The sequence below is a fragment of the Clostridium sp. UBA7503 genome, from assembly GCF_002477055.1.
Classification (GTDB): Bacteria; Bacillota; Clostridia; order Clostridiales; family Clostridiaceae; genus Clostridium_J; species Clostridium_J sulfidigenes.
On record NZ_DLNT01000023.1, the window covers coordinates 1 to 42394 of the forward strand.

At 32.3% G+C, this 42394-nt stretch carries 57 protein-coding genes; 56 read left to right on the forward strand and 1 reads right to left on the reverse strand.

All coding sequences use genetic code 11. From position 1 onward, the window contains the following. The first annotated feature begins 668 nt into the window (after positions 1-668). From rpsJ to B3630_RS07270, 53 genes are all read left to right on the forward strand, one after another. Positions 669-977, forward strand: coding sequence for a 30S ribosomal protein S10 (gene rpsJ / locus B3630_RS07010; RefSeq protein WP_035133283.1), 309 nt, complete (start codon positions 669-671; stop codon positions 975-977). A gap of 107 nt (positions 978-1084) precedes the next feature. Then, on the forward strand, positions 1085-1714 hold the full coding sequence (gene rplC, locus B3630_RS07015; protein ID WP_346896758.1) for a 50S ribosomal protein L3: 630 nt from the start codon (positions 1085-1087) through the stop codon (positions 1712-1714). A gap of 17 nt (positions 1715-1731) precedes the next feature. Beyond that, the gene (gene rplD / locus B3630_RS07020) at positions 1732-2352 is read left to right on the forward strand and encodes a 50S ribosomal protein L4 (protein WP_035133287.1); all 621 of its coding nucleotides are present in this window, start codon (positions 1732-1734) and stop codon (positions 2350-2352) included. Next, the gene (rplW, locus tag B3630_RS07025) at positions 2352-2648 is read left to right on the forward strand and encodes a 50S ribosomal protein L23 (RefSeq protein ID WP_150845873.1); all 297 of its coding nucleotides are present in this window, start codon (positions 2352-2354) and stop codon (positions 2646-2648) included. The genes rplD and rplW overlap by 1 nt, the downstream gene beginning before the upstream one ends. A 52-nt stretch (positions 2649-2700) precedes the next feature. Next, positions 2701-3534, forward strand: a complete 834-nt coding sequence (gene rplB, locus B3630_RS07030; protein WP_035133291.1) for a 50S ribosomal protein L2 — start codon at positions 2701-2703, stop codon at positions 3532-3534. 62 nt (positions 3535-3596) lie between these two features. Beyond that, the gene (gene rpsS, locus B3630_RS07035) at positions 3597-3878 is read left to right on the forward strand and encodes a 30S ribosomal protein S19 (protein ID WP_035133294.1); all 282 of its coding nucleotides are present in this window, start codon (positions 3597-3599) and stop codon (positions 3876-3878) included. Positions 3879-3900: 22 nt separating this feature from the next. After that, positions 3901-4236: a 50S ribosomal protein L22 gene (gene rplV, locus B3630_RS07040; protein WP_150845875.1), complete on the forward strand. Its 336-nt coding sequence runs from the start codon at positions 3901-3903 to the stop codon at positions 4234-4236. Positions 4237-4252: 16 nt separating this feature from the next. After that, entirely contained in the window at positions 4253-4918 is a 666-nt protein-coding gene (gene rpsC, locus B3630_RS07045; protein WP_150845876.1) for a 30S ribosomal protein S3, read from the forward strand. Positions 4919-4945: 27 nt separating this feature from the next. Continuing rightward, positions 4946-5389: a 50S ribosomal protein L16 gene (gene rplP / locus B3630_RS07050; RefSeq protein ID WP_035133300.1), complete on the forward strand. Its 444-nt coding sequence runs from the start codon at positions 4946-4948 to the stop codon at positions 5387-5389. Continuing rightward, positions 5379-5591 carry a 50S ribosomal protein L29 gene (gene rpmC, locus B3630_RS07055; RefSeq protein WP_035133305.1) on the forward strand — a complete coding sequence of 71 codons (213 nt, stop codon included), beginning with the start codon at positions 5379-5381 and terminating at the stop codon, positions 5589-5591. Before rplP ends, rpmC begins: the two co-directional genes overlap by 11 nt. 21 nt (positions 5592-5612) lie before the next feature. Then, entirely contained in the window at positions 5613-5867 is a 255-nt protein-coding gene (gene rpsQ, locus B3630_RS07060) for a 30S ribosomal protein S17 (protein ID WP_035133308.1), read from the forward strand. 23 nt (positions 5868-5890) lie between these two features. Then, positions 5891-6259, forward strand: a complete 369-nt coding sequence (gene rplN, locus B3630_RS07065; RefSeq protein WP_035133311.1) for a 50S ribosomal protein L14 — start codon at positions 5891-5893, stop codon at positions 6257-6259. 17 nt (positions 6260-6276) lie between these two features. Then, positions 6277-6591 carry a 50S ribosomal protein L24 gene (gene rplX / locus B3630_RS07070; protein ID WP_035133314.1) on the forward strand — a complete coding sequence of 105 codons (315 nt, stop codon included), beginning with the start codon at positions 6277-6279 and terminating at the stop codon, positions 6589-6591. A gap of 22 nt (positions 6592-6613) precedes the next feature. Continuing rightward, positions 6614-7156 carry a 50S ribosomal protein L5 gene (gene rplE / locus B3630_RS07075; RefSeq protein ID WP_035133316.1) on the forward strand — a complete coding sequence of 181 codons (543 nt, stop codon included), beginning with the start codon at positions 6614-6616 and terminating at the stop codon, positions 7154-7156. A 14-nt stretch (positions 7157-7170) separates the two neighbouring features. Next, positions 7171-7356, forward strand: a complete 186-nt coding sequence (locus tag B3630_RS07080; RefSeq protein WP_035133318.1) for a type Z 30S ribosomal protein S14 — start codon at positions 7171-7173, stop codon at positions 7354-7356. A gap of 32 nt (positions 7357-7388) precedes the next feature. Beyond that, a complete protein-coding gene (rpsH, locus tag B3630_RS07085; RefSeq protein ID WP_035133320.1) occupies positions 7389-7787 on the forward strand; it encodes a 30S ribosomal protein S8 in 399 nt (132 codons plus the stop codon). A 23-nt stretch (positions 7788-7810) separates the two neighbouring features. Further along, entirely contained in the window at positions 7811-8350 is a 540-nt protein-coding gene (rplF, locus tag B3630_RS07090; protein WP_035133322.1) for a 50S ribosomal protein L6, read from the forward strand. Positions 8351-8375: 25 nt separating this feature from the next. Then, the gene (gene rplR / locus B3630_RS07095; RefSeq protein WP_150845878.1) at positions 8376-8738 is read left to right on the forward strand and encodes a 50S ribosomal protein L18; all 363 of its coding nucleotides are present in this window, start codon (positions 8376-8378) and stop codon (positions 8736-8738) included. Positions 8739-8755: 17 nt separating this feature from the next. Continuing rightward, complete coding sequence (gene rpsE / locus B3630_RS07100) at positions 8756-9253, forward strand: 30S ribosomal protein S5 (protein WP_035133326.1); 498 nt, start codon at positions 8756-8758, stop codon at positions 9251-9253. Between the two features lie 12 nt (positions 9254-9265). Then, complete coding sequence (rpmD, locus tag B3630_RS07105; protein ID WP_035133328.1) at positions 9266-9445, forward strand: 50S ribosomal protein L30; 180 nt, start codon at positions 9266-9268, stop codon at positions 9443-9445. Between the two features lie 17 nt (positions 9446-9462). Then, on the forward strand, positions 9463-9903 hold the full coding sequence (rplO, locus tag B3630_RS07110; protein ID WP_035133331.1) for a 50S ribosomal protein L15: 441 nt from the start codon (positions 9463-9465) through the stop codon (positions 9901-9903). Beyond that, the gene (gene secY, locus B3630_RS07115; protein ID WP_346870693.1) at positions 9904-11187 is read left to right on the forward strand and encodes a preprotein translocase subunit SecY; all 1284 of its coding nucleotides are present in this window, start codon (positions 9904-9906) and stop codon (positions 11185-11187) included. Positions 11188-11212: 25 nt separating this feature from the next. Further along, entirely contained in the window at positions 11213-11875 is a 663-nt protein-coding gene (locus tag B3630_RS07120) for an adenylate kinase (protein ID WP_035133451.1), read from the forward strand. Next, positions 11862-12608, forward strand: coding sequence for a type I methionyl aminopeptidase (map, locus tag B3630_RS07125; RefSeq protein WP_346896760.1), 747 nt, complete (start codon positions 11862-11864; stop codon positions 12606-12608). Before B3630_RS07120 ends, map begins: the two co-directional genes overlap by 14 nt. A gap of 13 nt (positions 12609-12621) precedes the next feature. Next, positions 12622-12903: a KOW domain-containing RNA-binding protein gene (locus tag B3630_RS07130; protein ID WP_346847798.1), complete on the forward strand. Its 282-nt coding sequence runs from the start codon at positions 12622-12624 to the stop codon at positions 12901-12903. Positions 12904-12911: 8 nt separating this feature from the next. After that, complete coding sequence (infA, locus tag B3630_RS07135) at positions 12912-13130, forward strand: translation initiation factor IF-1 (RefSeq protein WP_035133338.1); 219 nt, start codon at positions 12912-12914, stop codon at positions 13128-13130. A 15-nt stretch (positions 13131-13145) separates the two neighbouring features. Further along, on the forward strand, positions 13146-13259 hold the full coding sequence (gene rpmJ, locus B3630_RS07140; RefSeq protein ID WP_003373491.1) for a 50S ribosomal protein L36: 114 nt from the start codon (positions 13146-13148) through the stop codon (positions 13257-13259). A 43-nt stretch (positions 13260-13302) separates the two neighbouring features. Next, on the forward strand, positions 13303-13671 hold the full coding sequence (gene rpsM, locus B3630_RS07145; RefSeq protein WP_150845881.1) for a 30S ribosomal protein S13: 369 nt from the start codon (positions 13303-13305) through the stop codon (positions 13669-13671). 15 nt (positions 13672-13686) lie between these two features. Next, entirely contained in the window at positions 13687-14079 is a 393-nt protein-coding gene (gene rpsK / locus B3630_RS07150; RefSeq protein ID WP_035133342.1) for a 30S ribosomal protein S11, read from the forward strand. 19 nt (positions 14080-14098) lie between these two features. Continuing rightward, complete coding sequence (gene rpsD, locus B3630_RS07155; protein WP_150845882.1) at positions 14099-14719, forward strand: 30S ribosomal protein S4; 621 nt, start codon at positions 14099-14101, stop codon at positions 14717-14719. 63 nt (positions 14720-14782) lie between these two features. After that, entirely contained in the window at positions 14783-15730 is a 948-nt protein-coding gene (locus B3630_RS07160; protein ID WP_346896762.1) for a DNA-directed RNA polymerase subunit alpha, read from the forward strand. 12 nt (positions 15731-15742) lie between these two features. After that, positions 15743-16084, forward strand: coding sequence for a 50S ribosomal protein L17 (rplQ, locus tag B3630_RS07165; RefSeq protein WP_035133348.1), 342 nt, complete (start codon positions 15743-15745; stop codon positions 16082-16084). Positions 16085-16175: 91 nt separating this feature from the next. Then, entirely contained in the window at positions 16176-17105 is a 930-nt protein-coding gene (locus B3630_RS07170; RefSeq protein WP_346896764.1) for an energy-coupling factor transporter ATPase, read from the forward strand. Continuing rightward, positions 17090-17944 carry an energy-coupling factor transporter ATPase gene (locus tag B3630_RS07175; RefSeq protein ID WP_346847797.1) on the forward strand — a complete coding sequence of 285 codons (855 nt, stop codon included), beginning with the start codon at positions 17090-17092 and terminating at the stop codon, positions 17942-17944. The genes B3630_RS07170 and B3630_RS07175 overlap by 16 nt, the downstream gene beginning before the upstream one ends. Positions 17945-17974: 30 nt before the next feature. After that, positions 17975-18772 (forward strand): energy-coupling factor transporter transmembrane component T, encoded by a 798-nt coding sequence (locus B3630_RS07180; RefSeq protein WP_346896766.1) that lies wholly within the window; start codon positions 17975-17977, stop codon positions 18770-18772. Between the two features lie 26 nt (positions 18773-18798). Further along, positions 18799-19533 (forward strand): tRNA pseudouridine(38-40) synthase TruA, encoded by a 735-nt coding sequence (truA, locus tag B3630_RS07185; protein WP_346896768.1) that lies wholly within the window; start codon positions 18799-18801, stop codon positions 19531-19533. 142 nt (positions 19534-19675) lie between these two features. Next, complete coding sequence (rplM, locus tag B3630_RS07190) at positions 19676-20110, forward strand: 50S ribosomal protein L13 (protein ID WP_035133357.1); 435 nt, start codon at positions 19676-19678, stop codon at positions 20108-20110. 26 nt (positions 20111-20136) lie between these two features. Further along, on the forward strand, positions 20137-20529 hold the full coding sequence (gene rpsI / locus B3630_RS07195; RefSeq protein ID WP_035133359.1) for a 30S ribosomal protein S9: 393 nt from the start codon (positions 20137-20139) through the stop codon (positions 20527-20529). A 289-nt stretch (positions 20530-20818) separates the two neighbouring features. Then, on the forward strand, positions 20819-22444 hold the full coding sequence (locus B3630_RS07200; RefSeq protein WP_346896770.1) for a Na/Pi cotransporter family protein: 1626 nt from the start codon (positions 20819-20821) through the stop codon (positions 22442-22444). A 199-nt stretch (positions 22445-22643) separates the two neighbouring features. After that, entirely contained in the window at positions 22644-23303 is a 660-nt protein-coding gene (gene cwlD / locus B3630_RS07205; protein ID WP_346896772.1) for an N-acetylmuramoyl-L-alanine amidase CwlD, read from the forward strand. A gap of 141 nt (positions 23304-23444) precedes the next feature. Next, positions 23445-24416 carry a winged helix-turn-helix domain-containing protein gene (locus tag B3630_RS07210; protein WP_346896774.1) on the forward strand — a complete coding sequence of 324 codons (972 nt, stop codon included), beginning with the start codon at positions 23445-23447 and terminating at the stop codon, positions 24414-24416. 17 nt (positions 24417-24433) lie between these two features. Further along, positions 24434-24847 (forward strand): methylaspartate mutase subunit S, encoded by a 414-nt coding sequence (glmS, locus tag B3630_RS07215; protein WP_346896776.1) that lies wholly within the window; start codon positions 24434-24436, stop codon positions 24845-24847. Between the two features lie 80 nt (positions 24848-24927). Then, entirely contained in the window at positions 24928-26322 is a 1395-nt protein-coding gene (glmL, locus tag B3630_RS07220; RefSeq protein ID WP_346896778.1) for a methylaspartate mutase accessory protein GlmL, read from the forward strand. 21 nt (positions 26323-26343) lie between these two features. Then, positions 26344-27798 carry a methylaspartate mutase subunit E gene (locus B3630_RS07225; protein ID WP_346870682.1) on the forward strand — a complete coding sequence of 485 codons (1455 nt, stop codon included), beginning with the start codon at positions 26344-26346 and terminating at the stop codon, positions 27796-27798. 71 nt (positions 27799-27869) lie between these two features. After that, entirely contained in the window at positions 27870-29114 is a 1245-nt protein-coding gene (locus tag B3630_RS07230; protein WP_346896780.1) for a methylaspartate ammonia-lyase, read from the forward strand. 162 nt (positions 29115-29276) lie between these two features. Beyond that, complete coding sequence (locus B3630_RS07235; RefSeq protein WP_346896782.1) at positions 29277-30119, forward strand: fumarate hydratase; 843 nt, start codon at positions 29277-29279, stop codon at positions 30117-30119. A gap of 16 nt (positions 30120-30135) precedes the next feature. Beyond that, positions 30136-30693 carry a Fe-S-containing hydro-lyase gene (locus tag B3630_RS07240; RefSeq protein ID WP_346896784.1) on the forward strand — a complete coding sequence of 186 codons (558 nt, stop codon included), beginning with the start codon at positions 30136-30138 and terminating at the stop codon, positions 30691-30693. 24 nt (positions 30694-30717) lie between these two features. Further along, complete coding sequence (gene citD, locus B3630_RS07245; RefSeq protein ID WP_150845895.1) at positions 30718-30981, forward strand: citrate lyase acyl carrier protein; 264 nt, start codon at positions 30718-30720, stop codon at positions 30979-30981. Positions 30982-30992: 11 nt separating this feature from the next. Further along, positions 30993-31862 carry an HpcH/HpaI aldolase/citrate lyase family protein gene (locus B3630_RS07250; protein WP_346896786.1) on the forward strand — a complete coding sequence of 290 codons (870 nt, stop codon included), beginning with the start codon at positions 30993-30995 and terminating at the stop codon, positions 31860-31862. A gap of 24 nt (positions 31863-31886) precedes the next feature. Beyond that, the gene (gene citF, locus B3630_RS07255) at positions 31887-33425 is read left to right on the forward strand and encodes a citrate lyase subunit alpha (RefSeq protein WP_346896788.1); all 1539 of its coding nucleotides are present in this window, start codon (positions 31887-31889) and stop codon (positions 33423-33425) included. 369 nt (positions 33426-33794) lie between these two features. Continuing rightward, positions 33795-34349 carry a sigma-70 family RNA polymerase sigma factor gene (locus tag B3630_RS07260; RefSeq protein WP_346896790.1) on the forward strand — a complete coding sequence of 185 codons (555 nt, stop codon included), beginning with the start codon at positions 33795-33797 and terminating at the stop codon, positions 34347-34349. Between the two features lie 17 nt (positions 34350-34366). Further along, positions 34367-35392 carry a DUF4652 domain-containing protein gene (locus B3630_RS07265; protein ID WP_346896792.1) on the forward strand — a complete coding sequence of 342 codons (1026 nt, stop codon included), beginning with the start codon at positions 34367-34369 and terminating at the stop codon, positions 35390-35392. A 161-nt stretch (positions 35393-35553) separates the two neighbouring features. After that, positions 35554-36870 carry a tetratricopeptide repeat protein gene (locus tag B3630_RS07270; protein WP_346896794.1) on the forward strand — a complete coding sequence of 439 codons (1317 nt, stop codon included), beginning with the start codon at positions 35554-35556 and terminating at the stop codon, positions 36868-36870. 201 nt (positions 36871-37071) lie between these two features. On the opposite strand, the gene B3630_RS07275 is transcribed toward B3630_RS07270, so the two are convergent. Then, positions 37072-38082 carry a hypothetical protein gene (locus B3630_RS07275; protein ID WP_346896796.1) on the reverse strand — a complete coding sequence of 337 codons (1011 nt, stop codon included), beginning with the start codon at positions 38080-38082 and terminating at the stop codon, positions 37072-37074. Positions 38083-38270: 188 nt separating this feature from the next. Between B3630_RS07275 and cdaA the strand changes: the two genes are divergently transcribed. Genes cdaA through B3630_RS07290 form a run of 3 tightly spaced genes read left to right on the forward strand, consistent with a single transcriptional unit; the run spans position 38271 to position 41918 of the window. Continuing rightward, positions 38271-39119 carry a diadenylate cyclase CdaA gene (gene cdaA / locus B3630_RS07280; RefSeq protein ID WP_035133386.1) on the forward strand — a complete coding sequence of 283 codons (849 nt, stop codon included), beginning with the start codon at positions 38271-38273 and terminating at the stop codon, positions 39117-39119. Then, positions 39089-40327 carry a CdaR family protein gene (locus B3630_RS07285; protein ID WP_346896798.1) on the forward strand — a complete coding sequence of 413 codons (1239 nt, stop codon included), beginning with the start codon at positions 39089-39091 and terminating at the stop codon, positions 40325-40327. Before cdaA ends, B3630_RS07285 begins: the two co-directional genes overlap by 31 nt. Beyond that, positions 40317-41918, forward strand: a complete 1602-nt coding sequence (locus B3630_RS07290) for an NAD(P)/FAD-dependent oxidoreductase (protein ID WP_346896800.1) — start codon at positions 40317-40319, stop codon at positions 41916-41918. The genes B3630_RS07285 and B3630_RS07290 overlap by 11 nt, the downstream gene beginning before the upstream one ends. Positions 41919-42394: the final 476 nt, after the last annotated feature.

Genomic DNA, 42394 nt, shown 5'->3' on the forward strand with positions numbered 1-42394 from the left:
GAATAATTAAGATTTAAAATAATAAATTATTTATTATCCTGAAAAGGAAATGTGCACAATAAAACCTAGGTAAAAAGAGAGATGGGGACGCCTATCTCTCTTTTTTTATATCTAAATAACTTTTCCTACAATATATACAATAATGAAATATAAATTATATATATTGTAGGAGAAAAATCTATAATAATAGATTTTTCATTATTTTACTTATTGAATTTAAATGTTATATGATGTACTATACATAAACATAACTTCTATAGTATATTTAATCAAAAATAAAAAAACTTTACTAATAGTTTTATATATTCTGAATTTTAGGCAATTATATAAACAAATAGTTAGTAAGGCTACATATTAAATGTATAATATTTTTATTAAAGAAAATTAAAGATATTAAAAATTTACAAGAGTAAAAAATGAATAAAAACTCTTGTCAAAGCTAACAAAATAATGTATACTATAGAAGTTGCAATATGGTAACAGCGATGAGGTAAGAGGTTGCCGGGCTTCCGGGGGAATTCTTAACCGAGCATGCTCAATCATGAATTGGGCGACGGGGTCTGTGGTGTTGCTGTGTTTCTTAAAACAAGAAACGCCAGGAGCAGTTTACAGAACTTCCGCTGTTGCGCGTAAGAAGTAATAGCGTGCGATGAAAAGGAGGGAATGAAATGTCAAAACAAAAAATCAGAATCAGATTAAAAGCGTTTGATCACACAATACTAGATCAATCAGCAGAAAAGATTGTTGAGACTGCTAAAAACACAGGGGCTAAAGTAGCTGGTCCAGTACCACTACCAACTGAGAAAGATGTAATAACTGTTCTAAGAGCTCCACACAAATACAAAGATTCAAGAGAGCAGTTCGAAATCAGAACTCATAAAAGACTAATCGATATATTAAGTCCATCACCAAAAACTGTTGATGCATTAATGAGATTAGACTTACCAGCAGGTGTAGATATCGAAATAAAATTATAATCGTACATAGTACATGAAATTGAACTATGATGTACGGGTAATAGAAAAACTATTACTAACTATTATGATCACTATGTGGTCCGCTAATAAGTAGGAGGTGTATTTAAATGAAAAAAGCTATAATGGGTAAAAAATTAGGAATGACTCAAATATTTGATGAAAATAGAAGAGTAGTACCTGTAACAGTTGTAGAAGCTGGTCCATGTGTAGTAATCCAAAAGAAAACAGTAGAAAATGATGGATATGAAGCCATAAAAGTTGGATTTGGAGATATAAGAGAAAAGTTAGTGAATAAACCTAAGAAAGGTGAATTCTCAAAAGCAGGTGTTGTTGTAAGAAGACACATAAAAGAATTTAGATTAGAGGATACAAGTGTTTACGAAGTAGGTTCTGAAATAAAAGCAGAAATCTTCGCAGCAGGAGATAAAATTGACGTATCTGGAATATCTAAAGGAAAAGGTTTCGCTGGCGTAATCAAAAGATGGAACTTCCACAGAGGACCAATGAGCCACGGTTCTAAATTCCATAGAGCGGTAGGTTCAATGGGAGCATCATCAGATCCATCAAGAACATTTAAAAATAAAAAAATGCCTGGTCATATGGGAAATGTTAATACTACAGTATTAAATCTAGAAGTAGTAAGAGTAATACCTGAAAAGAATATTATTCTTATAAAAGGCGGAATACCAGGACCAAACAAAGGTTTAGTAGTAATAAGAAACGCTGTTAAAGCATAAGGAAAGGAGGATGCAGAATGCCTACAGTAAAAGTGTATAACACTGAGAAAAAAGAAGTTGGAGAAATTCAATTAAATGATAGCATTTTCGGAGTAGAAGTTAGTGTTGAAGCAATGCACCAAGTTGTGTTAGCTCAATTAGCTAATAAAAGACAAGGAACTCAAAGTGCTAAGACAAGAGCTGAAGTAAGAGGCGGAGGAATTAAGCCTTGGAGACAAAAAGGAACAGGAAGAGCAAGACAAGGTTCTATAAGAGCTCCACAATGGATTCACGGGGGTATCGTATTTGCACCAAAACCACGTGATTACAGAGTTTCAGTTCCAAAGAGTATGAGAAGAGTAGCTATGAAATCAGCTTTAACTTCAAAAGTACAAGATAATGAAATGATAGTATTGGAAAGCTTAGCTTTCGATGCACCAAAAACTAAAGATATGGTAAAAGTTCTTAATGCTTTTGAAACTAAAAAAACATTAATAGTTGTAGCTGAGTCTAATGAGAATGTTTATAAATCAGCAAGAAACATTCCAGGAGTAGCTGTAGTGCCTGTAAACAACATAAATGTTTACGACATATTAAAGTATGAAAACTTAATGATTACTAGAGATGCTGTATCAAAAATTGAGGAGGTGTATGCATAATGAAAATGACTAGTTATGATATAATAAGAAAACCTGTTATAACTGAAAAAAGTATGGCTGCTATGGCAGAAAGAAAATACACTTTCATCGTTGACATACACGCAAACAAAGTTCAAATAAAAAAAGCTGTTGAAGAAGTTTTCGGAGTAAAAGTTGAAGATGTTAAAACTCTAAGAAATTTAGGTAAAACTAAAAGAGTTGGAGTTCACATTGGAAAAAGAGCTGATTTCAAAAAAGCAGTTATTAAATTAGCAGCTGACAGCAAAACAATTGAATTCTTTGAAGGAATGCAATAATATAACGCATTTATTGGCTAGAGCCAGATAAGCGAAAAGGGAGGGAAACCTAATGGCAGTTAAAAAATTTAACCCTACCACACCTTCAAGAAGAAATATGACTATGGCTTCATTTGAGGAAATAACAACAGATGTACCTGAAAAGTCACTTCTTGTAAGTAAGAAAAAAACTGGTGGTAGAAATGCTCAAGGTAAAATTACTGTTCGTCACCACGGTGGTGGAGCGAAACAAAAATATAGATTAATAGATTTTAAAAGAACTAAAGATGGTATACCAGCTAAAGTTGCAACTATCGAGTACGATCCAAATAGATCAGCTTACATCGCATTAGTTGTATATGCAGATGGTGAAAAGAGATACATAATAGCTCCAGTTGGATTAAAAGTTGGAGATGTTGTAGTATCTGGATCAGATGCAGATATTAAAGTTGGAAATACACTTCCAATAACTAACATACCAGTAGGTACAATAATTCATAATATTGAATTACAAGTAGGAAAAGGTGCTCAACTTGTTAGATCAGCAGGTTCTTCAGCTCAATTAATGGCTAAAGAAGGAGCTTATGCTCAAGTAAGACTACCAAGCGGAGAAGTTAGATATGTAAGAGTAAACTGCAGAGCTACAATAGGAACAGTTTCAAACTTAACTCATGAAATTGTTAATATAGGTAAAGCAGGAAGAAAGAGACATATGGGTATCAGACCAACAGTAAGAGGATCTGTAATGAACCCTAATGACCATCCACACGGAGGTGGAGAGGGTAAATCTCCAGTAGGTCATGCTAGTCCACGTACTCCATGGGGTAAACCAGCTCTTGGATACAAAACTAGAAAAACTAAGAAATACTCTGACAAATTTATTGTTAAGAAAAGAAATAGTAAATAGTTAGAAGAGAAATAAATTCTCTTCTGATTATAACTACTTTACATGAAGGGAGGCCACTAATAGTGAGTAGATCAATTAAAAAAGGACCTTTTGTAAAAGAGTCTCTTCTAAATAAAATAGAAGAAATGAACAAAGCTGGCGAAAAGAAAGTTATAAAGACTTGGTCAAGAAGCTCTACAATTTTTCCTCAAATGATAGGACACACAATTGCTGTACATGATGGAAGAAAACACGTTCCAGTATATGTTCAAGAAGATATGGTAGGACATAAACTTGGAGAGTTCGCTTTGACTAGAACTTTTAAAGGTCATATCGCGAAGGAAAAATCAAGTAGAATGAGATAGTACGGGAAGGAGGAAATTACCAATGGAAGCTAAAGCTATAGCTAAATATGTAAGAATGTCTCCTATGAAAGTTGGGATTGTTCTTGACCTTATAAGAGATAAGAATGTAAATGAAGCTTTCGCTATATTACAATATACTCCAAAAGATGCAGCTGTTGTTATTAATAAATTATTGAAATCAGCTGTTGCGAATGCAGAAAACAATTTTAATTTAGACAGAAATAGATTATATGTTGCAGAGGCTCATACAGGTGCAGGTCCAACATTAAAGAGATTTAGACCACACGCTCAAGGTAGAGCATTCAGAATTTTAAAAAGAACTAGCCATATAACTATAGTAGTTAAAGAAAGAGCATAAGAAGGAGGGATATAGAGTGGGTCAAAAAGTACATCCACACGGCCTAAGAGTTGGTGTTATCAAGGATTGGGACGCTAAATGGTATGCAGACAAGAAAAATTTTGCAGATAACTTAGTTGAAGATAATGCTATCAGAGAATATATAAAGAAAAGATTATTCACTGCTGGAATATCTAAAATTGAGATAGAAAGAGCAGCTAAAAGAGTTAAAATAAATATACATACCGCAAAACCTGGAATGGTTATAGGAAAAGGCGGTCAAAGTATAGAAGAACTTAAAGTTGCATTAAAAGAAGTTGTTAAAGATAAATTTGTTTTAATTAACATAGTAGAAGTTAAAACACCAGAAAACAATGCACAATTAATGGCTGAAAACATAGCAGCTCAATTAGAAAAGAGAATATCTTTCAGAAGAGCTATGAAACAAACAATTCAAAGAGCTATGAGAACAGGTGTTAAAGGAGTTAAGACTGCATGTTCAGGAAGATTAGGCGGAGCTGAAATCGCAAGAACAGAGCAGTATCATGAGGGAACAATCCCACTACAAACTTTAAGAGCTGATATTGACTATGGATTTACAGAAGCTAATACAATCTATGGTAAAATTGGTGTAAAAGTTTGGGTGTATAAAGGTGAGGTTCTTCCAACTAAGAAAGTTCAGAAGGAAGAAAGTAACTCATAATAACGTGTAAGGAAGGAGGAATTTGACATGTTAATGCCTAAAAGAGTTAAACATCGTAAGGTACAACGTGGTAGAATGAGAGGTAAAGCTACAAGAGGTAACTTCATCGCTTATGGAGATTATGCTTTACAAGCAACAGAGTGCGGTTGGATTACAAGCAACCAAATCGAATCTGCCAGAATAGCTATAAATAGATACGTTAAAAGAGGAGGAAAGGTTTGGATAAAAATCTTCCCTGATAAGCCAGTAACTGAAAAACCAGCTGAAACACGTATGGGATCTGGTAAAGGTTCACCAGAGTACTGGGTAGCAGTAATTAAACCAGGTAGAGTATTATTTGAAATATCTGGAGTATCTGAAGAAGCTGCTAGGGAAGCTATGAGACTTGCGTCTCACAAATTACCAGTAACAACCAAATTTGTTACTAGAAGAGATTTTGAGGAAATGGGTGGTGAAATCAATGAAGGCTAATGAATTGAAAGAGTTGAGACAAAGTACTCCTCAAGATTTAAATGTAAAATTATCTGATCTTAAATCAGAATTATTTAACCTTAGATTTCAGTTAGCTACAGGACAGTTAGAAAACCCAATGAGAATTAAACAGGTTAAGAAGTCTATAGCCCAAATTAAAACCATCCTTAGAGAAGAAGAATTAAGGGCTTGTGAGCAGTAATACTGAAAGGAGGTTCATCTTGTGGAAAGAGGAAATAGAAAAAGTAGAATCGGAAGAGTAGTTTCTGACAAAATGGATAAGACAATTGTTGTTGCTGTTGAAACTAAAGTTAGACATCCATTATATGGAAAAACAGTTAATAGAACAACTAAATTTAAGGCTCATGATGAAAATAATGAAGCAAAAGTTAACGATAGAGTATTAATAATGGAAACAAGACCATTATCTAAGGATAAGAGATGGAGACTTGTTGAAATCATGGAAAGAGCTAAATAGTTAACTGAAGGGAGGGTATTTACATGATACAACAACAAACATTATTAAAAGTAGCGGATAACTCTGGTGCTAAAGAAATAATGTGTATTAGAGTACTCGGTGGTTCCAAAAGAAAATGGGGAAACATCGGAGACGTAATTGTTGCTAGCGTTAAAAGTGCAACACCAGGTGGAGTTGTTAAAAAAGGTGACGTAGTAAAAGCAGTTATTGTTAGATCAGTTAAAGGTTTGAGAAGAGCAGACGGGACTTATATCAGATTTGATGAGAACGCAGCTGTTATTATAAAAGACGATAAGAATCCAAAAGGAACTCGTATCTTCGGACCTGTTGCTAGGGAGCTAAGAGATAAAGAATATAATAAAATATTGTCACTAGCACCTGAAGTACTATAGGATAGGGGGTAGCAAAGATGAAAGTTCATGTTAGAAAGAAAGACACTGTTATGGTTATCTCTGGAAAAGATAAAGGTAAAACTGGAGAAGTTTTAGCTGTTTATCCTAAGACTGGAAAAGTTGTAGTTGCTGGCGTTAACGTAGTAACTAAACATCAAAAACCAAACAGACAAAATATGCAAGGTGGAATAGTTAACTTTGAAGCAGCTATTAACAGTTCAAAAGTTATGCTATATTGCGATAAATGTAAGAGCGTAACTAGAATAAGCAATAAAGTACTTGATGATGGTACAAAGGTTAGAGTTTGCAAAAAGTGCGGAGAAACATTTTAATTCGCGAAAGGAGGTTTAACAAATGGTTACAAGACTACAAGAGAAATACAATAGTGAAGTAATACCAGCTATGATGGATAAGTTCGGATACAAAAATATAATGCAAGTACCTAGACTTGAAAAAATAGTTATAAATATGGGAGTTGGCGAAGCTAAAGATAACTCTAAAGTTTTAGATGCTGCTGTAAGTGATATGCAATTAATCACTGGACAAAAAGCTGTATTAACTAGAGCAAAGAAATCAGTTGCCAACTTTAAAATAAGAGATAACATGGCAATTGGATGTAAAGTTACATTAAGAAAAGATAAGATGTTCCAATTTGCGGACAAATTAATGAATATAGCATTACCAAGAGTTAGAGACTTCAGAGGCGTTCCTACTAAGTCTTTTGATGGAAGAGGAAATTATGCTTTAGGAATAAAAGAACAATTAATATTCCCTGAAATAGAATATGATAAAATTGATAAAGTAAGAGGAATGGATATAATATTTGTAACTACTGCAAAGACAGACGAGGAAGCAAGAGAATTATTAAGATTCCTTGGAATGCCATTTGCTCAATAAAAGGAGGGAATGACTTGGCACGTAAAGCTTTAATAGAAAAGTGGAAAAAAGAACCGAAATATTCAACTAGAGAATACTCTAGATGCAGATTATGTGGAAGACCACATTCTGTCTTAAAGAAATTTGGTATTTGCCGTATATGTTTCAGAGAACTTGCTTATAAAGGACAAATTCCTGGATGCAAAAAGGCAAGCTGGTAATATACAGATCATAGCGAAAGGAGGCACAATTAATGAATATGACTGATCCGATAGCAGATTTGCTAACACGTGTAAGAAATGCAAATATTGTTAGACATGAAATAGTAGAAGTTCCTTCTTCAACAATAAAGAAAGGCATAGCAAATATTATGCTTCAAGAAGGATATATTAAAAATATAGAAGAATATCAAGATGGAACTGTTTCAATGTTAAGACTTAGCATGAAATATGGCCAAAATAAAGAGAGAGTTATAACAGGACTTAAGAGAATATCTAAACCAGGACTAAGAGTTTATAGTGGTAAGGATGATATCCCTAAAGTTTTAAATGGATTAGGAGTTGCAATAATATCAACTTCTAAAGGATTAGTTTCTGATAGAGAAGCTAGAAAATTAGGATTAGGTGGAGAAGTTATCTGCTACATCTGGTAGTTTATGAACAAGGAGGTGCGATTATGTCAAGAGTAGGAAGACTTCCAATAGCTATACCAGCTGGTGTATCTGTTACAGTAACGCCAGACAACGTTGTTACAGTTAAAGGACCTAAAGGAGAATTAACTAGAACAATGGTGAAGAATATAAACATAGCTATAGAGGATAATCAAGTGGTCGTTACAAGACCAAGCGATATAAAAGAACATAGAGCTCTACACGGATTAACTAGAGCATTATTAAATAATATGGTAATTGGAGTAACTAATGGTTTCGCTAAGACATTACAATTAGTTGGTGTTGGATATAGAGCAACAGCAAAAGGTAAGGGATTAACTTTAAACCTAGGATTCTCACACCCAGTTGAAATAGCTGCTGTAGATGGAATTACATTTGAATTAACAGATGCTAATACTATAGTAGTAAAAGGAATCGACAAGGAATTAGTTGGTAAAGTTGCAGCTGATATAAGAACTTGGAGAAAACCTGAGCCTTACAAAGGAAAGGGTATTAAGTACTCTGATGAAGTTATCAGACGTAAGGAAGGTAAGACTGGTAAATAATAGCTATTAGAAAGGAGAGAATTTCATGTTCAATAAAGCTGATAGAAAGCTATCAAGAGAAAGACGTCATTTAAGAGTACGTAAGAAGATTCATGGAACAGCTGAAAGACCAAGACTTGCAGTGTTCAGAAGTGAAAAGAACATATACGCTCAAATTATAGATGATGTTGCTGGAAGAACATTAGTTGCTGCATCTAGTTTAGATAAAGACTTTTCTCTAAAAGTTGGTAGCAATAAGGAAGCTGCTAAACTAGTTGGTGAAGTAGTAGCTAAAAAAGCAATAGAAGCAGGAATTACTGAAGTTGTATTCGATAGAGGTGGATATGTATACCACGGAAGAGTACAAATGCTTGCAGAAGGTGCAAGAGAAGCAGGACTTAAATTCTAAAAAAAGGAGGTACACACATGAAAATAGATCCTAGCACACTTGATCTTAAAGAGAAAGTTGTACACATAAACAGAGTTGCTAAGGTTGTTAAAGGTGGTAGAAACTTCAGATTCAGCGCACTAGTAGTTGTTGGTGATGAGAACGGACACGTTGGTGTTGGAATGGGAAAATCTATCGAAATACCAGAAGCAATTAGAAAAGGTATCGAAGATGCTAAAAAGAACATCGTTAAAGTTGAATTAGATGGAACTACAGTTCCTCATACTATAGATGGTAAATTTGGAACTGGTACAGTTCACATAATGCCAGCTTCAGAAGGAACAGGTGTTATCGCTGGAGGTCCAGCAAGAGCAGTACTTGAGCTTGCAGGATTAAAAGACGTTAGAGCTAAATCATTAGGTTCAAATAACCCAAGAAATATGGTTAGCGCAACTATAGATGGATTATCAAAATTAAGAACAGCAGAGCAAGTTGCAAAACTTAGAGGCAAAACTGTTGAAGAAATTCTAGGATAGGAGGGGAAAACCTTGGCTAAAGTTAAATTAACATTAGTAAAGAGTTTAATTGGTAGAAAAAAAGATCATATTGCTACTGTAGAGGCTCTTGGATTAAGAAAAATAGGTAAAACTGTTGAGCACGAGGAGACTCCTCAGATCAGAGGTATGATTAATAAAGTAAGTTACCTACTAAAAGTAGAAGAAGCTTAAACTAAGGAGGTGTAAATATGAGACTTCATGAGTTAAGACCTGCAGAAGGTGCAAAAAAATCTCCTAAGAGAATCGGTAGAGGTACTGGTTCAGGTTGGGGTAAAACTGCTGGAAAAGGTCAAAAAGGACAAAACTCAAGATCTGGTGGCGGTGTAAGACCAGGGTTTGAGGGAGGTCAAATGCCTTTATATAGAAGACTACCTAAGAGAGGATTTACAAATATATTTGCTAAAGAATATACTTGTATAAACGTAGATAGACTAAACATATTTGAGGATGGAACTGTAGTTACTCCAGAGTTACTTCGTGAATCTGGAATGGCTAAGAGAGTAAACGATGGGATAAAGATTCTTGGAAATGGTAACATTGAAAAGAAATTAACTGTTAAAGCTAATAAGATTTCCAAAGCTGCAGCAGAGAAGATTGAAGCGGCAGGAGGAAAAGTTGAGGTGATATAGATGTTATCAACCCTACGAAACGCTTGGAGAGTTCCTGAGCTAAGAAAAAGAATACTATTTACATTAATGATAGTGGTAATTTTTAGAATGGGTGTGTTTATCCCAGTACCAGGAGTGGATGCTAGTAAGATTGCAACTTTAGTTAGTAGTAATTCTGGTTCCCTTCTAAGTTTCTATGACATGATTGCAGGAGGAGCTTTTAGTAAGTTTAGTATATTTGCTTTAGGTGTTACTCCGTACATCAATGCATCGATTATAATTCAATTACTTACAATTGCAATTCCTTATTTAGAACAACTTTCTAAAGAAGGTCAAGAAGGAAGAAAAAAAATACAGAACTATACTAAATATGCAGCTCTGGTATTTGCTGTTATTCAAGCATATGCAGCATATGCCTTAATTAAAAGCTCAGGAGCTATATTGATAGAAGGTTCAATGGGCCTTTTACTAATAATACTAACAATGACAACAGGTACAGCCTTGTTAGTATGGATAGGTGAACAAATTTCAGTACATGGAATTGGAAGTGGTGTTTCTGTTATTATATTTGTAAATATAATATCTTCACTACCACAAACAGCTTATCAAATAGCAGGGCTTCTTAAAACAGGAGAAGTTAGTCCGGTAGAGGTTGTAATATTCGTAGCAGTAGCTTTAGCTTTATTAATTACAGTAATTGTTATAAATTTAGCAGAACGAAGAATTCCAGTGCAATATGCCGGTAAAGCAATAGGAAGAAAAGTTATAAAAGGTCAATCATCACATATTCCAATAGGATTAAATTCTTCTGGAGTTATGGCAATAATCTTTGGTATGTCAGTAATGCAATTTCCAGCGGTTATAGCACAAATATGGCCTGAATCTTCCTTTGCGGTATTTGTTAATAAGAGTTCTTGGAGTATATTTCAGCAAGATACTATGAAATATGTAGTAGCATACTTTTTATTAGTACTATTCTTTGCTTGGTTCTATACTATAATTACTTTCAAACCAGATGAGATGGCAGAGAATATGAATAAATCATCAGGATTTATTCCAGGTATAAGACCAGGTGAAAAAACTGAAATTTACTTAGAGAAGATTTTGACAAGAATATCCCTTTTAGGTGGAACATTTGCTGGAATTATAGCTATAGTACCTATATTAGCAGCTATATTCAGTAATTTTAAGGGAGTTTCATTTGGTGGAACTAGTTTACTAATTTTAGTTGGTGTATCTTTAGATACTATGAAACAATTAGAATCTCAGCTAGTAATGAGACATTATGAAGGGTTCCTTAAATAAAAATTTTAATTTGGAGTTGATACTAGTGAGAGTTATTTTATTAGGTCCTCCTGGAGCCGGAAAAGGAACTCAGGCAAAGTCAATCTGTAATAAATACTCTATACCACACATATCTACTGGAGATATTTTTAGATATAATATCTCTCAAGCAACGCCTTTAGGGATTGAAGCTAAAAAATATATAGATAAAGGTCATCTAGTACCAGATGAATTAACTATCGATTTAATTAAAGATAGATTAAAGCAGGATGACTGCAAAAATGGATTTTTACTAGATGGTTATCCAAGGACTGTAAATCAAGCAGAGGCTTTAGAAGTTTTACTTAAAGAAATGAGTTTAAAACTAGACACTGCCTTATTGATTGAAGTTCCTAAGGGTTTTATTATAGATAGAATGACAGGAAGACGTGTATGTACTACTTGTGGAGCTAGTTATCACGTAAAATATAATCCTACTAAAAACGATGGAAAATGCGACGTTTGCGGTAGCGTTGTAATACAAAGAGCAGATGATAATGAAGCGACAGTAAGTGAAAGACTTGAAATATATGATGCACAAACACAACCGTTAATAGAATACTATAGAGAGAAAAATCTATTAGCAGAGGTTGATGGAACGCAAGCTATTAATGATGTTTTTAAGAATATCTGTGGTATCTTAGGAGCGATAAATAGTGATGAATATTAAGAGTGATACAGAACTAGAATATATGAGGAGTGCTGGTAAGGTTGTTGCCGATACCCTAGCAATGATTCAAAAGGTAATAAAACCAGGAATAACCACTGCAGAAATTGATAAACTTGCTGAAGAATTTATATTAGCACAAGGAGCTATACCTTCTTTTAAAGGATATGGAGGATTTCCAGGATCAATATGTGCATCAGTAAATGATGTAGTAATACATGGTATCCCGAATGACACCGTATTAGTTGAAGGAGATATAATCAGTGTTGATTGTGGAGCGATACTTAATGGCTATCATGGTGATGCTGCACGAACTTTTCCAGTAGGAAATATTTCTAAGGAAGCACAACATCTAATAGATGTCACTAAAGGATCTTTCTTTAAGGGCATTGAAAAAGCAGTAGTGGGGAACAGACTTACCGATATTTCAGCAGCAATTCAAAAGTATGCTGAGAGTTTTGGATATTCTGTGGTTAGGGATTTTGTTGGACACGGCATAGGAACTTCTATGCATGAAGACCCACAAGTTCCTAATTACGGCACTGCTGGTAAAGGTCCTAAGTTAGTACACGGTGTAGTACTTGCAATTGAACCTATGATAAACATGGGAAATTACAAAGTTAAAATTAAGCCAGATGGTTGGACTGTAGTGACTAGTGATGGAAAGTTATCTGCCCATTATGAAAATACTATAGCAATAACTAATGAAGGTGTAGAAATACTAACTTTGAGCTAATGAGGTGACTAATGTGGATGATGACAGCCTTTTAGGTAAGGTAGTACATTCAAAATCAGGAAGAGATAAAGGAAAATACTTTATCATTATTGGTATAATAGACGATGAGTATGTCTATATTTCAGATGGAGACCTTAGAAAAATTGATAGGCCAAAGAAAAAGAAAATTAAACATTTATCTTTTACAAATGTTTTGGCTGAAGATATTAGAAGTGCTATCTTATCTGATGGAAAGATCAGTAATTCTAAAATAAGAAAATTTTTGCAGGTTGAGGATATAATAGAGGAGGTTTGATTACCCTTATGTCAAAAGATGATATAATTGAAATGCAAGGTGTTGTTTTAGAAACTCTACCTAATGCAACTTTCCAAGTTGAATTAGAGAGTGGGCACAAGATACTTGCTCATATTTCTGGAAAGTTAAGAATGAACTTTATAAGAATTTTACCAGGAGATAAGGTTACAGTAGAACTTTCTCCATATGATTTGACTCGTGGGAGAATAACTTGGAGAGATAAGTAATAAGGAGGGTTAGCTATGAAGGTAAGACCATCAGTTAAACCTATATGTGAAAAATGTAAAGTCATAAAAAGAAAAGGAAGAGTAATGGTTATCTGTGAAAATCCTAAACATAAACAAAAACAAGGTTAATGAAAATAAATAAGTAGTGATACTTAGGAGGTGTAGATTGTAGATGGCAAGAATTGCAGGTATTGACCTACCAAAAGAAAAAAGAGTTGAGATAGGTCTAACTTATATATTTGGTATAGGACTACCAAAATCTCATGAAATACTTGAAGCTACAGGAGTGAATCCTGATACTAGAATCAAGGATTTAACTGAAGATGAAGTAAATACATTAAGAGATTATGTAAATAAGAGCTTAATGGTTGAAGGTGATCTTAGAAGAAAAGTTGCCTTAGATATAAAGAGACTTAAAGAAATAGGATGTTATAGAGGAATAAGACATAGAAAAGGTCTTACAGTTAGAGGTCAAAAGACTAAGACTAATGCAAGAACAAGAAAAGGTCCTAAGAAGACTATAGCAGGCAAGAAGAAATAGTAAGGAGGGAATATAATGGCTCAAAAGAAAGTTAGAAGTAGAAGAAAAAAAGAAAGAAAAAATGTTGAGCACGGCGCTGCACACATAAAATCTACTTTCAATAATTCCATCGTTACACTTACTGATGCAGCTGGAAACGCATTGTCATGGGCAAGTGCTGGTGGATTAGGATTTAGAGGTTCAAGAAAAAGTACTCCATTTGCAGCTCAAATGGCAGCTGAAACAGCAGCTAAAGCAGCGATGGAACATGGTTTAAAAAGCATAGAAGTTTATGTTAAAGGTCCAGGAGCAGGTAGAGAAGCGGCTATAAGATCACTTCAAGCTGCAGGATTAGAAGTTACTTTAATCAAAGATGTAACTCCAATTCCACACAATGGATGTAGACCACCAAAAAGAAGAAGAGTTTAATTAACAGGAGGTGTAATGAATGGCAAGATACACAGGCGCTACATGCAGACTTTGTAGAAGAGAGGGCCTTAAGCTTAACCTTAAAGGTGACAGATGCTTCACTGAGAAGTGCGCTTTTACTAGAAGAGGTTATGCACCAGGTCAACACGGTCAAAGCAGAAAGAAAATGTCAAACTATGGAACTCAATTAAGAGAAAAGCAAAAAGCTAAGAGAATATATGGAGTTCTAGAAGGACAATTTAGAAAGTACTATGAGAAAGCTGAAAAGCAAAGAGGAATTACAGGTGAAAACCTATTAAAATTCCTAGAATTAAGATTAGATAACGTTGTTTATAGATTAGGATACGGAAGCTCAAGAGTTGAAGCTAGACAATTAGTAAACCACGGACATTTCTTAGTAAATGGTAAAAAAGTAGATATCGCATCTTACTCTGTTAAAGCTGGAGATGTTATATCAGTTAGAGAAAAAAGCAGATCTTCTGAAAAATTCAAAGTTTTTGCTGAAAATCCAAAAACTCTACCAACTTGGTTAGAAGGAAATATTGAATCATTTGAAGGTAAGGTTGCTTCAATACCAGCAAGAGAAGACATAGACGTTCCTGTTAATGAAACATTAATCGTTGAGTTATACAGTAAATAGTCAATAATGTAATCAGTTGCCCTCGATATAAAAAAACCACTAAATTTAAAAGGAGGGTTATAAATGTTAGAAATTGAAAAGCCAAAAATAGAATGTATTGAAACCGCTGAAAATGGTACATATGGCAAATTTGTTGTTGAACCATTAGAAAGAGGTTATGGAATAACTTTAGGTAATGCATTAAGAAGAATTCTTCTTTCTTCACTACCTGGAGTTGCTGCTAATTCGATTAAAATTGATGGTGTTTTACACGAATTTTCAACTATACATGGAGTTAAAGAAGATGTTTCTGAGTTAATTCTAAATATAAAGGAATTAGCACTTAAGATGTCTGGTGAGGGCCCAAGAACAATATATATTGATGCTGAAGGTCCTGGTGAAGTTACAGGAGCAGATATTAAAGTGGACGGAGATGTTGAAGTAGTTAATAAGGATCTTCATATTGCTACCCTAGATGATGGTGGAAAGTTATTTATGGAGATAAATATTAATAGTGGTAGAGGTTATGTTTCTCAAAATAAGAACAAAACTGATGATAAGCCAATATCAACTATACCTGTTGATTCAATATATACTCCAGTTAAAAGAGTTAACTTTACAGTTGAGAATACAAGAGTAGGACAGATCACAGATTATGATAAATTAACTATAGAAATTTGGACAAATGGAACTATTAGACCTGATGAAGCTATTGGTTTATCAGCTAAAATTCTTATTGAACACTTTAAACTATTTATGACATTAACTGATCATGCAGATAATGTTGAAATAATGATAGAAAAAGAAGAAGATAAGAAAGAAAAAGTTCTAGAAATGACTATAGAAGAACTAGATTTATCTGTTAGAAGCTTTAACTGCTTAAAGAGAGCTGGTATTAATACTGTTCAAGAGTTAACAGAAAAATCAATGGATGATATGATGAAGGTAAGAAACCTAGGAAAGAAATCTCTTGAAGAGGTTGAGCAAAAACTTGAAGGCTTAGGATTGGGATTCAAACCTAGCGAGGAGTAAGGAGGTATAGAGATGGCACAGCAACGTAAGTTAGGACGTCCAACTGATCAAAGAATGGCAATGCTTAGAAATCTTACGACTAGTTTCTTAAAGCACGGTAGAATTGAAACAACTGAAGCTAGAGCAAAAGAAACTAAAAGATTAGCTGAGAAAATGATAACTTTAGCTAAAAGAGGAGATCTTCATGCTAGAAGACAAGTGCTTGCATTTGTTACAGAAGAGGATGTTGTTAAGAATTTATTTGATAACGTAGCTCCAAAGTACGCTGAGAGAAATGGTGGATACACTAGAATAATGAAAATGGGACCTAGAAGAGGCGACGGAGCAGAGGTTGTTGTATTAGAATTAGTATAATAATTCAAGGGGATTAAGTAAGGCTAACTTAGTCCCCGTTTTGTTATAAAATTGAGCATTAGATAGTAACTCTCTAATGGAGGGATAATTGATGGAAACTAATATAAATTTTAGAGATAATCAAATTGAAAAGCTTAATGAAATTGATAAAATAGATAATTTAAATTCATCCAGTGAAAAAGTATCAGAAGTTATTAGTGAAAACTTGAGATATACTTATCCTCCGGATAGTGAAGGTAATATAAAATTGGCTATAGATGGTGTTAATATTACCATTAATAAGGGTGAGTTTGTAGTTGTATTAGGTCATAATGGATCAGGAAAATCTACTTTTGCAAAACATATAAATGCACTCTTAATTCCAACAGAGGGCAAAATTAGTGTATCTGGATATGATACTAGCAAAGAAGAAAACATATGGAATGTAAGAAGCAAAGCGGGTATGGTTTTTCAAAACCCTGATAACCAAATTGTTGCAACCATAGTAGAAGAGGATGTAGCTTTTGGACCAGAAAATTTAGGCGTAGAACCTAAGGAGATAAGAAGAAGAGTAGATGAGTCACTTAAGAGAGTAAAAATGTATGATTATAAGAAACATGGACCACATCTTTTATCTGGGGGTCAAAAGCAACGTGTAGCTATTGCTGGTATATTAGCTATGATGCCTGAATGTATAGTATTAGATGAGCCAACAGCTATGCTTGATCCATCTGGAAGAAAAGAAGTTATAAATACAATAATGGATTTAAATAAAAACAATGGGATTACAATAGTATACATAACACACTTTATGGAAGAAGCTGTTGCAGCAGATAAGATATATGTTATGGATTCAGGAAAAGTTATAGTAGAAGGAAAGCCAAGAGAAGTATTTCAAAATGTAGAAATTATGAAAAACTTAGGTTTGGATGTACCACAAATGACAGAATTGGCTTATGAATTAAATAAATCAGGTGTTAATATAAAATCGGATATATTAACTATAGATGAGATGGTGAGAGAATTATGTCAATTAAAATAGAAAATTTAACTCATATATATATGGCTAAAACTCCCTTTGAAAAGGTTGCCCTTAGTAATGTTAATGTGAATATAAATGATGGCGAATTTGTAGCCCTCATTGGACATACAGGCTCAGGTAAATCTACTTTGATACAACACATGAACGGGTTATTAAAACCTAACCAAGGAAAAATATTTGTTGATGGTGTAGATATTACTGCTAGTGGAGTTAAGCTTACAGACATAAGAAAAAAAGTTGGATTAGTATTCCAATATGCAGAGTATCAACTTTTTGAGGAAACAATAGAAAAGGATATAATGTTTGGGCCTAAGAATTTAGGGCTTAATGATGAGGAAGCTTTAGCAAGAACTAAAAGAGCCATGGACATGGTAGGTTTAGACTATGAAACTTACAGAAATAAATCTCCATTTGACCTAAGTGGAGGACAAAAAAGAAGAGTAGCAATAGCTGGAGTTGTAGCTATGGAACCAAGGGTTTTAATATTAGATGAACCAACAGCTGGATTAGATCCTAAGGGGAGAGATGAAATTCTAGGAGAACTATATAAACTTCATAAATCCTATAACATGACTATAATTCTTGTATCTCATAGCATGGAGGATGTGGCAAAGGTTGCAGACCGTATATTAGTAATGGATGAAGGAAAATGTGTATTAGATGGTACACCACAAGAAATATTCAAAGAAGTGGATACATTAGAAAATGTAGGTCTTGCAGTTCCACAGGTAACATATCTTATGCGAGAATTAAGAAGGGTTGGATTTGAATTACCTGATGATATTTTCACATTAGAACAAGCTAAAAAAGAATTACTTAAGATACTAGCAAAAAACTAGGCTCTTTTATAAAGTTGTGGAGGAGTAAATATGATTAAAGATATTACCATAGGCCAATATATACCTGGAGAGTCATTTGTCCATAAATTAGATGCTAGGGTAAAAATACTATTTTCCTTACTCTTTATAATAGACTTATTTTTAATAAAAGAGTTCTCAGGATATATTGTTATTTTTGTATTTACAATGATGGCTATAATTGTGTCTAAGATTCAATTTAGATATATATATAAGGGATTAAAGCCTATATTTATATTAATGATAATAACAGCACTATTTAATGTGTTCTTAACTAGAGGTAACATACTATTATGGCAATGGGGATTTGTTAAAATATATAAAGAAGGTATAGTAACAGCTATATTCATGATATTAAGACTTACTTTTCTTATTATAGGAACATCTCTATTAACATTAACTACATCACCAATAGAACTTACTGATGGAATAGAAAAATTACTAGGACCATTTAAGAAAATTGGTGTACCAGCTCATGAACTTGCCATGATGATGACTATAGCACTACGATTTATACCTACTTTAATGGATGAGACTGATAAAATAATGAAGGCTCAAAAGGCAAGGGGTGCAGATTTTGAAAGTGGAAGTATAGTGAATAGAGCTAAAAGCCTTATACCACTACTTGTACCGCTATTTATTAGCTCATTTAGAAGGGCTGATGAATTAGCAATGGCAATGGAAGCTAGATGCTATAGAGGTGGAGAAGGACGAACTAGAATGAAGATACTAAAAGTAACTTCGAGAGATTATGTAGGAATGATTGTTATGTCTGCATTAACTATAATAGTTATATATATGAGATTTTAGATGTAGTAGAATAAAGGGATATATATATGAAAAACATTAAGTTAATACTAGAATATGATGGAACTAATTATATGGGGTGGCAAAAACAGCCTAAGGGAGAAACCGTTCAAGGAACAGTTGAAAATGCAATTTCTAAGATCACTGGGGACAAAGTTGAAGTCATTGGCTGTAGCAGAACTGATAGTAAAGTCCATGCTAAAGGATACGTGTGTAATTTTAAGACTAATAGTAATATTCCTGTAGAAAAGTTTAGAGAAGCATTAAATCATGTGTTACCTGAAGATATATCTGTAATTAAGTCCTCACAAGTTCATGATGATTTTCATGCTAGATATGATTCAAAAGGGAAGATGTATTGCTATACAATACTAAATACAGAAGTAAGAATGCCCATATGTAGAAATTTTTCATATCACTATAGAAAGAGTTTAGATATAGAGATAATGAAGGATGCTGCAAAATTTTTTATAGGAACTCATGATTTTGAGGCTTTTAGGAATATTGGAAGTTCGGTTAAAACGACTACAAGAACTATTAGTAAAGTTGATATAGTTAAGAACGAACACTATATCAAAGTATATATAGCTGCTGATGGATTTTTATATAATATGGCAAGAATTATGATAGGAACGCTTATAGATGCAGGAAATGGAAAAATAAAAGCAGAAGATATACCTAAAATAATATTAAGTAGAGATCGAAAAAAAGCAGGCAAAACATGTTCACCCCAAGGTTTGTGTTTAATTGAAGTTTATTATTAATAATAGTGAAAATCATTGACACACCCGGGAAATTGTATTATAATGAATTTTGTTCGTATAATAAATATTTGTGTGTAAGATCCATTAGCCCCGGATCTTTATCCATAGAATTATAATTGTTAAAAATCAGGGAGGTAGTAAGATGAAATCATACTTAGCTAAACCAAGTGAAATACAAAGAAAATGGTATGTAGTAGACGTTGAAGGAATGACTTTAGGTAGAGCTGCAAGTCAAATAGCTTCTATATTAAGAGGTAAAAATAAACCAGAATTTACTCCAAATGTAGATACTGGAGATCACGTAATAGTTGTAAATGCAGAGAAAATTGTTTTAACAGGAAAGAAATTAGATCAAAAAATGTTAAGACATCACTCATTATACCCAGGCGGATTAAAAGAGATCCCTTACAGAGAAGCATTAGCTAAGAAACCAGAATTCGTATTTGAAGAAGCTGTAAGAAGAATGCTTCCAAAAGGAGTTCTTGGAAGACAAATGGCTAAGAAGCTAACAGTTTACAGAGGACCAGAGCACAAAAATCATGCTCAAAAACCAGAAGTATTAGAATTAAAATACTAATATAGTATTGTAAGGAGGAATAAATAATGGCAAAAGTTCAACATTTTGGAACAGGTAGAAGAAAGAAATCAGTTGCTAGAGTAAGACTTGTACCTGGTGAAGGTAAAGTTGTAATAAATAAAAGAGATATGGATAACTACTTTGGATTAGATACATTAAAATTCATAGTTAACCAACCATTAGTATTAACAGGAACTAAAGACAAATTTGACGTTTTAGTTAATGTACACGGTGGTGGATACACAGGTCAAGCTGGAGCTATCAGACACGGAATATCAAGAGCTTTATTAAAAGCTGATGAGAGCTTAAGACCAGAACTTAAGAAAGCTGGATTCTTAACAAGAGACCCAAGAATGAAAGAAAGAAAGAAATACGGTCTTAAAAAAGCAAGAAGAGCTTCTCAATTCTCAAAAAGATAGTATTTGTACATACAACTGTATGTTATATAAAAATAAGGAGTATATNNATATACTCCTTATTTTTATATTGTGTAATTTTTTTAGGTAAATCCATTTTATATATAATCATTAGTGAAGTTTAAATTATAACATTACCTAATATACTTATAAAAAGCTATGTTAAATTCATGTTAAATATGTAAATAAGTATTAACATATTTTTAATTATAGTGTATTATTAGTATGGAATTTTAATGGACAAAGAAAAAGTACATATTGTTGAATGAGATTTATTGTAGGAGGTAAATTGATGTATAATATCATATTTTTGATTATTAACCTTTTAGGAGGATTAGGACTTTTTCTATATGGGATGAAGCTTATGGGGGATGGTCTTGAAAATGCAGCAGGAGATAAACTGAAGGGTATTTTTGACAGGATAACATCTAATCCAGTGAAAGGTGTGCTAACAGGTACCATTGTCACTGCTATTATTCAAAGTAGTAGTGCTACTACAGTAATGGTTGTTGGATTTGTTAATGCAGGACTTATGAATTTATATCAAGCAACATCTGTTATAATGGGAGCTAATATTGGTACTACAATAACAGCCCAATTAATAACATTTAAATTTGATGCTTTTGCACCTGTATTTTTAGCCATTGGTGCAGTTATGATACTTTTTTGCAACAAAAGAAAAGTAAAAGAAGTGGGTCAAATTATTCTTGGATTTGGTATATTATTTTTAGGATTAAAACTTATGTCAAGTGCAATGTCACCGCTTAAGGACTCAGTATTCTTTACAAATTTAATACTAAAATTAGAAGGACATACTATATTAGGGCTTTTAATAGGAATGATGATGACAGCTGTTCTTCAAAGTTCATCAGCTTCTACTGGTATACTGGTAGCATTAGCATCTACAGGAAGCTTACCATTAACAGTAGCAATACCAATATTATTAGGTAATAACATTGGTACATGTGTAACAGCATTAATATCTAGCATAGGAACTTCAATAACGGCAAAAAAAGCAGCGGTAATTCATTTGTTATTTAACCTTATAGGAGCTGTTATATTCTTAATTATACCAGTTTCATTCTTAGCAAATATAGTTTTAGCAATAAGTCCCAATTCAGGAGTAGAAGCTATACCAAGACAAATAGCAAATGCTCACACTATATTTAATGTGGTAAATACATTACTATTACTTCCTTTAATTAAATATCTTGTTTCATTTGTTAATAAGATAATTCCTGGTGAAGATGAAAAAGATGTACCAGGTGTAAAATATATAGACGAAAGATTGCTAGAGACTCCAGCAATAGCTTTTGGCCAAACAACTAATGAAATAGTGAGAATGGGTGAGAAGGCAAAGGAAAATTTAAAAGTAGCTATGAATTCTTTTTTACAAGGCGATGAAGAGCTAATAAAGGCAGCATATAATAATGAAAAGATAATTAATCTATTAGAACATGATATAACAAAATATTTAGTTAAGTTATCTAACTCAGATTTAGGTGATGAACAGAGAGCAGAACTAGCTGCATATTTCCATGTGGTAAATGATATTGAGCGTATAGGAGATCATGCAGAGAATATTGCAGATCTTGCTAGTGAGAGAATCACAAAAAGATTAAATTTTTCTCCAGATGCTATGAATGAAATAAAAGGTATGTTTGACTATACTATAAGTGCAGTAGAAATGAGTATAGAGTGTTTTAAAAGTTATAATAGAGAAAAAGCAGCAGGGATAAGGGGAATAGAAGAAAGAATAGACTCTCTAGAAAAAGAACTAAGAGCATCACACATAAAGAGATTAAACACTGGTGTATGTAATGCTGTAGTGGGAACAATTTTCTTGGATTTGATAAGTAATTTAGAAAGAATAGGTGATCACTCAATAAATATAGCTGAAATAATATATGAAAATTAGAATTAATAGTATTTTATAGCTTATGTAAAACCTTTTGGATAATATGTATCCAAAAGGTTTTTTATTATATAGGTAAAAGAATAATAGTATGAATTTATGAATAAGTATAATTACAGAGTAATAAAAAAAGGTGGGGGAAACCATTAAGAACACTAAATTAATATCAATACTTATAGTAATTATTTTAGGATTCATATGCATGTCTGTAATTAATGTAAACAAGGTGGTTACAACTTATAAAAATGCTGAATCAGAACAAGAAAAAAATAAAGTAATACTAATTGATCCAGGACACGGAGGAATAGATGGAGGTGCTTCATCTAAAGATGGAACTACAGAAAAGGATATAAACCTAAATATTGGACTGCTCTTAGGTTCAAATTTAAAAAGTCAAGGATATAAGGTTGAATTTACAAGAACAGAGGATGTAGGACTTTATACTGAAGGAAAATCAGTAAAGGAGAAAAAATATGAAGACTTAAATAAAAGAGTAAGTTTGAAGGAAGAAACAAAGTGTGACATATTTGTTAGTATACATCTAAATACATTTCCAGAATCATATTGTAAGGGTGCTCAAGTATGGTACTCAAATTATGAAGGAAGCGAAAGATTAGCAAATATCATGCAAGGTACATTAAAAGATAAATTGGACCAGTCCAATAAGAGGAAAGCAAAGGCTGCAGGCACTCAATATAAAGTACTGAGAGGAAATGATAATATGGCAGGAGTAATTGTAGAGTGCGGATTTCTAAGTAATCTTGAAGAATATCAAAAGTTAAAGGATGAAGAATATCAAAAGAAAATTGCAGATGCGTTAGCTGAATCTATAAGCATTTACTTGAAAGAAGGAGCAAATTAAAGATAAGAGCCTACTTTTTCTATAAAAGGTAGGCTCTTTATAGAATATACAAGAATGTAAAATTGCAAATGATTAGTCCATATGATATTATGGTTAAGGATTGGATTAAGCCATTGGTCCAAAGGGTCAGGAGATGAGATTTTGAACATTACAATTGATAAAAAAAATGGGATACCTCTCTATATCCAAGTAAAAAAACAAATAATGCATCTTATAAAAGATGGAACTTTGAGAGTTGGAAGTAAAATGCCGACAGAAAGAGAATTGTCTCAAGAGTTAGTAGTTAGTAGAAATACCATTAGCGCTGCCTATAATGAACTAGAAGCTAAGGGAGTATTAAAATCTATTCGAGGAAAAGGAACTTTCGTAGCAGAAGAAGTAGTATCCTGGCAAAGTTATGATAGCAGAAGGAAGATAAATAAGTTTGTGGATTTAGCTCTAGAAGAAGCTTTAGAATGTGGTATAGATCCAGATGATTTTTTAGATATAGTAACAAATAGGGTTAGTGAGAAGAAGGATGTTATGAATAAAGTTACTTCAGCATTTGTAGAATGTAATATTGAGCAAGCGAGAATGTTTAGTAAAGAAATAACATCAATAACAAGTATGAATACGATACCATTTACTTTAACGGACTTAGAAAAAATGAGTGACGACACAAAGGACAAGCTTTCGACTTGTGAAGTAATTATATCACCTTTCAATCATGTAAATGATGTAGATGGATTTTTAAAAGGCTTTAACAAGGAAATACTAGGAGTAGCAGTAAGCCCTAATCTAGAATCCATTGTAAGAATCGCTAGACATCCTTCAGGAACAAAATTTACTTTCATTTGTTTATCTGAAGAGTTTATATTTAAAATTAAGTCAGCACTTGATAATGCGGGTCTTTCAGATTTATCAGTTGAGTATTTTAGTATGGCTGAAGAAGCTAAATTAAAACACATAATTGATAAATCGGAGGTACTAATAGTAACTCCAGGTAGATATAAGGATGTTTGTAAGCTTAATCATGAAAATAAAGAGCTTATAGAATTTTCTTACAAATTAGACTCTACATCAGTGAAGGCACTTAAGTCAAAAATTGTAGAATTAAAGTATCAAAAAAATTAATTCAGGAGGAATTAAAAATGGAAAAGAAGACATTAGTTCTTGGTGTTATTGGAGCAGATTGTCATGCTGTAGGTAACAAAATCATGGATTATGCATTAACAGAAGCAGGGTTTGAGGTTATCAATATTGGTGTGCTATCACCACAAGAAGACTTTATAAATGCTGCAGTGGAAACAAATGCTGATGCAATAATTGTTTCTTCTCTTTATGGACATGGAGAGATTGACTGTAGAGGCTTAAGAGAAAAGTGTGATGAATCAGGATTAAAAGATATCCTTATCTATGTTGGTGGTAACATAGTTGTAGGTAAACAGGATTGGGATGAAGTTTATTCAAGATTTAAAGCAATGGGCTTTAATAGAGTTTACCCACCAGGAACAAGTATAGACACTACTATACATGACTTAAAAGATGATTTAGGAATAGAATAGACATAACCACATAAACTAACTAATTAACTAACTAAAGTAGATTTTACTTGGAGTTTTAATAGAGAGCTGGAGTGATTTAAATGAATGCATATTTACTTTTAGACTTTGGTAGTACTTATACCAAATTGACTGCAGTAGATATAGATAATGAAGAAATATTAGCTACAGCAAAGGACATAACAACTATCGAAGATGATATAATGATAGGATTTAATAAAGCTTATGATAAGCTTATGAATAAGCTAGAAGGTAAAGAAATAAATTTTGTTGAAAAACTTGCTTGTTCATCTGCAGCTGGAGGCTTAAAGATGGTTGCAATTGGGCTTGTGCCAGATCTTACAGCAGAGGCTGCTAAGAGAGCTGCTTTAGGAGCAGGAGCTCGAGTTATAAAAGTATATAGTTATGAATTAACTAAGGATGAAGTATTAGAGATAAAAAATTCTGATGTAGATATAATTCTTTTAGCCGGTGGTACTAATGGAGGAAATAAACAATGTATTCTACATAACGCAAATATGCTAGTAGATTTAGATGTTAATCTTCCTATAGTTGTTGCTGGAAATAAAAGTGCTAATGATGAAATAAAAGAAATATTTCAAAAAGCTGGATTCTATTTCAGTATAACAGAAAATGTTATGCCTCAATTAAATGCATTAAATGTGGAACCAGCAAGAGAAGAAATAAGAAAAGTATTTATGGATAGGATAACTGATGCAAAAGGACTATCCAATGCAGAAAATTATATAAATGGTATACTAATGCCTACGCCAGCAGCTGTACTTAAAGCAGCTAGAGTGTTGGGAGAAGGTACCGATGAAGAAGAAGGTATTGGAGACTTAATCATTGTTGATATAGGGGGAGCTACTACTGATGTACACTCTATAGGATATGGAGAGCCAACAAAGGGTGGAGTAAATATGAAGGGGTTAGAGGAGCCTTTTGCAAAAAGAACTGTAGAAGGTGACTTAGGTATGAGATATTCAGCTGTATCTCTTTGGGAAGCTGCAGGTAGTAGAAAGCTTAGATCATATTTAAATGATAAAGATAGAAAAATACAAATTGAAGAAAGATGTAAATATAGGAATAGCAATATTAAAATGGTACCTGAAACAGATGAAGATATAAAATTTGATGAAGCTATGGCAAAGGCAGCTACAGAACTTTCTATGGAAAGACACTGTGGCACTGTTGAATGCATATACACTCCAATGGGAGCTGTATATAATCAATTAGGAAAAGATCTTATGGATGTAAAGTATATGATTGGCACAGGTGGCGTTTTAGTTCATAGTAAACATCCAGGTGAAATATTGAAAGCGGGAACCTTTGACAAAGAAAATGCTATTTCTTTAAGACCTAGAAATCCAAAAACTTTAGTAGATAAAACTTATATATTATCATCAATGGGTCTGTTAGCTCAGGATTATCCTGACAAAGCAATAAGAATAATGAAAAAATATTTAGTGGAAGTGTAAATTACTAGGAGGTAAATTAAAGTGGAACTAAAAAACAAAAAGTGGACCGAGGAAGAGTTTTTTAAGACAAGAGAAGAGGTTTTAGCACAATGGCCAACAGGTAAAGAAGTAGATTTACAGGAGGCTATAGACTACAACAAAAAAATTCCAGCGCACAAGAACTTTGCTAAAAAATTAATGGAAGCAAAGGAAGCGGGCATAACATTAGCTCAACCTAGGGCCGGTGTAGCTTTATTAGATAGCCACATAGAATTACTAAACTACTTAGACAAAGAAGGTGGAGCGGATCTTTTACCATCAACAATAGATAGTTACACAAGACAAAATAGATATGAAGAATGTGAAGTTGGGATACAAGAAAGTATAAAAGCTAGAAGATCACTTTTAAATGGATTTCCAGGGGTTAACCACGGTGTTAAAGGATGTAGACAAGTATTTGAATCTGTTAACTTGCCATTAGAATCAAGACACGGTACTCCAGATGGTAGGTTACTTGCAGAAATTACTCATGCATCAGGTTGGACATCAAATGAAGGTGGCGGTATATCATATAATATACCATATGCTAAAAGTGTTACTCTAGAAAAAACTATTCTTGATTGGCAATATTGTGATAGATTAGTAGGTTTCTATGAAGAGCAAGGTATATCTATTAATAGAGAGCCATTTGGTCCATTAACAGGAACTTTAGTACCACCAAGTACATCTAATGCAGTTGCAATAGTAGAAGCACTACTTGCAGCAGAACAGGGTGTTAAGAATATTACAGTTGGATATGGTCAGTGTGGTAACTTAATACAAGACGTAGCAGCAATTAGAGCTCTTGAAGAGCAATGTAGCGATTACTTAAGAGCGTATGGTTATGGTGATGTTTACCTAACAACAGTATTCCATCAATGGATGGGAGGCTTCCCAGCTGATGAAGCTAAGGCTTTTGGTGTTATATCTACTGGAGCAGCAGCTGCAGCATTAGCAGGAGCTACAAAAGTTATAGTTAAAACTCCACATGAAGCTATAGGTATACCAACAAAAGAAGCAAATGCTCAAGGTATAAGAGCAACTAAAATGACTTTAAACTTATTAAAAGGTCAACAAATGCACTTATCTGATGAACTTAGAACTGAAATTGCTATAATTAAAGCTGAAACAAGATGCATGGTAGATAAGTTATATGAAGTAGGAAACGGTGACTTAGCGAAAGGTGCTGTTAAAGGCTTTGACATAGGAGTTATAGACATTCCATTTGCACCAAGTAAATATAACGCTGGTAAAATGATGCCTGCAAGAGATAATAATGGAGCAGTAAGATATCTTAAATTTGGAAATGTTCCATTTACAGCAGAGCTTAAAGCTTTCAATATGAAAAAGCTAGACGAAAGAGGAAAATACGAAAATCGTCCAGTTGGATTCCAAATGACAATAGATGATATATTTGCTGTAGGAAAAGGAAAGCTTGTTGGAAGACCAGAAAAATAACATTTATAATTTATAAGCTAACAATAAACTAATATAAAATTCTTAAATTATAGAAAGCAAGGTGTATTTAAATGAAAATTGTTGATGTAGTATGTTCTGCAGGAAGAACTGGATTTTATTTTGATGACCAAAGAGCAATAAAAGCTGGAGCTGGTCATGATGGATTTACTTATATTGGAGAGCCAGTAACTGAAGGATTTACATCTATAAGACAAGCAGGGGAATCTATATCTGTAATGTTAATACTTGAAGATGGTCAAGTAGCACACGGTGATTGTGCAGCTGTTCAATATTCAGGAGCAGGTGGACGTGATCCATTATTCTTAGCTAAAGATTTCATACCAGTTATAGAAAAGGAAATAGCACCAAAACTTATAGGTAGAGAATTAACTAACTTTAAATGTTTAGCTGAAGAATTTGATAAAATGTTGGTAAATGGAAAAAGACTTCATACAGCTATAAGATATGGAGTAACTCAAGCTATTCTTGATGGTGTAGCAAAAGCTAAAAAAGTTACTATGGCTGAAGTTGTAAGAGATGAATATAATACTGGAGTAGAAATTAATAGAATTCCTATATTTACTCAATCAGGAGATGACAGATACAACAACGCTGATAAGATGATTATCAAGGGAGCAGATGTTTTACCTCATGCTTTAATAAACAATGTAGAAGAGAAATTAGGCTTAAATGGCGAAAAACTTCTTGAATATGTTAAATGGTTAAGTGATAGAGTTTTAAAATTAAGAACTAGTAAAGACTATAACCCAATATTCCATATAGATGTTTATGGAACTATAGGAGTTGCATTTGATTGTGATACAAAAGCAATGGCAGACTACATAGCAACATTGGAAGAGGCTGCTAAACCATTTAAATTAAGAATAGAAGGACCAATGGATGTAGAGCATAGAGAAAGACAAATGGAAGCATTAAAAGAGCTAACAGATGAACTTGATAATAGAAATATCAATGTAGAATTAGTTGCAGATGAATGGTGTAATACTTATGAAGACGTAGCATTCTTTGCAGATAACAACTCAGGACATATGCTTCAAATAAAAACTCCAGATCTTGGAGGAGTAAATAATACAATAGAAGCTATATTGTATTGTAAGAAGAAAAAGGTTGGAGCTTACTGTGGAGGAACATGTAACGAAACAAATAGATCAGCAGAAGTTTGCACTAACATTGCTATGGCTTGTGGAGCGGATCAATGCTTAGCTAAACCAGGTATGGGCGTTGATGAAGGTTACATGATAGTGAACAATGAAATGAATAGGGTTGTTGCCTTAGTAAATAGAAGAAATAAATAATACATTAGGTATAAAGAAAAAAGGCGGTTTATTTAAAAACTGCCTTTTTACTTATAATAATTATAAAAATGAGAGATATTATTCATGGGATTTAAATTAAACTGTATTAGTGAATTAATATTGAAAAAATATATTTAATCAATGGGTTTAGGAGGATTATATATGAGAGAAATTAAAGTTTCACAGATAACTGAAGCTATAAGAAAATTATGTATAGATGCAAATTACTATCTAGGTAGTGATATTAAAAACAGACTTATAAAATCTCATGAGGAAGAAGATTGGGATATTGCAAAGGGAATATTAAACAAAATATTAGTTAATGCTGATATAGCAAAAAATGAAGATATGCCTATGTGCCAAGATACTGGTGTAGCATGTGTATTTATAGAAATAGGTCAAGAGGTTCAGGTAGTTGGAGGAGCCCTAGAAGATGCAATAAATGAAGGTGTTAGACAAGGATATAAGGATGGATACCTAAGAAAATCTGTAGTTAAGGATCCTTTAGATAGAGTAAATACAAAGGATAATACTCCAGCTATGATCTACTATAATATAGTTCCAGGAGATAAGCTAAAAATCACTGTAGCACCTAAAGGCTTTGGTTCTGAAAATATGAGTCAAATAAAAATGTTAAAACCTTCTGATGGACTTCAAGGTGTTAAAGATTTTATAATAAAAGTAGTTAAGGAAGCAGGTCCGAATCCATGTCCACCAATAATTGTTGGAGTAGGAATTGGAGGAACCTTTGATAAGGCTGCAACAATTGCTAAAAGAGCACTTATTAGATCCATAGATGTAAGAAATGAAAATCCATTCTACGCAGAGTTAGAAGAGGAACTAGTAACTATGATAAATGAACTAGGTATAGGGCCTCAAGGATTTGGTGGGAAAACAACAGCATTAGCTGTAAATATAGAAACATATCCAACTCATATTGCAGGCCTTCCAGTAGCTGTAAATATTAATTGCCATGCTACAAGACATGCAGAAATAGAGCTATAATTAGGGGGTAAGGTTTATGGAAAAGAGAATAACTACACCACTAACAGAAGAAAAGGTAAAAGATTTAAAAGCTGGAGATAGTGTTTTATTAAGTGGAGTTATATACACAGGTAGGGATGCTGCTCATAAGAGGCTTGCAGAACTTTTAGAAAAAGGAGAAGAACTTCCTATAGATGTAAAGGATGCTGTTATATATTATGTAGGGCCAACTCCAGCAAAGGAAGGAATGGCAATAGGTTCAGCAGGACCAACTACTAGTTATAGAATGGATGCATATACACCAGCACTTTTAGACCATGGTTTAAGAGGAATGATTGGTAAAGGATTAAGAAATGCTGAAGTAATAGAATCTATGAAAAAAAATAAGGCTGTATACTTTGGAGCTATAGGTGGAGCAGCAGCCCTTATTGGTAAATGCGTAAAGAAAACAGAAATAGTAACTTATGAAGATTTAGGAGCTGAAGCTATAAGAAGACTTGAGGTAGAGGATTTACCTATAGTTGTAGTAATAGATTCAGAAGGAAATAATTTATATAAAGTAGGTAGAGAAGCTTACTTAAGTAGTAAAAAATAAGTTTTATAGGTAGAGGTGATTTAGATGGAAATTAATAAAATTTCAAAGGCTGGAACCCTAGAGTCAAATGATATATACGTTATAATCATGCCTAACGAAGAGGGCGGAATAGCTATAGAACTTGAGAGTATGGTTATGAAACAATTTGGAGCAGAAATAGAAAGAGCTATTAGAGAGACTTTAGATACTTTGCAGGTAAAAAATGCCATTGTTAAAGCTCAAGATAAAGGGGCTCTTGATTATACAATAAGAGCTAGAATTGAAACTGCAGTAAAAAGAGCGCAGTAGGGGGTATAAATATGAAATTAAGAAGAACTATGCTTTTTATGCCTGGAAATAATCCAGGAATGTTACAAGATGCTGCAATCTTAGGTTCGGATTCTATAATTCTTGATTTAGAGGATGCAGTGAGTCTTACAGAAAAAGATAGTGCTAGAATTCTTGTTAGAGAAGCAATTAAAAATGTTGATTATAGTGGAGTAGAGGTGGTAGTTAGAATAAATCCACTTACTACAGAATTTTCAAGTGAAGATATAGAAGTTATTGGAAGAGTTAAGCCAGATGCACTAATGGTTCCAAAGGCAACGGAAGATGAACTTATAGAGATTAGTAGTAGACTTGAAAAAATAGAAAAAGAAGAAGGTTTTGAAGACAAATCGATAAAGTTAATACCAATAGTGGAAAGTGCTTATGGTGTTGAAAATGTATATAGCATTATAAAATCATCAGACAGAATAGTAGCGGTTCTTTTAGGTGGAGAAGATTTAACTTCTGATATGGGAATTAAGAGAACTAAAGAAGGTAGTGAGATATTTTATGCTAGAAATAGGGTAGCTGTAGCTTGCAAGGCTATGAGAGTAGGGGCTATTGATACTCCATTTACAGATACTAATGACTTTGAAGGATTAGAAAAGGATACTCTACTTGCAAAATCCCTTGGAATGACTGGCAAAGCATCAATTAATCCAAGACAAATTGATACAATACACCAAGTATATTCTCCAACTAAAGCGGAGATAATCCATGCTCAAAGGGTATTAGATGCTATGGAAGAAGCTGAAAGAGAAGGTAAGGGAGTATTTTCTCTAGATGGTAAAATGGTAGATGCACCAGTTATAAATAGAGCAAAAACCACTGTGGAATTAAGTAAAAAACTAGGCCTTATTTAATGAGGGGATTGAGGTGATAATAATATGAAGAATGTATTAGGAAGAGAAATTCCGGAGTATATAGATGGATACGGAAATGTAAAGATTTTTGAAGGTGCCTTTAAAAATATGAATTCTTTAAAAAAGGTGTCAGCAAAGATTAAACCTGTAGTTCCTGGAGATGCAAAGTTAGTAAATTCTTTAGAAGAAGTTTTAGATAAAGTGGAAATTAGGGATGGAATGTGTATATCTTTTCACCATCACTTAAGAAATGGGGATTATATTCTTAACATGGTGGTAGAATTCATGGCAAAAAGAGGAATAAAGAATTTAACTGTGGCAGCAAGTTCTATATTTCCAACTCATAAGCCTCTAGTTGCTTATATTGAAGATGGTACTGTATCTAAAATATATGCAAATTATATATCAGGACCTGTAGCAGATGCTATATCGCAGGGTAAATTAAAATATCCAGCTATAATGCATACCCATGGTGGAAGATCAAGAGCTATTGAAAGTGGAGATTTACATATCGATATAGCCTTTTTAGCAGCACCTTCTAGTGATATGTATGGTAATATAAATGGACTTACTGGTAAATCTGCTTGTGGTGCTTTAGGATATGCAGTTTCTGATGCAGAATATGCAGACACTGTAATAGCTATTACAGACAACTTAGTGCCATATCCAAACTTTCCAATGGAAATAAACCAAGTTTATGTAGATTATGTAGTTAAGGTAGATTCCATAGGAAATCCAGCAGGAATAGTATCAGGAACTACACAAATTACCAAGGATCCTATTGGCCTTAAAATTGCAAAGAATGCTTTAGATACTATGATAGCTTCCGGACTAGTTAAAGAAGGTATGTCATTTCAAACAGGAGCTGGAGGAATATCACTAGCTGTAGCTGCAGAGCTTAGAGAATATATGAAGAAAAATGAAATCAAAGGTAGCTTTGCATCTGGAGGAATAACTGGTTATATTGTAGATATGTTTGAAGAAGGATTATTTCAAAGTTTACTAGATGTACAATGTTTTGATTTAAAGGCAGTAGAGTCTTGTGCGAAAAATGAAAAACATATAACTATGTCAGCTTCTATGTATGGAAATGCTCATAACAAAGGAGCTGTAGTAAATAACTTAGATATAGTAATACTTGGAGCAACAGAAATAGATACAAACTTTAATGTAAATGTTACTACTGCTTCAGATGGAACTATAATGGGGGGGTCTGGGGGTCATGCAGACACTGCAGCAGGCTCTAAACTTACTATAATAGTAACAAAACTAACTAAGGCAAGGTTACCAATAATAAAGGATAAGTTGACTACTATAACTACTCCAGGTGAAACTATTGATGTAATAGTAACTGAAAGAGGAATAGCTGTTAACCCTAAGAGGGTTGATTTAATTAAAAAATTAAAAGAAGCAAATCTAAATGTGGTAACTATAGAGGAACTAAAGGAAATAGCTGAAAAAATAACAGGGACTCCTAAAGCAATAGAATTAGCTAAGGATATAGTTGCAGTTGTAGAATATAGGGATGGAACTGTTATAGATGTAGTTAGAAAAACATTATAAATAAAATTGTGGCTTCAAATGGAGTTTTTGCTCTATTTGGAGCTTTTTTATGTCAAATTAAATGGGGAATAAAGATTTTATTTACAGTCCTACTATGATAACATATAAGGAGAGAGTAAATTATTTACTTAGGAGGTTTTTCAATGTCTAAGTTAAAAGATCCTTTTAAGAATGTATGAAAAAGAGAATATAATGGAGGCAAGTATGCCTATAATACCACATTAATATCAGGAATTATAATAATAAGTATGTTATTTATTATATTAATTTGTCTGTCCTAATATTATAGTAAAAATTTTAGTCAATTTATTAATAAAGTAAACTTTATTAAATTAATATCGTATTATTTATATAAAGAGAGGGAAGAAGATGAAGGAATCGCAAGGAAGAACTCCTGTAGAAGATGCCATTCTTGTAAGCAATGTATTAAAGGGAGACGTAGATAGTTTTCAAGTTATAGTTGAGAAATATCAGATTAATATACTTAGATTTATTTATGGAATGATAAAACAAAAGGAAGCAAGTGAGGATATTACTCAAGAGGTATTTATAACTGTATATAATAAATTAGATATGTATAATAATAAATATAGGTTTATAAATTGGGTTTTGCAAATTGCAAAAAATAAAACCATAGATTATATGAGGAAATATAGAAAGGTTTATGAAAGTGATATTGATGAAGCCTATAATGTATCATCTTCTGAAATGGGGCCGGAAGAATCTTTAGAATATTTAGAAGTAAAAGAAAATGTAAATAAATATATAAAAACTCTAGATGAAGTTGATAAACAAATCTTAAATTTAAGGTATTCTCAGAATTTAACTTTTAGAGATATAGGTGAAATTCTAGATATTACAGAAACTACTGTGAAAAGGAGATACTATAAAGTAAGAGATGGATTTAAAGTCTTTTGCAAGTAAGGTTAGGAGGAGTCACAATGAAATGTAGTCAGTTCAAAGATAAGTTAACAGAATATATTGAAGAAAATTTGTCAGCTGAAGCAGATGAAGAAATGAGGAGTCACCTTTTAACCTGCCAAAGTTGTAAAGATGATTATGGCAAAGGAGTTTTAGAATATAAAACTTTTAAGGAAGTCTTTTCTTATGAAAATATTAACTTTAAAAACTCTACAGAAAAAATAATGGAGAGTATAGATAAAAATAAATATACAAGGGGGAGAAGAGGAATGAAAAGAAAATACAAAGGCGCATTAGCTATTGCAGCTGCATTTTTATTAGGGGTTATAGTTACTCCTGTAGCTATGAAATTAATGGATGGTAAAGAAATATTTTCAGCAGCTTCATCAAGAAAGGAAGAGAATTCTACTAAGCAAGAAAATATAGTTAAATCTGAAATGGCAGAAGAAAACAACAGTAATGAATCTATAGAAAGTGTTCCAGAGACATCATCAAATGAAGAAAAGACTAGTGATGATATAAAGAAATCAGCAAATGTGAATATTGTTGACTTATATAGTAAAGCAGAAGTAACTATGTCTAAGGAGTTAACTTTTAATACACCATTTATAGCTACGGAAGATGGTAAATATGAAGCTAGTATAGAAGGTAAAGGAGAAAAGGCTATAGAAGAGGGAATAGGTATACTTTATGTAAAAGATACGTCCACAAATAAGATGTATGAGTATACTGCAACAGAGAAAGAAAATCAGCAATCACCATTATCAATAAGTTGGTATGATGATACTCATCTTATGATAGTTCATGGTTTAGGATATGGAACATTAGTTAATGGTGAACGTATTGTAATCTTAGACGTAACCACAGGTGAACAAATGCTTATAGCTACGACTAAGGATAAAGAACGATTTGTATCTATAACAAGAAAAGATGATAGCTTAATATTAAAATATGTTCTTTATTTAGATAACATGATGAATGATAAAGAAGATAAATCTAAAACTTTTGATAATTATATTCTTGGAGATGTAATAGAAGTAGAATAAGATAGTGTATTGCAACTAAAGGTTGCAATACCTTTTTTTCTTATTCATAGTTATTGATAATAAAACTAATAACATGATAAAATTAGTTGTAAAAAGATATATAGTAATAGATATTATAAGTTATATAATAAGTTATAAAATAAAATATAAGTGGTGAAGTGATGGTTAATATAAATAAGACTTATAAAAAGGCAATGGACTTTTATTGTGATGGAAGATTAGATAAAGCATTAAATTATTGTAATAAGGTATTAAACAAAGATAGAAGTCATTCTCCTACATTGAATTTAAAAGGACTAATATATTATATTCGTGGACAATTAGAAGAGGCAAAGACTTTTTGGAAGTTAAGCTATAAATTAAATGGAGATATGGTATCTAAAAAGTATTTAGATGATTCTAGACATGATGAAGGAGATGTATACATATTTAGTCAAGGTGTACATCTATTTAATGAATTTAAGGTAAAGGATGCTTTGAGGTGTTTTCTAAAGTGTGAAAGTTCCCATTTTAACAGTATAAATCTTTGGAAATACATAGCTAAGTGCCATATGCAATTAGGGCAACATAATAAAGCTGTTAAATATATAGAAGATGTATTAACTATTGATAAATATAATTCAGAAGCTTTAAGCTTAAAAAAGCAGTTAATAGAATTAAATTTTATACCCAAAGAGACTAGAGTAAAATTTAAGAAGTTTATGGTGGTATTAGGAACAAGTGTATTTGCAGTGTGTATTGTATTATTAATAGGCATTGGAATATTTAAAGGATACAACAAAACTAATCAATGGTTACAAATTAAACAAGAAAAAAAGAATGAAGCAATTAATAAGGATAAAACAAATTTAGACAATTTCCAAGGAAATAGTGAAAAAATAGAGGGGAATGCTCATAAGGAATCAGAAAGTGATGAAATTAAAAAAGAAATAGAAAAAAATGAGAATTCTACTATTAAGAATGAAAGTTTTAATGTAAGTACATTAAAATCCTACGTAAAGGCGAAAGACTATGAAAACATTATTAAATACATAGAAAAGTATGATATAGAAGGTTTAAGTATAAATGATAGGAACATAGCTCAAAATGCAGTAACTTTAATAAAGGAAAAAGGAGTATTGTCCTTATATGAAAAAGGAGTTAGTTATATTGCAGATAAGAAGTATGATAATGCAATAAAGAGCTTAACCTTAGTTTATAAATATAGTGAGGGCACATATCTAAATGAACATATACTATTTATGATGGCCAGTTCCTATGAAGGTTTAGAAGATATAGAAAATGCAAATAAGTATTATGAGATATATGTAGATAAGTATGAAAAAAATGGTTCATATATAGAACAATGTATTTACTCTCTAGCAATAAATAATGAGGGAATAGATAAAGAAAAGTCAAAAAAATATGCTGAAATTCTTACTAATAGATTTAGCAAATCGGAATATAACAATAGCAGAATAAAGGCTATATTAAAATAAGACTTATATTTATATCATAAATAGAGAGAATGGACTACTTTATAGCTCCATTCTCTCTATTTTTATTTTAAAGTTATTAGACTTCTATTCTAGTAGGATTAATTCTATTAAGGGTATCTATGTGATATGGAGATACGATAATGATGTTACAGAAAAGTAAAAGAATCAAAATGAATTTTTTCATATAATTCATCTCCTTTTTCAGTAATTGCTATTTAGGTTATTATACTCCTTAGTAAAATTTTTATACATTTTTTCTATTTTATCATAGGCTTCATTACTTGAAACATAAAGTGAGTCCATAAAATCTTCCTTTACATCCTTACTATCTCTACGAACTTTTTCAGTTAAAATAGCATATTTGATTTCATATAAGTAATCATTATATGAGGATACAACTTCCATAAAATCTTTATATAGTAATGAAAAATCATTAGGTATGGTCATTTGAGACAAAACATTTTGTACTGAAGCTAATTTTTTAGAAGTATCATCTATATTAGAAATTAAAAGTTCATAGGTCATATTGCCACTACGACATTTTAAGACATCTTCATAGAAGTCATATTTTAAGCTATCTAGGGATATAACTAACTCTCTTAAGGTATGAATAAATTTAGTAATATCTGCTGATTTTAAATCAGATATTTTCTTTAAATTATTAGAAGATATACAATAGTCTATAGTTGAATCAATTACTGAATACATAGGAATACCTAAATCATAATTATAATCTTTTTTTAGATTGATTAAGTCATAATAGTTTTCTGTAGCATCTCTGAAGGCTTTTAAATTATTAGCTGCTAGCTGAATATCACTTCCGTTAGGATTTTTCAGCATTGCTTCAAGTTGCTCTACAATGAGAATATTTTCATTTAGACCCTTAGATAAATTTTTATAGTTTTCTGGTGAAATTACTTCTTTAGCAGAAGGATTTGAATTTAAATCTATAGATATATCTATCAAGTCAGCCTTCATTTGGGGTAAAACAATAAGAGCTTTTTCAACATCTATATTATTATCTATTAGAATTTTACAACTATTATTAACCTTCCATATAGATTTCATAGTGTTAGAAATATATCTTTCTTCTTTACTAAAAGAAAACTTACTGAAAAAACCATAACTCATAAAAAATAAAAGTATACCTATAATAAAAAAGCATAAATATTTCATTACTATGTTGTCTATTTTAATTTTTTTTCCACTCACTTACAGCATCCCCCTTTGTATTTGTAAAAAATATATTATAATTCTTTATATTAAAGTTAAAACTAAAATATTCGTAGTTATTAACATTTATTTAATTAAAATATTTTTGGTCTAAAAATTAAAATTTATATTACAAATAGAAGTATTGGTGTATAATTAAAATAGTATTATCGTTAGGTGGTGACTATATGGAAAGCTTTAATGCACTCATAAATATTTTTAAGGGAATGACTATATTTTCTCTAATTGACATTATTGTAGTTTCTTTTATATTTTATAAAGGTTATACATTAATAAAAGAGACAAGAGCAGAACAATTATTAAAAGGAATTGTACTTATATTTTTATTAATACCAGTAAGTGATGTTTTAAACTTAACAACCCTAAATTGGATATTAGAGAATACTTTAACAATTAGTGTTATTTCTATTATAATTATATTTCAGCCTGAAATTAGAAAGGCTTTAGAACATATTGGAAGAACTTCTTTTGTAGATAAAATAATTTATGAAGATGAAGAAGTTATGAAGAGTGTGGTTAATGAAATAGTAGATGCTGTAGAAGTATTGGCTGAGGACAGAGTTGGAGCACTTATAATAATAGAACAAAAGACTGGTCTTGGAGATATTATAAACACGGGAACTAAAATAAATGGTGATGTATCTTCAGCACTTCTTCAAAATATTTTTGTTGTAAATACTCCACTTCACGATGGTGCCACTATCATAAGGAATGATAAGGTTGTAGCATCAGGTTGCTTTTTACCCCTTACAAATGATGATAAGTTAAATAAACAGTTAGGAACAAGGCATAGGGCTGGAATAGGAGTTACAGAGGTAGCAGACTGTATAACTATTATAGTTTCAGAAGAAACGGGGGTAATTTCTTTGGCTATAAATGGAAGATTACTTAGAAATTACGATAAAGATAAGCTGAGAAATGTACTACTTAAAATAATGAAGAGTAGACAAAATAGAAAAGAATCATTTAAAGAGAGGGTAAAGCTATGGATAAGCAAAAAAGACAAGACATCATAATAAGAATTTGTTGTGTAATAGCAGCACTAGTATTGTGGATGTATATTCGTAGTAGCGAAGACCCTGTCACTACTAGTGTAATAAAATATGTACCGGTAAAGATACTAAATGAAGATACTCTTGCAGATAGAGATTTAGTATTAATACCAAATCAAGATTTTTATATAAATTTAACAGTAAAGGCTCCGGCATCTACAATTAAAGATTTAGATAAAAAAGAGTTCACTCTTGTAGCAGACCTTCAAGGGTATGCACTAACCCCGGGAGAAAATAAAGTTCAAGTTAAAGTAAAAGAAGCAATTCCTGGAGTTTCTGTTGTAAACTCTGATGGCCTTCTAATGAAAGTAGATGTGGATACTTTAGCAGATAAATATGTAAATGTAACATCTGGAATTGTAGGTGAAGTAGCGAAAGGATATTATAATGATGATTCTGTAATATCACCTAATTCTGTAAAAATTTCAGGACCGCAAAGATATTTAGATCAAGTGGTAGGAGCCGTAGCCCAAGTAGATATAACTAATGCAAGCACTGATATAGATAAAAACTGTAAGGTTACTTTAGTAGATTCAGAGGAAAGAGAAGTTACTGGACTGTCTATATATCCAGAATATGTACAGGTGAAAATCCAGGTAAAAAAAGGAAAATATTTAGGTATAAATGTACAGACTACTGGAACAGCAGTACCAGGAGTAACTATAGTAAGTACGGAAGCAGCACCAAAGAGTATAGAGGTAGCTGGTGTAAGTGAAATAATAGATAACATAAAAAGCATTAATACAGAACCTATAAATATTAGTAATATAACTGAAAGCACTACGGTAGATGCAAATCTAATAATGCCGGAAGGTATACACAGTGTAAATAATGAAAAAACTGTAAAAGTTAAAATTACAGTTAAGAAAATTAGTGAAAAAACTTTAAGTATACCAATAAACTATACTAATTTGGGAGAAAAACTTACGCTAGAAAACTCAACTCCAACATTAAAGTTAGTTATTACAGGAGAAGAGAGTGAACTAAGTAAAATCAGTGAAGATAAACTTAAGGCTACAGTAGATTTGAAAAGTTTAACAGAAGGCTCCCATGAAGTTAAGATACAATTAGCAGGAGTACCAAATACAGTACAAATTAAGAGCCAAACACCTGAAAATATAACTATAAACATAAAAGCCAAAACAGAGGAGACAGGTAGTAATGACGGTTAAGATAAATAATTTAGTTTTAGGAATAAATGAAGATAGTTTAGCCACCTTAAAATCAAAGGTGGCTAATAAACTTAGAATAAAAGAAAGTGACTTTAAATCCTTTAAGATTACTAAGGAATCTATAGATGCTAGAAAAAAATCAGAAATAAAAATAAATTATGCTGTAGAAATAGAATGTAATAATGAAGCTAAAGTAATAGCTAGAGTAAATAGTAATGATGTTAAATTAGGTGGAGATAATTATAAAGCTGATTTTGAAATTGGAACAAAGAAGCTAGAGAATAGACCTATAGTAATAGGAATGGGACCAGCGGGACTATTTGCAGGACTTCTTTTAGCTGAAAAGGGATATCACCCTCTTATAATTGAGAGGGGTGAAGATGTAGACAGTAGAACTAGAACTATAGATGGTTTTTGGAATAATAGGATACTTAATACAGAAAGTAATGTTCAATTTGGAGAAGGTGGAGCTGGTACTTTTTCAGATGGAAAGCTAACAACTAGAATTAAAGATCATAGATGTGGATATGTTCTAGAAAAACTTGTTTTAGCAGGTGCACCAGAAGAAATTACATATATGGGAAAGCCTCATATCGGAACGGATATATTAAAAAATGTAGTGAAAAATATAAGAGAAAAAATTAAGGAATATGGTGGAGAAGTAAGATTTTCATCTAAGCTTGAAGATATATCAATAAGAAATGGTAAAATTTCTGAGATAGTAGTAGAAGGTGAACATATACCTTGTGATAATCTTATACTTGCTACAGGGCATAGTGCTAGAGATACTTATGAAATGCTATTTTCTAAAGGTGTTTCTATATCACCAAAACCCTTTGCCGTTGGTTTTAGAGTTGAACATTTACAGCATATGATAGATGAAAATCAATATGGGAAATATGCAACTCATCCAAAACTAAGGGCTGCAGATTATAAACTAACCTATACTAGTAATAAACTATCTAGATCTGTATACAGTTTTTGTATGTGTCCAGGTGGTCAGGTAGTAGCTTCAGCATCAGAAGAAAATACTGTAGTAGTGAATGGTATGAGCAATTATAAGAGAGATGGGATAAATGCTAATTCTGCTTTAGTAGTATCAGTAGACCCTAGTGATTTTGAAGGAAATACCCCATTAGGGGGAATTGCTTTTCAAAGACGTTATGAAGCTTTAGCTTATGAAGTTGGAGGAAGAAATTATAACGCCCCTGTTCAGCTTGTAAAAGATTTTTTAAATGACAAAGTATCAAAGAATTTTGGACGGGTGAAACCAACATATACTCCAGGAACTGAATTTGTAGATTTAAAAAGCTGTGCACCAAATTTTGTTGTGGATGCTATAAAAGAAGCATTACCTGTATTTGATAGGAAAATACCAGGATATGCGGGAGAAGATGCAATATTAACAGGTATGGAAACAAGGACTTCTGCCCCTGTAAAAATAAATAGAAATGAAAATTATGAAAGTATTAATGTTAGAGGATTGTATCCAACGGGTGAAGGTGCTGGATATGCAGGAGGAATTGTATCAGCAGCAGTAGATGGACTTAGAGTGGCAGAACAGATTATCACAGAATATTCACCAAAATAAAACAAATAGAAACTTGATATTTATATTATCCATTGATAATATAATATTTAAGAAGATTATTTTATCCATTCTTCTTTTCTTTAATCCGATGACTACCAGCTCTAATACTCCCATCTTTTTCAAAGTGGGAGTAAAGAGCTGCTACGTCCCTGGATAACGATTTCCCCTAAAGGACAACGNNTGTTAGTAACCTTCAGAGGGAAAAAAACCTCTGAAGCAAAAAACTCTATTAATGGGGATATGAGTTTGCAGCAAGAAGTGAAGATAGGATTTAGGATAAATAGATTTCTTAGAGGCTTTGCTCATTAGAGATTATTATCCTTTAGGATAAATTTTGCTAAGATTTAGAAATATGTAAATTTTATATGCTTCTGAATCTAATGCAAAAATATTAAAACTAATATAAATATTTATGTGGAGGTATAGTGATGAGGGAAGATAAGCAAGTATTAGTGATTAATCCAGGATCGACATCT

What these genes read in the sequence shown, in the direction of transcription:
- rplP (WP_035133300.1), top strand. Translation starts at nt 4,946, where the DNA reads ATGTTAATGCCTAAAAGAGTTAAACATCGTAAGGTACAACGTGGTAGA.
- rplF (WP_035133322.1), top strand. Translation starts at nt 7,811, where the DNA reads ATGTCAAGAGTAGGAAGACTTCCAATAGCTATACCAGCTGGTGTATCT.
- cwlD (WP_346896772.1), top strand. Translation starts at nt 22,644, where the DNA reads ATGTCTGTAATTAATGTAAACAAGGTGGTTACAACTTATAAAAATGCT.
- B3630_RS07290 (WP_346896800.1), top strand. Translation starts at nt 40,317, where the DNA reads ATGACGGTTAAGATAAATAATTTAGTTTTAGGAATAAATGAAGATAGT.
- B3630_RS07240 (WP_346896784.1), top strand. Translation starts at nt 30,136, where the DNA reads ATGGAAAAGAGAATAACTACACCACTAACAGAAGAAAAGGTAAAAGAT.
- rpsI (WP_035133359.1), top strand. Translation starts at nt 20,137, where the DNA reads ATGGCAAAAGTTCAACATTTTGGAACAGGTAGAAGAAAGAAATCAGTT.
- rpmC (WP_035133305.1), top strand. Translation starts at nt 5,379, where the DNA reads ATGAAGGCTAATGAATTGAAAGAGTTGAGACAAAGTACTCCTCAAGAT.
- B3630_RS07250 (WP_346896786.1), top strand. Translation starts at nt 30,993, where the DNA reads ATGAAATTAAGAAGAACTATGCTTTTTATGCCTGGAAATAATCCAGGA.
- truA (WP_346896768.1), top strand. Translation starts at nt 18,799, where the DNA reads ATGAAAAACATTAAGTTAATACTAGAATATGATGGAACTAATTATATG.
- B3630_RS07235 (WP_346896782.1), top strand. Translation starts at nt 29,277, where the DNA reads ATGAGAGAAATTAAAGTTTCACAGATAACTGAAGCTATAAGAAAATTA.
- rplX (WP_035133314.1), top strand. Translation starts at nt 6,277, where the DNA reads ATGAAAGTTCATGTTAGAAAGAAAGACACTGTTATGGTTATCTCTGGA.
- B3630_RS07175 (WP_346847797.1), top strand. Translation starts at nt 17,090, where the DNA reads ATGTCAATTAAAATAGAAAATTTAACTCATATATATATGGCTAAAACT.
- B3630_RS07265 (WP_346896792.1), top strand. Translation starts at nt 34,367, where the DNA reads ATGAAATGTAGTCAGTTCAAAGATAAGTTAACAGAATATATTGAAGAA.
- rpmJ (WP_003373491.1), top strand. Translation starts at nt 13,146, where the DNA reads ATGAAGGTAAGACCATCAGTTAAACCTATATGTGAAAAATGTAAAGTC.
- rplN (WP_035133311.1), top strand. Translation starts at nt 5,891, where the DNA reads ATGATACAACAACAAACATTATTAAAAGTAGCGGATAACTCTGGTGCT.
- glmL (WP_346896778.1), top strand. Translation starts at nt 24,928, where the DNA reads ATGAATGCATATTTACTTTTAGACTTTGGTAGTACTTATACCAAATTG.
- rplC (WP_346896758.1), top strand. Translation starts at nt 1,085, where the DNA reads ATGAAAAAAGCTATAATGGGTAAAAAATTAGGAATGACTCAAATATTT.
- rplO (WP_035133331.1), top strand. Translation starts at nt 9,463, where the DNA reads ATGAGACTTCATGAGTTAAGACCTGCAGAAGGTGCAAAAAAATCTCCT.
- B3630_RS07260 (WP_346896790.1), top strand. Translation starts at nt 33,795, where the DNA reads ATGAAGGAATCGCAAGGAAGAACTCCTGTAGAAGATGCCATTCTTGTA.
- rplR (WP_150845878.1), top strand. Translation starts at nt 8,376, where the DNA reads ATGTTCAATAAAGCTGATAGAAAGCTATCAAGAGAAAGACGTCATTTA.
- rplE (WP_035133316.1), top strand. Translation starts at nt 6,614, where the DNA reads ATGGTTACAAGACTACAAGAGAAATACAATAGTGAAGTAATACCAGCT.
- B3630_RS07180 (WP_346896766.1), top strand. Translation starts at nt 17,975, where the DNA reads ATGATTAAAGATATTACCATAGGCCAATATATACCTGGAGAGTCATTT.
- B3630_RS07160 (WP_346896762.1), top strand. Translation starts at nt 14,783, where the DNA reads ATGTTAGAAATTGAAAAGCCAAAAATAGAATGTATTGAAACCGCTGAA.
- citF (WP_346896788.1), top strand. Translation starts at nt 31,887, where the DNA reads ATGAAGAATGTATTAGGAAGAGAAATTCCGGAGTATATAGATGGATAC.
- rpsD (WP_150845882.1), top strand. Translation starts at nt 14,099, where the DNA reads ATGGCAAGATACACAGGCGCTACATGCAGACTTTGTAGAAGAGAGGGC.
- rplQ (WP_035133348.1), top strand. Translation starts at nt 15,743, where the DNA reads ATGGCACAGCAACGTAAGTTAGGACGTCCAACTGATCAAAGAATGGCA.
- B3630_RS07230 (WP_346896780.1), top strand. Translation starts at nt 27,870, where the DNA reads ATGAAAATTGTTGATGTAGTATGTTCTGCAGGAAGAACTGGATTTTAT.
- rplW (WP_150845873.1), top strand. Translation starts at nt 2,352, where the DNA reads ATGAAAATGACTAGTTATGATATAATAAGAAAACCTGTTATAACTGAA.
- rplD (WP_035133287.1), top strand. Translation starts at nt 1,732, where the DNA reads ATGCCTACAGTAAAAGTGTATAACACTGAGAAAAAAGAAGTTGGAGAA.
- B3630_RS07270 (WP_346896794.1), top strand. Translation starts at nt 35,554, where the DNA reads ATGGTTAATATAAATAAGACTTATAAAAAGGCAATGGACTTTTATTGT.
- B3630_RS07200 (WP_346896770.1), top strand. Translation starts at nt 20,819, where the DNA reads ATGTATAATATCATATTTTTGATTATTAACCTTTTAGGAGGATTAGGA.
- infA (WP_035133338.1), top strand. Translation starts at nt 12,912, where the DNA reads ATGTCAAAAGATGATATAATTGAAATGCAAGGTGTTGTTTTAGAAACT.
- rpsE (WP_035133326.1), top strand. Translation starts at nt 8,756, where the DNA reads ATGAAAATAGATCCTAGCACACTTGATCTTAAAGAGAAAGTTGTACAC.
- rpsK (WP_035133342.1), top strand. Translation starts at nt 13,687, where the DNA reads ATGGCTCAAAAGAAAGTTAGAAGTAGAAGAAAAAAAGAAAGAAAAAAT.
- cdaA (WP_035133386.1), top strand. Translation starts at nt 38,271, where the DNA reads ATGGAAAGCTTTAATGCACTCATAAATATTTTTAAGGGAATGACTATA.
- rplB (WP_035133291.1), top strand. Translation starts at nt 2,701, where the DNA reads ATGGCAGTTAAAAAATTTAACCCTACCACACCTTCAAGAAGAAATATG.
- rpsH (WP_035133320.1), top strand. Translation starts at nt 7,389, where the DNA reads ATGAATATGACTGATCCGATAGCAGATTTGCTAACACGTGTAAGAAAT.
- citD (WP_150845895.1), top strand. Translation starts at nt 30,718, where the DNA reads ATGGAAATTAATAAAATTTCAAAGGCTGGAACCCTAGAGTCAAATGAT.
- rpsJ (WP_035133283.1), top strand. Translation starts at nt 669, where the DNA reads ATGTCAAAACAAAAAATCAGAATCAGATTAAAAGCGTTTGATCACACA.
- secY (WP_346870693.1), top strand. Translation starts at nt 9,904, where the DNA reads ATGTTATCAACCCTACGAAACGCTTGGAGAGTTCCTGAGCTAAGAAAA.
- B3630_RS07170 (WP_346896764.1), top strand. Translation starts at nt 16,176, where the DNA reads ATGGAAACTAATATAAATTTTAGAGATAATCAAATTGAAAAGCTTAAT.
- glmS (WP_346896776.1), top strand. Translation starts at nt 24,434, where the DNA reads ATGGAAAAGAAGACATTAGTTCTTGGTGTTATTGGAGCAGATTGTCAT.
- rplV (WP_150845875.1), top strand. Translation starts at nt 3,901, where the DNA reads ATGGAAGCTAAAGCTATAGCTAAATATGTAAGAATGTCTCCTATGAAA.
- B3630_RS07285 (WP_346896798.1), top strand. Translation starts at nt 39,089, where the DNA reads ATGGATAAGCAAAAAAGACAAGACATCATAATAAGAATTTGTTGTGTA.
- rplM (WP_035133357.1), top strand. Translation starts at nt 19,676, where the DNA reads ATGAAATCATACTTAGCTAAACCAAGTGAAATACAAAGAAAATGGTAT.
- rpsM (WP_150845881.1), top strand. Translation starts at nt 13,303, where the DNA reads ATGGCAAGAATTGCAGGTATTGACCTACCAAAAGAAAAAAGAGTTGAG.